General features: G+C 50.3%; 39 protein-coding genes, 1 CRISPR repeat array and 1 riboswitch (1 of these 41 running past the window's edge). Of the genes, 15 read left to right on the forward strand and 24 right to left on the reverse strand.

Features of this window, described 5'->3' with window-relative positions; genetic code table 11:
• Positions 1–195 precede the first annotated feature (195 nt).
• Complete coding sequence (locus AC2215_RS11865; RefSeq protein ID WP_486810210.1) at positions 196–2880, reverse strand: COR domain-containing protein; 2685 nt, start codon at positions 2878–2880, stop codon at positions 196–198.
• An 85-nt stretch (positions 2881–2965) separates the two neighbouring features.
• Positions 2966–3820 (reverse strand): alpha/beta fold hydrolase, encoded by an 855-nt coding sequence (locus tag AC2215_RS11870; RefSeq protein WP_486810211.1) that lies wholly within the window; start codon positions 3818–3820, stop codon positions 2966–2968.
• A gap of 144 nt (positions 3821–3964) precedes the next feature.
• On the opposite strand from AC2215_RS11870, the gene AC2215_RS11875 reads away from it, so the two are divergent.
• Complete coding sequence (locus AC2215_RS11875; protein ID WP_486810212.1) at positions 3965–4936, forward strand: sulfotransferase family protein; 972 nt, start codon at positions 3965–3967, stop codon at positions 4934–4936.
• On the opposite strand, the gene AC2215_RS11880 is transcribed toward AC2215_RS11875, so the two are convergent.
• Positions 4906–6300: a cytochrome P450 gene (locus AC2215_RS11880; protein WP_486810213.1), complete on the reverse strand. Its 1395-nt coding sequence runs from the start codon at positions 6298–6300 to the stop codon at positions 4906–4908. The two genes, AC2215_RS11875 and AC2215_RS11880, sit on opposite strands and share 31 nt — an antisense overlap.
• 344 nt (positions 6301–6644) lie before the next feature.
• On the opposite strand from AC2215_RS11880, the gene AC2215_RS11885 reads away from it, so the two are divergent.
• The 3 genes from AC2215_RS11885 (at position 6645) to AC2215_RS11895 (ending at position 9990) form a co-directional block, all read left to right on the forward strand.
• Positions 6645–7496 carry a calcium-binding protein gene (locus AC2215_RS11885; protein ID WP_486810214.1) on the forward strand — a complete coding sequence of 284 codons (852 nt, stop codon included), beginning with the start codon at positions 6645–6647 and terminating at the stop codon, positions 7494–7496.
• 227 nt (positions 7497–7723) lie between these two features.
• The gene (locus AC2215_RS11890; RefSeq protein WP_486810215.1) at positions 7724–9010 is read left to right on the forward strand and encodes a glycosyltransferase; all 1287 of its coding nucleotides are present in this window, start codon (positions 7724–7726) and stop codon (positions 9008–9010) included.
• A gap of 596 nt (positions 9011–9606) precedes the next feature.
• Positions 9607–9990, forward strand: a complete 384-nt coding sequence (locus AC2215_RS11895) for a hypothetical protein (RefSeq protein ID WP_486810216.1) — start codon at positions 9607–9609, stop codon at positions 9988–9990.
• A 359-nt stretch (positions 9991–10349) separates the two neighbouring features.
• Here the strand turns inward: AC2215_RS11895 and AC2215_RS11900 are convergent, their stop codons facing one another.
• The 4 genes from AC2215_RS11900 to AC2215_RS11915 all read right to left on the reverse strand — a co-directional run bounded on the left by AC2215_RS11900 (position 10350) and on the right by AC2215_RS11915 (position 13574).
• Positions 10350–10574: a DUF4327 family protein gene (locus tag AC2215_RS11900; protein WP_486810217.1), complete on the reverse strand. Its 225-nt coding sequence runs from the start codon at positions 10572–10574 to the stop codon at positions 10350–10352.
• A gap of 272 nt (positions 10575–10846) precedes the next feature.
• Positions 10847–12505 carry a glycoside hydrolase family 3 N-terminal domain-containing protein gene (locus AC2215_RS11905; protein ID WP_486810218.1) on the reverse strand — a complete coding sequence of 553 codons (1659 nt, stop codon included), beginning with the start codon at positions 12503–12505 and terminating at the stop codon, positions 10847–10849.
• Positions 12506–12907: 402 nt separating this feature from the next.
• Positions 12908–13321 (reverse strand): 30S ribosome-binding factor RbfA, encoded by a 414-nt coding sequence (rbfA, locus tag AC2215_RS11910; protein WP_486810219.1) that lies wholly within the window; start codon positions 13319–13321, stop codon positions 12908–12910.
• Between the two features lie 46 nt (positions 13322–13367).
• Positions 13368–13574, reverse strand: a complete 207-nt coding sequence (locus AC2215_RS11915; protein ID WP_486810220.1) for a DUF751 domain-containing protein — start codon at positions 13572–13574, stop codon at positions 13368–13370.
• Between the two features lie 151 nt (positions 13575–13725).
• Here AC2215_RS11915 and AC2215_RS11920 point away from each other — a divergent pair, with 151 nt between their 5' ends.
• A complete protein-coding gene (locus tag AC2215_RS11920) occupies positions 13726–14001 on the forward strand; it encodes a hypothetical protein (protein ID WP_486810221.1) in 276 nt (91 codons plus the stop codon).
• 110 nt (positions 14002–14111) lie between these two features.
• Positions 14112–14834, forward strand: coding sequence for a WecB/TagA/CpsF family glycosyltransferase (locus tag AC2215_RS11925; RefSeq protein ID WP_486810222.1), 723 nt, complete (start codon positions 14112–14114; stop codon positions 14832–14834).
• A 140-nt stretch (positions 14835–14974) separates the two neighbouring features.
• Here the strand turns inward: AC2215_RS11925 and AC2215_RS11930 are convergent, their stop codons facing one another.
• The 10 genes from AC2215_RS11930 to AC2215_RS11975 form a co-directional block, all read right to left on the reverse strand.
• Positions 14975–15418 carry a hypothetical protein gene (locus AC2215_RS11930; RefSeq protein WP_486810223.1) on the reverse strand — a complete coding sequence of 148 codons (444 nt, stop codon included), beginning with the start codon at positions 15416–15418 and terminating at the stop codon, positions 14975–14977.
• Positions 15419–15600: 182 nt separating this feature from the next.
• The gene (locus AC2215_RS11935) at positions 15601–16767 is read right to left on the reverse strand and encodes an anhydro-N-acetylmuramic acid kinase (protein WP_486810224.1); all 1167 of its coding nucleotides are present in this window, start codon (positions 16765–16767) and stop codon (positions 15601–15603) included.
• A 205-nt stretch (positions 16768–16972) separates the two neighbouring features.
• Positions 16973–17998 (reverse strand): chlorophyll synthase ChlG, encoded by a 1026-nt coding sequence (chlG, locus tag AC2215_RS11940; RefSeq protein WP_486810225.1) that lies wholly within the window; start codon positions 17996–17998, stop codon positions 16973–16975.
• 851 nt (positions 17999–18849) lie between these two features.
• The gene (locus tag AC2215_RS11945) at positions 18850–19032 is read right to left on the reverse strand and encodes a DUF4278 domain-containing protein (RefSeq protein ID WP_486810226.1); all 183 of its coding nucleotides are present in this window, start codon (positions 19030–19032) and stop codon (positions 18850–18852) included.
• 40 nt (positions 19033–19072) lie between these two features.
• Positions 19073–19132, reverse strand: a riboswitch (Glutamine riboswitch).
• A 470-nt stretch (positions 19133–19602) separates the two neighbouring features.
• Positions 19603–21807 carry a tetratricopeptide repeat protein gene (locus AC2215_RS11950; protein ID WP_486810227.1) on the reverse strand — a complete coding sequence of 735 codons (2205 nt, stop codon included), beginning with the start codon at positions 21805–21807 and terminating at the stop codon, positions 19603–19605.
• Positions 21808–21831: 24 nt separating this feature from the next.
• The gene (locus AC2215_RS11955; RefSeq protein WP_486810228.1) at positions 21832–23397 is read right to left on the reverse strand and encodes a sulfotransferase family 2 domain-containing protein; all 1566 of its coding nucleotides are present in this window, start codon (positions 23395–23397) and stop codon (positions 21832–21834) included.
• Between the two features lie 264 nt (positions 23398–23661).
• The gene (locus AC2215_RS11960; protein ID WP_486810229.1) at positions 23662–26706 is read right to left on the reverse strand and encodes a glycosyltransferase; all 3045 of its coding nucleotides are present in this window, start codon (positions 26704–26706) and stop codon (positions 23662–23664) included.
• A complete protein-coding gene (locus AC2215_RS11965; protein ID WP_486810230.1) occupies positions 26703–27110 on the reverse strand; it encodes a four helix bundle protein in 408 nt (135 codons plus the stop codon). The genes AC2215_RS11960 and AC2215_RS11965 overlap by 4 nt, the downstream gene beginning before the upstream one ends.
• A 23-nt stretch (positions 27111–27133) precedes the next feature.
• Positions 27134–29704 (reverse strand): DUF6212 domain-containing protein, encoded by a 2571-nt coding sequence (locus AC2215_RS11970; protein ID WP_486810231.1) that lies wholly within the window; start codon positions 29702–29704, stop codon positions 27134–27136.
• A 625-nt stretch (positions 29705–30329) separates the two neighbouring features.
• The gene (locus tag AC2215_RS11975; protein WP_486810232.1) at positions 30330–34271 is read right to left on the reverse strand and encodes an Ig-like domain-containing protein; all 3942 of its coding nucleotides are present in this window, start codon (positions 34269–34271) and stop codon (positions 30330–30332) included.
• A gap of 932 nt (positions 34272–35203) precedes the next feature.
• Between AC2215_RS11975 and AC2215_RS11980 the strand changes: the two genes are divergently transcribed.
• The 5 genes from AC2215_RS11980 to AC2215_RS12000 all read left to right on the forward strand — a co-directional run bounded on the left by AC2215_RS11980 (position 35204) and on the right by AC2215_RS12000 (position 42288).
• On the forward strand, positions 35204–35335 hold the full coding sequence (locus AC2215_RS11980) for a hypothetical protein (RefSeq protein WP_486810233.1): 132 nt from the start codon (positions 35204–35206) through the stop codon (positions 35333–35335).
• A gap of 73 nt (positions 35336–35408) precedes the next feature.
• The gene (locus AC2215_RS11985; protein ID WP_486810234.1) at positions 35409–36458 is read left to right on the forward strand and encodes a GUN4 domain-containing protein; all 1050 of its coding nucleotides are present in this window, start codon (positions 35409–35411) and stop codon (positions 36456–36458) included.
• A gap of 46 nt (positions 36459–36504) precedes the next feature.
• Entirely contained in the window at positions 36505–37389 is an 885-nt protein-coding gene (locus tag AC2215_RS11990) for an alpha/beta fold hydrolase (protein WP_486810301.1), read from the forward strand.
• A gap of 956 nt (positions 37390–38345) precedes the next feature.
• The gene (locus tag AC2215_RS11995) at positions 38346–40115 is read left to right on the forward strand and encodes a spondin domain-containing protein (protein WP_486810235.1); all 1770 of its coding nucleotides are present in this window, start codon (positions 38346–38348) and stop codon (positions 40113–40115) included.
• A gap of 352 nt (positions 40116–40467) precedes the next feature.
• On the forward strand, positions 40468–42288 hold the full coding sequence (locus AC2215_RS12000; protein ID WP_486810236.1) for an ABC transporter ATP-binding protein: 1821 nt from the start codon (positions 40468–40470) through the stop codon (positions 42286–42288).
• Here AC2215_RS12000 and AC2215_RS12005 read toward each other — a convergent pair.
• The 4 genes from AC2215_RS12005 to AC2215_RS12020 all read right to left on the reverse strand — a co-directional run bounded on the left by AC2215_RS12005 (position 42268) and on the right by AC2215_RS12020 (position 46675).
• Complete coding sequence (locus AC2215_RS12005; RefSeq protein WP_486810237.1) at positions 42268–42480, reverse strand: hypothetical protein; 213 nt, start codon at positions 42478–42480, stop codon at positions 42268–42270. The two genes, AC2215_RS12000 and AC2215_RS12005, sit on opposite strands and share 21 nt — an antisense overlap.
• 372 nt (positions 42481–42852) lie before the next feature.
• Complete coding sequence (locus tag AC2215_RS12010; RefSeq protein ID WP_486810238.1) at positions 42853–43743, reverse strand: PEP-CTERM sorting domain-containing protein; 891 nt, start codon at positions 43741–43743, stop codon at positions 42853–42855.
• Between the two features lie 1530 nt (positions 43744–45273).
• The gene (locus AC2215_RS12015) at positions 45274–46149 is read right to left on the reverse strand and encodes a tetratricopeptide repeat protein (RefSeq protein WP_486810239.1); all 876 of its coding nucleotides are present in this window, start codon (positions 46147–46149) and stop codon (positions 45274–45276) included.
• Between the two features lie 199 nt (positions 46150–46348).
• The gene (locus AC2215_RS12020) at positions 46349–46675 is read right to left on the reverse strand and encodes a (2Fe-2S) ferredoxin domain-containing protein (RefSeq protein ID WP_486810240.1); all 327 of its coding nucleotides are present in this window, start codon (positions 46673–46675) and stop codon (positions 46349–46351) included.
• A 165-nt stretch (positions 46676–46840) separates the two neighbouring features.
• Between AC2215_RS12020 and AC2215_RS12025 the strand changes: the two genes are divergently transcribed.
• Together AC2215_RS12025 and nblB are read left to right on the forward strand one after the other, a co-directional pair.
• Positions 46841–47308, forward strand: coding sequence for a CBS domain-containing protein (locus AC2215_RS12025; RefSeq protein ID WP_486810241.1), 468 nt, complete (start codon positions 46841–46843; stop codon positions 47306–47308).
• Positions 47309–47487: 179 nt separating this feature from the next.
• Entirely contained in the window at positions 47488–48150 is a 663-nt protein-coding gene (gene nblB / locus AC2215_RS12030; RefSeq protein ID WP_486810242.1) for a phycobilisome degradation protein NblB, read from the forward strand.
• 189 nt (positions 48151–48339) lie between these two features.
• Here the strand turns inward: nblB and AC2215_RS12035 are convergent, their stop codons facing one another.
• A complete protein-coding gene (locus AC2215_RS12035; RefSeq protein ID WP_486810243.1) occupies positions 48340–50562 on the reverse strand; it encodes an APC family permease in 2223 nt (740 codons plus the stop codon).
• Between the two features lie 55 nt (positions 50563–50617).
• Positions 50618–50866, reverse strand: coding sequence for a hypothetical protein (locus AC2215_RS12040; protein ID WP_486810244.1), 249 nt, complete (start codon positions 50864–50866; stop codon positions 50618–50620).
• A 562-nt stretch (positions 50867–51428) separates the two neighbouring features.
• Between AC2215_RS12040 and AC2215_RS12045 the strand changes: the two genes are divergently transcribed.
• Positions 51429–51653 (forward strand): DUF2811 domain-containing protein, encoded by a 225-nt coding sequence (locus tag AC2215_RS12045; protein WP_486810245.1) that lies wholly within the window; start codon positions 51429–51431, stop codon positions 51651–51653.
• 49 nt (positions 51654–51702) lie between these two features.
• On the opposite strand, the gene AC2215_RS12050 is transcribed toward AC2215_RS12045, so the two are convergent.
• Positions 51703–54081, reverse strand: coding sequence for a transglycosylase domain-containing protein (locus AC2215_RS12050; protein WP_486810246.1), 2379 nt, complete (start codon positions 54079–54081; stop codon positions 51703–51705).
• A 923-nt stretch (positions 54082–55004) separates the two neighbouring features.
• Here AC2215_RS12050 and AC2215_RS12055 point away from each other — a divergent pair.
• Positions 55005–56843: a calcium-binding protein gene (locus tag AC2215_RS12055; RefSeq protein ID WP_486810247.1), complete on the forward strand. Its 1839-nt coding sequence runs from the start codon at positions 55005–55007 to the stop codon at positions 56841–56843.
• A 557-nt stretch (positions 56844–57400) separates the two neighbouring features.
• A CRISPR array of direct repeats spans positions 57401–57671; the repeat unit is 36 nt; unit sequence CCCTACTGATTGGGTTAAATCAGATTAGTTGGAAAC (it continues 501 nt past the right edge of the window).

Raw genomic sequence — 57671 nt, forward strand, 5'->3', positions numbered from 1 at the left:
AAAATAGCTGAAAGCCTTCAGTATCAATCAATAGACCCATTTTATCTCCACCACAGTGAGCGATCGAGCTAAAATTCCCGAATTCATTGACTGTTCGGGGTTTTAGGCATTCACGATCGGCGTCGTGAATAATCCAGGCTAGGGAATATCAAGGCTTTGAGCGATTTGTTGAATCTTAATTCAGTGCCATTCGACTTACGACAACTCTTCTTCGCTAAAGCCTTCCACAAAACCCACCCCCGCTTTACCAAATACGCTTTCTTCAGCTAAATGCTCCATCGCTTTTAAGAATGCCGTTTTTCCCCCATTCTTCCAACGTTCTGGATTGAAGAGTTGCTTTTTGAGCATATTCCACGTGGCGGGTTTGCTCGTGCGGATTTCTTCAAACTCCACTTCGATCATGTCTCTGGCTTCGAACTCGGTCACGGTAGGATACTTATTCTCAAGCCTCTTTAGGATGTTAGTAATATCATCAACAGACTTTTGCATCATCGGATTAATAGCCTGTTGATGCTGTTCGACGATAACTTTACCTTTTTCGTTGATGACAACGTTCTTGGCACTAAATTGGTACTTACCAGTTTCTGACATGGGTGAATTTGGATAAGGAACACTTCCTGTTATATCGTCAATCAAGTTTCGGACGCTGACCATTTCATAGCTGGTTTGACATTGGATCTGACGTTGACCGTCGTCGCGAAATTTGTGGAGAATCTGCAAGGGATAGAAGTAGGGGGTTTGGCTGCCGTTGCAGGTGGTGCAATTACAGGGAACCAGGGTGCTGCATTTGAGGCGATCGTAACTGGCATGAATTTTATCGAGTTCGTGGCGGACGGTAGTGAGGAGATCCCGTCGGCGATGCCCCGAGACTCGGATGCGGATTTCTTTGCGGTGGTAAAGTTCGATAACTTCGGCACGGGCAGTATTTGAACTCTCGTTACTATCTTCGTTTTGCTTCTGGTCACTATCCTCTTTACAAAGGACAACTCCGGTTCTCCACACACAGGTTTGGTGTTCGATCCAGTGATGCATTTCGACGATGAAGCGAGTGAGGATGCCTTTAGGCATGAACTCGTAGGTATAGCGCAGGAGTAGATTATCCGTTTTATCCCAGTCGTATTCTGGTTGATTGGGACTGAGGAGTTGAGGAGCGATGTAGGTATTGGGACTGCTGGGAATTTCGTAGCAGAGTTTAAAGTTCATCATCAGCCGCAAGAGTTCCGGGCACATCGTTGCGTATTTTTCTTCATGCCAGATGGCGGCGAGGTCTTCTCGATCGAATTTGCCCAGGTTTTGAATCACTCGGTTGTTATCCAGAACTTTGTAAACGGCATCGGTTCCCCAGGTGGGTTTGAGGATGACGGTTTTGCGCAGGAGGTCGTCCTCTTGAAAGTGGAGGCAAACCCCGAGATCGTGTAAGTAGCCGCTGAGTTGGAGTTTATCTTCATATCGGGTAAACCCGTATTTTTGGCAAAGGTTGAGATATTCTTCTAGAGTGATATGATTGCAGGGATTGTCTTCCAAAGCATGGCGAACTTTAACCCAGGTTTTGGGGAGTGCTGCACCAACGTGAGGCAGTCTTGAGATATAGTGCTGAATTGCCCGTTTAATTGTCGATAGACCGCGATTGGTAGCCAGATTGGTGGCTAGGGTTTCTTTGAGATTGAGAAATTCGCCCCGGAGTTGCCGTTCGTTGATTTCACGCTGGCGATCTTGTTTTTCATTTTTAACGATGAGGATCGGGCTGTTTCCACTCAATAGTTTAACGATATTCAGCCAGTAGAAAAAGTCCGTGTCTTCTTTGCGGCTATCGGCAACCAGGATATAGAGAGAGCGCTTAGTAAGAAAAAATTGATGAGTAGTGTGGTAGATTTCCTGCCCGCCAAAGTCCCAAATATTAACCCGAAACGCTTTACCATTTTTCTGCCGGAATTTCAATTTAATGATGTCAATCCCTTCTGTTGTCTGCTCGGTTGAAACTAACTGATAATGAGTGTTTTCAATTTTTTTAGCAAGGCTGGTCTTACCTGCACCTCCTTCTCCCAAAATTAAGAGCTTGGCTTCATAAAGGCGATCTATGTTTTGTTCTAAAATTTGGCGATAGTAGCGCGGAATCTGTTGTGCTGCCTGCTCAGGATCGTCAAGATACTGCCGGATTTCCGGAGGGAATTGCCTCAGTGGGTTGATGCGGAGGTCAAGGAATTGAAGATAGGTGAGCTGAACAATTTCCGGGGGGAGTTGCTTTAGATGGTTATTGCTAAGGTCGAGAAATTGGAGATTTGTGAGTTGACCAATTTCACGAGGGAGTTGGCTCAGCTGGTTACTACCAAGATTGAAGGATCGGAGGTGGGTAAACTGAACAATTTCTGGGGGGAGTTGCTTTAGGTTGTTGTTGCCAAGGTATAGAAATTGAAGATAGGTGAGCTGAACAATTTCTGGGGGAAGTTGCTTTAGGTTGTTGCTGCCGAGGTATAGAACTTGGAGACTTGTGAGCTGAACAATTTCTGGGGGGAGTTGCTTCAGACGATTGCTGCTGAGGTATAGAACTTGAAGATTTGTGAGCTGACCAATTTCACGAGGGAGTTGGCTCAGTTGGTTGTTGCTAAGGTCGAGGGATTGGAGATTTGTGAGCTGACCGATTTCACGAGGGAGTTGTCTCAGTTGGTTATTACTGAGGTAGAGAGATTGGAGATTTGTGAGTTGACCAATTTCACGAGGGAGTTGGCTCAGTTGGTTATTACTGAGGTATAGAACTTGAAGATTTGTGAGCTGACCAATTTCACGAGGGAGTTGGCTCAGTTGTTTCCAGCTAAAGTCTAGGGATGTTGCACCTTCCCTGATAGCCTTTTCAATAACCTCAAGTAACTCCTGCTCAGTCATGGTTGGTAGTGCATGCAATATATTTGCTTGTTAGCATATCGGCATCCCCAGCAAATGCCCAGTTTGTCAAGCATCTCTCGTAACTTCAATCCGAACCCAAAAACCGATCGATCGCCTCTGCCATCTGCGGTGCGTACTTCTGCGGCAAACTATGATCCGCACCGGGAATCACCACCAGTTCTGCATTCGGGATTTTGTCGGCGTAGGTTTGGCAGTGGTGGAAGGGAACGGTGGTGTCGAGTTCCCCGGCAAAAACGAGAGTGGGTTGCGTGATTTGATGAATTTGGGTATCTACAGTTTCCGCACCTTTGATGCCGTTGAGTCGCCCGGCGATGAAAGAACGTCCCGCAGGCTGCGTCATCAGTTGTTGCCGAAACCATTTGATTTTCGCCAGTTCTTCCTGTTGTCCCAAAACTCCGGCGATGGGAGTTGCAGCACTCAGTCCCCAATCCACTAGAGGGGTGGGGTTGAGGAGGAATTGCAAGGGTGTGTTGCGATCGCGCAGGGAATCATCCCGTATCCCAGCCGGTGCGGCGAGGATGAGTCCAGAAATGCGATCGGGAAATTGTAACGTATACGCTGTGCCTACCCAACCGCCAAAGGAATGACCCAAAATATAACACGGTGCCAGGTCGAGGCGATCGATAAATTCCGCCACAAACTGAACTTCTGCCGTCACGCTGTAGCGAATCTCGGGCTTCGATGATTCCCCAAATCCCAGCATATCCAAACCAATACAGCGAAACCGCGTACTTAAGCGTTCCATCAACGGCAAAAATCCGCTAGCTTCCGCAAAAAAGCTGTGCAGCATCAGTAGCGGCACGCCTTCCCCCATTTCCAGATAGGCGGCTTCGCAGTCGATTGGAGAGGCTGTCTGTGAGGCGGTATCGAGGGTGAGGGGAAAAGTAATTTTGCGTTTGGTGGGTGGAGTGGCAGGCATAGTTCGGGTGGCAAGGATGCTGTGCGGCGTTGCGGGATTACAGCAATTCGCATTCTTAACAACTCATGCTACGATCGCGTTCTATCTCAAAAAATTTAGATAGAACTTTCCGATTTATCCAATTACGTTGCGATGAGCGATCGAATGAAGAATAATCCAGATATTGCTTATTTATCTAAAATTGAAGCGATACAATTTACGCCAATTTTTATTATGGCCGATCATCGATCGGGCACGACATTACTCTATCAGACCTTAGCACAAACTCAAAAATTAAACTATATTCAAGCCTATCATATTATCTACTATCATGAAATTCTATCAAATTCGATCGATAAAACGGAAGAGCGCGCAATTCGAGAACTGGAGAATCTATTTCAAGAACGAGGTATAGGAGATCGAGGAATCGATCGCGTTTCTGCAACCCCGCATCTGCCCGAAGAGTACGGCTTTATTCTTAAAAATGCGGGTTATGACTCTCAGATAACCTCAGAAAGCTTACCTTTATTCACAGAACTCTGTCAAAAAATTCAATTTATTTCCAACCCAAAGAAATTATTACTCCTAAAAAACCCTTGGGACTATCCCCAGTTTCGCTACGTCAAAGAAGCTTTCCCCCAGGCTAAATTTATTTTCATTCATCGCCACCCCCTTCAGATGATGAACTCGAAAATCAAAGCCGCTCGTACCCTTCTCTCCGAATGGAATGACTACACGGCTCTGATTTCCCAACAGTATCGAGAGATTTGGAAAAAGCCTTGGCTGCGCTATCTTTATGAATTTTATTATTCTCAGTTTTTTGATTTGGGATTGCGAAAAGTATTGAAAGATACTTACGAATCGACGAACTACTTTTTAGAAAATATTTCCGCCTTATCCAAAACCGACTATATCAACGTCAAATTTGAGGAGCTTTGCCAGGAACCCGAAGCCACCATCGGCAACATTCTCGAATTCCTGGGCTTAACCCCCCCAGAGACGATCGACTGCAACATTCAACCCCGTCCCGTGCAATTGTTGCCGGAAATCGATCGCAACGCCGATCGAATCTGCGAGCGACTCCAACCCTATCTAACGGCTTTGGGTTACGATCGCCCAAGTACCGGCTGCGGCTGAGTACGCTTCCCCTTCACCACCATCGGCACCCCATTCTCCGGTGCGATTAGCAATCCCCGTCGCACGGGTTTCACCGGTTGACGACTTGCCAGTTCCATCTCCCAGTTCGAGAGTACCGTCGCCAGCACCAACTTCATCTCGAACAGGGCAAATGCCAAACCGATGCAGCGCCGATTCCCGCCGCCAAAGGGCAGGTATTCCCACGATGAAAACTGCCGTTCGAGAAAGCGTTCGGGTTTGAATGCTTTGGGTTTGGGATATAAATCCGGGCGGTGGTGCGTCAGATAAATACACGGACTAATCACCGTTCCCGGTTCCAAATCGTAACCCAAAATTTGCACTGGCGCTTTCACCAATCGCGGCAGCGCAAACATCACCACCGGATACATCCGCAGAGTTTCTTGCACCACCGCATTCAGATAGGGCAACTTCAGAATCTCATTTGGATCTAGCCCATTGGGATCGGACTTCTCGCCCAACCCATCCAGTTCCCGGCGCAACTTTTCCCCCACATCCGGCTGATGGTGAACCCAGTACAACGCCCACGCCAGAGCCGATGCCGTGGTTTCGTGACCGGCAACGAGCAAGGTAATGAGTTCGTCTCGGAGTTCTTCATCGCTCATCACTTCCCCATCTTCGTCCCGCGCCGCCATCATCAAGGATAGGATATCCGTTCGGGAAGAGTCGAAGTTGGCGCGGCGATCGGAAATTTCGGCGTAGAGGAGTTCGTCGATTTGCCGCTGTTGTTCCATCATCCGCCCCCAGGGACTCCAGGGCCCCCAGTCTTTTTGCAGGACGGGAAACATCAGCATCAGGGTGGTGACGAGGGGATGACGGGGATTCAAACGATTCATGAGAGCGGTTTTGAGGCGATCGTACCGATGGCCGTCTTCAATGCCGAACACCGCTTTTAAAATGACTCGAAATGAAATGGCTTGCATCCCCTCTCGCATGGGAAATGAAGATCCGATCGCCCATTCTTCTGTGACTTGATGGGTAATCTCGCGAATCAACTCCCCGTAAGCGCGCATCCGTTCTCCGTGAAACGGCGGCATCAATAGCTTGCGCTGGCGTTTGTGACGTTCTCCATCCAGAGCAATCAGGGAGTTGGGCCCCAGAAGTGGTAGGTGCACCCCTGCAGCCTTCCCAGAATCAAGGCAGTTGGGAGCGGTGGCAAAAATTTCTCGAATCCCTTGGGGATCGCTGGTGAAGAGCGTTGATGCTCTTTGCGTCGTTCCGGGCATACAGAACGTGTCCCCGTATTCCTCGGTTAGGGTTTCGAGCAAGTCCATGGGTTGGCGAATCCACTGAAGTTTCTGTCTCCAGGAGAAACTTTCGATTCCTGGGGGTTGTTTGGTACTCATGGCGATCGCACTGGTGATACTGCGGCTTCTATGATAGTCTACTGGCTTTGTCTGGCAGACGATCGGGCATGAGTCTTGTCGGCGATCTTCGGGAATGATGTATCGTTTTGTATCTTTTTTTACAGAATCCGAAAAAAAGAAGTGTGGCTTGCGAAATCAAGGTAAAGCGTTCAGTTCGATTCGATCGCTCTCAATTCACTTAAATTTTGCCTTCACAATATTGAAATTCGTTGAAGTTCGATATTTTGGTGCGGGGTTTATTGTTTGGAGTATCGATCGAATTCGAGCGAGCTTTATCCATGAGAACTCAATCAAATACAGACTCCAGAAGGAGGTCATCAAACATGGCTTATCTACAGGGAACATCTAACAACGATCGTCTGCTCGGAACAAACTTTGGCGATGTCATTCGAGGATTTGGCGGTCAAGACACACTTGAAGGCTTCGGCGGTAATGATTACATTCGTGGCGATGATGGAGACGATCTATTATATGGTGATGGAGGCTACGACTATCTTTTAGGTGGCTCCGGGCAAGATACGATCCACGGAGGTAGTGGTGGCGATTATATCGATGGCAACTCCGGAGACGATCGATTGTATGGAGAGTCCGGTCATGACGATCTATATGGTGGAAGCGGTCAAGACCAACTTTTTGGAGGTAGCGGTAGCGACTATATCTATGGTGAGTCTGGAGACGATCGGTTGTATGGTGATGGAGGCTACGACTATCTTTCTGGTGGTCAGGGTCAAGATCGCCTATTTGGAGGAGATGAGAGCGACGATCTCTATGGTGGCTCTGGAGACGATCGTCTGTATGGTGAAGATGGAGACGATTTTTTAACTGGAGGTGATAACAACGATATTCTTTATGGAGGAAATGACTGGGATACTCTTTTGGGTGGTAGCGGCGACGATTATCTCAATGCCGGAGCTGGATTCAATACTGCTACCGGTGGCAGTGGCTACGATACCTTTGTCGTTTCTGGCGAGGGTTACGTGTTTATTTCCGACTTTGAAGTTGGGGTCGATCGCGTCAGTTTTGAAGGCCTCAACCCCGCCACTTTAACCTTCCAAAGCTTCCCTGTCATCGGAACTTTTATTGGCAATGGCATTAATTCTTTTGCTCAATTGGATGGTGTCGAACAGGGAAATTTAAGCGATGATGAGTTTCTCAAGTTGATTACTCGCAGTTAATCGAGTTTTTCAATCGCCACTATCGCTTTTCAATAACAATTGACTTGGCGATACTAAGACCCCTATAACCTCCTCAAACCCTCAGCCCTCAGGTCTAACCTGACACCTGACGACTTCAAATCGATCTAAAATGAAAGCCCCGGTAGAGATACTGGGGCTTGGCGCTGTTCGTTCGAGTTGTTGTCACTTTCGAGCGTCAAAAAAAGCGAGTCATCAGGAAAAGAAAAATGCGAATTACTGTTTTGACATTGGGGTCGCGAGGTGACGTTCAGCCCTATGTCGCCCTTGCCTTGGGGTTAAAAAAAGCCGGACACGAGATAACGTTTGCCGCCACCCCAGGATTTAAAGATTTTGTGACCGATTTTGGTTTAGACTTTGTTCCTCTCGAAGGAGATGTCCGTGCTGTCCTCGATGGGGAACTCGGTCAAACCTGGCTGGAGTCGTCGGGAAATCCCATTGACTTTTTCCGCCTCTATGGCGAAATTGCCCGTCCTTTGAACGAACGTCAGTTTGCCGATGCGTGGGAAGCCTGCCGAGATGCACAAGGCATTGTCTACGCACCGCTAGCTTTTAGCGGCTACCATATTGCTGAAAAGTTGGGTATCCCTTGCTATTTGGCGATTTTGCAACCCATTTTGCGGACGGCAAAGTTTCCCAACCTGATGACTTCATCGGAATCTCGACTCGGAGGGATCTACAATCGGCTGACCTATCTCGCGATCGAGCAATTGTTCTGGCAGCCCTTTCGACCCCAGGTTAACGAGTGGCGACAGTCTACCCTCGGTTTGCCTCCGATTCCCTGGTGGGGACCGTCTTGGCGGCAGTACAAAAATAAAAATACGGTATTGTGCGGTGTCAGTCCCAGCGTGATCTCCAAACCCGCAGATTGGCACGAAAATATCCATATGAGAGGCTACTGGTTTCTACCGCGCCCCGCAGACTGGCAGCCCCCGCAGGACTTGCTGAATTTTCTCAAATCGGGGGAACCTCCAGTATACCTCGGGTTCGGCAGCATGAAGGGACGCGATCCGGAGGCGCTGACGCAAACGGTCCTCGCCGCCTTGGCAAAAACGGGACGGCGCGGCATCTTGCTGACCGGATGGGGGGGTTTGGGCGATCGAGAGTTGCCCGAAACGGTCTTTAAAATCGATTCGATTCCCCACGACTGGCTGTTTCCTCAAATGGCGGCGGTGGTGCACCACGGCGGCGCGGGAACGACGGCTGCTGGATTGCGCTCTGGAGTCCCATCGATCGTTGCGCCCTTCTTTGCCGACCAACCCTTCTGGGGTCGGAAAGTGGTGGAGTTGGGAGTTGGCCCGCAACCGATTCCCCAATCGGAATTGACAGTCGAAGCCCTTGCCGCAGCGATTCAAGAAGCAACGACGGATGAGGGTATGCGCCACCGGGCGCGGGAACTCGGCGATCGCATTCAAGCCGAAGATGGCGTGGGTGCAGCAGTCGAAGCCTTCGAGCGATCGATTTCTCCCTCTGTCGCCATGGCTGCATCAATTTAACGTCAGTTCGGGATAACAGTTTCCGGTGAGGATGGGGTGTGGGGTGTAGGGTGTGGGGTGTGGGGTGTGGGGTGTAGGGTGAATGGAATCTCATCGAACGGCCTGGGTTGACAAATTTTCTCCCATGTGGATACAGCCCTTTCCACACATGACCTGAATCCACCTCACCGCACCACTTCTCGACAATCCTTAACCCGAACTGACGTAATTTAGGATGTCGCGAGGGAGATCGGGGAACGATGGATGATGAATTGCGATCGCACTCCCCATGTTGGTGAGAACAATTAACGCCATGTGCAACTTGTATGAGCCCAAACCTGACAACACGGGGGAAGGGGAAAAGGGGGAGAAGTCAGCTCGCTCACCATCCTTTCGAGCGCCTAAAGTTGCACACCGCGTAATTAAGAACAATTCGTCATGTTGCCCGAGTCTTCCTCCCCAGCCCCCTTTGCCCCCGAAGTTGCTCTTCACGAGTGTCCGGCTCGATGCGGCGGTCGCGATAGCCGGTCTCTGAATCGAGCGGTCGATGTTAGCATACACTTTGTATACGATATGTACTGCCATCTGGCGCTCGCCATCTTTAACAAGAAATAACTATGAATTCAGAGAACCTCGTTCAAACGATACAAACGGGATTTCGTATAGGCGTGGGTGCGACGGCATCCTTAATCGAAAGTCTCCAAGACTCTCGCTTGCGAGAAGAAAATCTCGAAACCCTGAAGCTGGATTGGGAGCAAATTGCCAATAAAATGGCCGAAAAAGGGGAAAGTACGGAGCGAGAAGCCCGCAATTTCGTCGATACTCTCGTCGAGAAGGGAACTTCTCCCGATCTTCAAAGTCCGATGGGAACCTCTCCCGATTTCGATCCGGTGGTTCGTGAGGGTGATGCTGAGGTGAAGACGGAGTTGGAGACCCTAACCGAGCAAATTGTCACCTTGCGTAAGGAATTGGAGCAGTTGCGGCAGCAGGAAGAATCCTAAGAGCTTGGGTCATCTGGGGAGTGTGTCGGGTATCGAGCGTGAGATTTGAGGAGAAGTTTCTCTCTTGATGACTTCTGCCTCTATGGCACGAAGATAGAGGACTGACCTAATTTGCCCTAGATACTGCGATCGCCTCCAGGGGTAAAAATTGCGGTCCGAGTTGGCACCGTTCTGGTGAATGCGAGTTAGAGTCAGGTTCTGGCTGCCTCACTCCGAGACAGCTTCCCCGGACGATATCGAGCGCAGTTACAGTTACGGCACCCGCTCGGATACGACAAAGGGGTCGATCTGGCTTTTTGAACCCAAGGGTCAAAAAATGGATCGCCCCCTCTTGAATGCTCGTTATCTTATCAAAGCGATCAATCGTTATCCCATGCTTCTACCCCCATGAGATCGCCGATGCGATCGCGAAGTAAAAAGTCGTGCGCTTCCAATTCTTGCTCGACCACTGCCCATTCGCGCGCGGGAATATACTGACACAGGTTATAAATCGGCTGCTGTCGGCTAACCAGTCCTCGGTGAACGAGTTGGCGAGCTTCATCTTGGATCGTATTGATGGAATATTGAATGGCAGACACAGTCATAATAAATACCCCCGAAAGGAAAATTGAAACGTGATTTGGTTAGATTTGGCGACCAGACTTGAACTCGTTGGGAGCCAACTGCGATAGTGGCTCCGATCGGGAGCCTCAATGTTTTCGATGCCAAAAATCATCTCTTGTAACAATATATACTGCACAATTATGACTTTTAAGGTAGTTATACCTCGATTATATTAACAATTTATAAAGATTGGTTAAACTCGTCGTATTTTGTCCGGAAACCTGCAAGCCGAGCGAACTCATCTCTGGATGCGTTATTCGGGGAGGGAAAGCAGTGTCGAGAGCAAACTCTCCTGAGCTTGGGGCATCTGACCGTAAGAGAAAGCGTAAGGCAGTTGTGGGGGTAGCTGGGGTCGGAACTCTTCAAGAGCGTAAGGACTGCCGTAAATCGCTACAGCATTTAGTTCTTGCGTCTCTACTAACTTATCTAACCAGGAGCGAGCCAGCCGTGTCAAGGCAGCACTAGTGCCGAAGGGGTTACCGCGCACGAAGACCTGTAACAATGTCGAACAAAACTTATTACTGTTATCGTTTGCTGATATGGTAGTTTGATTGAATTTACCTATTTGATACAAATCTTCAAGCCTCTGAGTCGATCGAGCCACCAATTGCAGTTCGTAACCCAGCTTCTCGGGAATGGCGATCGCCGGGGCAGAGCGATCGAGAAACGGACATTGGAAGGGATCGTCGATGACAATGAGGTTGCGCAGGGGTTTTTTCGGCGTTGAGGCGATAGATTTTAGAGGCAGGGTGCCTCTCGATTGGAAAGAATCTCGTAGGATGCCCGCAGCCGTTTCCGTGGCCGCCGGAGTCGCCAGTTGAGCGATCGCTTCGGAGACATTTGATTTTTCCACCTCGTTCGAGGCGGCCAACACTTTTCCTTTTGCCTTCCAAATCCGTGCGACCGATTGACGAATGCGATCGCGAGAAATCCTGCCGGTCCTGACCGCATCGCAAATGGCACGAATCCCCCCCTCGGGATCGACGGGCATCAAAACGATATCCGCCCCCGCTTCTACCGCCAGAACTGGGGCTTCGTTGGGGTCGTAGCGTTTGGCGATCGCCCCCATCACCAGGGCATCGGTGACAATTAACCCTTCAAACCCCAATTCCCGGCGCAGTCGTCCCGTGAGAATTTCTGGGGAGAGGGTGGCTGGGCGTTCGGCATCCCAAGCCGAAACCAATAGATGAGCGCTCATAATTCCATCCACCCCAGCGGCGATCGCCCCGTGGAAGGGTGGGAGTTCGATTTGCTCTAATCGCTCGCTAGAATGGGGCAATGTCGGCAATTCCAGGTGGGAATCGATGCTGGTATCTCCGTGACCGGGAAAATGCTTGGCGGTGTTGAGAACTCGATATTCCTGAGTTCCGCGAATAAAGGCTGCTGCCAGTTCTGACACGATGGCTGGATCGGGACCGAACGAGCGCACGTTAATCACCGGATTTTCGGGATTGTTGTTGGCATCCACCACCGGTGCGAGTATCCAGTTAATGCCGATGGCAAGGGCTTCGGAGGCGGTGAAGCGACCCATTTTTTCGGCATAGTCGATCGCGAGGGGGCGATCGTGGCGAGCAATATCTCCAATTGCCATGGGTGGGGGGAACCAAGTCGCACCGGCAAATCGCTGTCCCACCCCTTCTTCGATATCCGCCGACACCAGCAAGGGAATTTCAGCCCAACCCTGGAGTTCGGAGGTGCGCAACATCAACTCCGGCGCGCTGCCATCCACGAGGATGACACCACCGACTCCTAAATCGCCAATCCAGCGTTGGAGGGTGGCGGCGGGCGGTTCCCAGGCGGGGTAGCGAATTTGGCTGTCGAACAAGAACCCCGAGGCGCGAACGACAAACATCTGGGCAACTTGCCGTTCCAGGGATAGGGTGTCGATATCTCGGAGGGATGTGTCAACCATTTAGATTTGGAATTTTAGATTTTAGTAGATTTTAGATTTTAGATTTAAATCCTGGAGTTTAGACCCAATTTCGATTGAGAAGGTCACAATCGTTATCTTGCACGCTTTTCGGAGTTGCCATTTCACCTCCGAGATTGAAACTCTCAAATCATTTCAGGATAACGGTTTAACGGTTTAAGCCATTAAATTCGTCTAAACTCCCATTAGATTTGGCTTTGGGTATTTGACCCTCCCCAAGTCTCCCCATAACCCGATCGCTCCATCTCCCCTCTACCCAAATCTACAATTTCAATGGGTGACGGCTGACCCGTGGGTTGGTTATCGAGAAGAAAAGTACGGAAATCGGCGATCGAGCTGCTATTTTTGGGTGTTCGTTCCGCGACTCTTCTTCTCGATCGCCGTTTACTCTTCAAGTTCGGCGAGTGGTTCGGGAACGTCCACCGGTTCGAGGGGGTCCCTCGGACGATTTTCGCTCAGACTGTTGAGCAGACCGAGCATTCGATCGCCCCGTTCCAACGATCGATCTTCGAGAAACACCACCTCGGGCGTGCGGCGCAGGCGCACGCGACGAGCCAGATGAGAGCGGACGTAACCGGTTGCCGAAGCCAATCCGGCCATAGTTTGGGTCCGAGCTTCGGGAGTGCCGTAAATGCTCACGAAAATTTTCGCATGTTGCAAATCTCCCGAAACATCCACATCGGTGATGCTCACCATCCCCGACCCGACGCGATCGTCTTTCACACCGTACAGCAGCATTTGGCTGACTTCCCGCTTAATCAGAGAAGCCACTCGCTCGATTCGACGATTATTAGCCATAATTTCGCCCCCTAAAAAACGATATGGGCAAATCTTCTTGCGCTTATCAGTTTACCGGAGACAGACCCAGCATGGCTCTTAAGGTAAAGGTAACGAAAAGGAAACCCGAAACGGTTAAACCCACGAGTGCCACTAAAGTGACGGGCTTTTTTGTCAGGGGTTTGAGCCACATTGCTGCGTTATAGAAAACACCGAGAATTACAGAAATGAGATATCGAGGCCAGGCGGAAACGGTTTCAAGTAAATCGTTCATCGAATTTAAAAAAGTATATTGTCACGATCGCATTTTATAGCAGTCAGCACTCAGCGATCGGCATTCAGCCAATGCGCTGCGCGCAGGCTGCGCCAACAGCCAAAGTTCTGCGATTTATCGCTTGTTGCTTTAAGGTTCGATCGACGACCGGGTGGTAACGGAAAACTCGATCGTTATCGTCGAAGCAAAGCAAGCGGACTTAACCCATGGATTCGTTCGGCTTGCCGCAGAATTAATGGCCTTGGATTTGTGGACAGAGGTTGAAACTCCAAATCTCTACGGTGCCGTTACCACCGGAGACGATTGGCGCTTCGGAATATTGAAACGAACGGCAAAGCGGATTACCCAAGAGATTAAACTCTATCGAGTTCCGGAAAATGTCGAGCAGTTGCTACGAATTCTGGTAGCAGTTTCTCAAGCTCGATAAAAAGTGGAGCGCGAAGCGCTATAAGTCAGATAAATTTTAGTGATTATCAGAAATTCATCGATCGCCGATTGGTGTTATCTTGATAAGTCAATTGGTGTGGAGGAAAATGAATGTCTCAAATCGGAGAACGATTGTCGGTTTTGGGAGTTCCCGTTGACCTGGTAGGAGATTATGTCGAACACTTAATGTCTTACGTCCGGCAGCAGCAGGGTTGTCACGTCGTTACCCTGAATGCGGAAATGACCATGCAAGCAGAAACAAACCGCGCTTTAGCTCAAATCGTCGAAAACGCGCAATTGGTCGTTCCCGACGGTGCGGGCGTGGTACTCTACCTACGGCTGCGAGGTCGCAAAGTGAAACGCTGTCCGGGAATCGAACTGGCCGAACGGGCGATCGCTTCCACTGCCAAAACTTCCGATTCAATTTTCTTCTATGGTGGCAAACCCGGCGTGGCGCACACGGCGGCGCGCAATCTACAACAGTGCTATCCCGGCGTGGCAATATCCGGCGTGCAACATGGTTATATCTCAGCCCAAGAGGAGAGCGAACTTCAAGACACCCTCAAACGGTTGCAACCGCCAATAATTCTCGTGGGATTGGGCGTTCCGCGACAGGAATTTTGGATTGCCGAACACCGCCACCTGTGCCCCAACTCCGTGTGGATCGGGGTGGGTGGCAGTTTCGATATTTGGGCGGGCGTTAAAACCCGCGCCCCCGCTTGGTTGGGCGACCTGCACCTGGAATGGGCTTACCGACTGTATCAAGAACCTTGGCGCTGGCGGCGAATGCTCGCTCTCCCCAAGTTTGCCCTCAAAGCCTTAGCGCAACAGTAAATTTGGAGAATGGGGTGTGGGGTGTGGGGTGTGGGGGAAGAGCGTTGCCACTGACCCATTGTCTAATTGTCCATCCACTCTCCCAAAGCCTCCCCTGCTCCCCGTGCGCCCAAAGTCCCCAAAGCCCCCGAAGCCCCCCCCTACATATACTGCAATACTAGAACCGCATCCATGGCACTAATGAGGGAATGACCGGTCATGATGCCACTCGAGAGGCAGTACTTGGTATCGCTGAGGCGATTGAGGGTTTCAAAACCGCTGCGGCGTTGCTTGTCGCTGAGGGTCCAGTATCGTTGCACGATCGCCCCTGGGGTCACCCAGCCTTCTCCTTCCACTTTCCCCAGTTCGCTGTGCTGAAGCACGAAGGTATATCGACGCTCGCCATCATCGAGACGACCCCGGTACTGAAATGTAATCTCTTCTCGTTCTTCGTTGGGGAAGATTAATTTCGTCACCATGCTGTACCAGTTGTCTTTCCACGCCACAATGGTACGCCCTTTAACAGTCGCAAGTTCGCCGCTGCGTTCCAACCAATGCCCTTCTAAATTCCAGCGACCTGCTTCGAGTAAAAACGTGTGAGCCACAGCGTCTCCCTATGTGTACGGATGGGTGCGCTCGACGATCTGGGGCATCGATCGAGCCAGAGTTTTTGTATTTCGATCTGCTGTGATGCTATAAACGTTATCCGCGCTTGAGCCGAAGATTGAAGCCCAGTGAAATCTAAATTTCCCTTCAAACTTCACGTCGATCGAATCAACACCTACAGTTAATATTCTATGCCACCGGGCGATCGCTCCGCTACCGAGGCAATTTCGCCGAGTAAGACGGGAGAAATCGCCCCCGTGACGGAGGGTAAATTTCCCGGAATGCCCAGGGTGCGCCAATAGGCGAGGATGGCAAAGGCGATCGCTTCTTTAAAATCGCTACTGATTCCCATTTCGTCGATGGTGAGGACTTGGGTTGAGTCGAGGTGTAATTGCAATCGCCCTTTTATGTAATGGTTTTTCGCGCCGCCACCGCACAGCAAAACCCGATCGGGCATTTGCGGTAGCTGGCGGTAACTCTCGGCGATGGTGGTGACGGTTAGTTCTGTAAGGGTCGCCAAAATATCCGCATCACTCAGGTTGCGCGTTTCCATCTGGGGCAGACATTCCTCAAAAAAGGTCTTGCCGAACATCTCCCGTCCGGTGGATTTGGGGGGACTTTGGGCAAAAAAGGGGTGTTTTAACCATTCTCGAACGAGTTCCAAACAGGGGGTTCCCGATGCTGCCCAGGTTCCGTTGCGATCGAAGGTTTGCGCCCCCTTACTCAGATGTACCACCGCTAAATCAATGAGGGCATTGCCGGGGCCGGTATCCCAACCGAGTACCTTTTGGCGAAAGGAGGGGTCTGATGTGGGGGGAATATAGGTGAGGTTGCCGATGCCGCCAATATTTTGGACGCAGGTATGGCGATCTCGATGGGCAAATAGGCAGACATCCACCGGCGGAACCAGCGGCGCACCCTGCCCCCCAGCGGCAATATCCGCCGCCCGAAAATTACTGATGGTGGGGAGTCCGGTGAGGTGAGAGATCGTGCTTCCCCGCCCCAGTTGGAGGCTGTAACCGAGGCTTGAAGGTGAAGGGGGACGGTGGAAGACTGTTTGCCCGTGGGAACCGATCAGTTCGGCGGCGGGTCGATCGATTTGAATGGAAATCGCCGCCTGGGAAAATTCGCGGGCGATCGCATCATCGAGGTGGGTGAGGGCTTCCATCGACAGCGCCTCCCCCGCACACACCCGCAGAATTTGCGATCGCATCTCGGCCGGATAGGGATAGGTTTCCCCCGCCAGCAGTTGGACGTGCAAATCCTCCTGCGTCCCGGTAATTTCCACCAAAGCCGCATCGATACCATCGACAGACGTACCGCTAATTAACCCGATCGTGCATATCATATCTGGACTGGAGAGTTTTTTGGGCAGGGGGGCAGGGGAGGCTTCGGGGGCTTCGGGGGCACAGGAAGAATCGACAGTGGGAGCATCTTGCTCCCGTTGCCCCCTGCTCTCATTTCCTCCGTTTCCCCCAATTCTCCCATTTCCGAATTCCGCATTCCGAATTCGTTCCCCCCCTTTCCGAATTCCGAACTCCGAATTCAAAAACTTACATTCCCGCATGACCGATCGCCAAACCGGTGACGAGCATTCCCAAGACCAGAAACGGCTGAGCGCTGGCTTGATATTTCACATCGTTTTTGAGAGGATCGCGCAAGAAGTACATATCTTGGAACGTGATTTGCGGAATTACGAACAAGACTAGAATCGCCGCGTATAGATTTTGGTGGATGCTGACGAGATAGCCCGCGACCCCTACTTGGAAAACATCGATGGCGATAACGCAAATCCAGGCAGCAGTCGTCACACCAAACATCACCGGTAGGGATTTTAAGCCCAACTGCCGATCGCCTTCAACGCTTTTAAAATCGTTGACGATCGCAATTCCCAGACCCGCGAGGCTGTAGAACAGGGTAAGGACGACGATGGTGGCATTGAGTTCGCCAAACAGGGCGTGACCCGTCGACCAGGGTAAGGTAATATAACTCGCACCCAGGGCGTAGTTCCCCAACCAGCCGTTTTGTTTGAGCTTCAGGGGTGGCGCGGAGTAGATGTAGGCGAGAAACGAACCGATAACGGCGATCGTGGTGATGGTGGGGAAATCGTGACCGGCCCATCGATCGAGTCCGTAGGCGATCGCGAGACCGGCAATGAGTAATACCCAAATTTGGGTAACGACTTGGGGGATGGAAATTGCCCCCGAGGGAATCGGGCGATAGGGTTCGTTAATCGCATCGATTTCGCGATCGTAAAAGTCATTTAGGGTTTGGGTATACCCGGTCATCAACGGACCTGAGAGCAGCATACAGGCAGCGGCAATCAGCACGTTTTCGAAATTCCAAACATAATGACCTGAAGAAGCCGCACCGCACACCACACCCCAAATCAGGGGAATCCAGGTGATGGGCTTCATCAGTTGCAAGCGAATTTTCCAGACGTTGGTTTCCCCAGAGACAGCCCCTTTCATCCCCAGGAGTTGCCGGGTTTTGGCGCTGCTATCTGCTTCGGCTTCTGGGGGTTGGGAAATAGGTGGGGAGGTTTCGGACGTAGACTCCGGTGTGGGTAGATCGGACATATGGGATATTTTTCAATCGAGACAGATAACAAACCAGCCCGCCCGATGGCGTTCGCGCGGGGCATCTCGATCGATAATACCAAGGTGCGATCGATTCTCGATCTCTTTTAAGATAAAAGACTATTGAATTGATTTGAAAACCCAGCACTCTCTAAACAGAGGTTCGGACGTCATATATGAAACGAGTTTTTTCGTCTCAATAGCTTCTTGAAATGTTCGTTTCTCAGCACATTCTACGGGTTTATTTTGTTTTTTAAGGTTCGCTTCAATTCGTCGTGCGCGTGAGTAAGTAGAAATCTATAAACTTTAGCCATACAATAAATACAATTCGATTAAAAATTAAATACCAGGAATCAAAATTTTATAATCATCAAATATACGTTTTTGTCTAAACTTAGTATTAAGTATTAATTCTTAATGTGTATAAAATTAATAAATTATATACATGAGCCTGTACAACGAAATGGATTTCTATCCATAAAATTTTAGAATTTCCCAACTCGATCGAATTCTCCCGAATCAGTCTCCTATCTCTTTGAACGAACTGATTTGAAGATATCGCTCATTTTAGAAAAATTGAATATCACTCGCGCGCACGACCAATTATGGATTCGCATCGATCGAGCTCGATCGATCGGGTATCGAAGTGCGATCGCGATCGAACTGTCGAGAGAATTTTGATGTGTCGTCAATCCCCCCGATCTCCTGCGAGTTCGGCATTGTTGGAGTGACAGGCTCGATTCAGGCGATCGTCCCCAAAAGAAAACCTCTCTGACTTTTTCTCAGAGAGGCTGTTTTATTACCAAGGAGATATAAATCTCACTTGACGCTTAATCTAATTTTAGCGACTTTTAACGGTAGCTCGTTCCCCGGTACTTCAAGTCGATGGGAGATAGCACTCGGGTTTCGATCGAACGGTGCAGGGGTACGTTCACGCCGCGATATTTACCCATTTCGGTGCCGCTTTCGGCAGGATTGCCTGGGGTAACGCGGGGGTTGGAGTGGTAGTGAGTACCGCGATATGTGAGTTGCATGGTTAACGCCTCCTATCAAAAGTTGTGACGATGGATTTGAGGCGCGTTCCTTCGGGAGAACTCTCCTTACTTCCGTCTCTCGCTTTGAGAGATGAACGATTGATTTCTATACTTCGAGAATAGACAATCTTTTTGAAGGTGTGTGCGATCGCGATCGCCGACATCAAGCCAATGTGATGCTAACAGACCCTGCAACAATGCCATTTTAATGTAAGGCTGAATTCTTCGATCGCGATCGTCCCAGGCTCTTCAACGGTTTCTTTCCCAAAGCGATGGCAGTCTACGAAGAATGAGAATGCAAAGCATGGCATCCCGAGGGAGAAACGCCGGATTTGGCTTGGCGCGCTCGCCTTGCTGCCGAGTTCGATTTGTGCCGCTTGCACCGACTTTAGGAAAGTCAAGCAATATTTCCGAAGGTTAAGCCGCAACTGACGCAAGCGTGCAAGAAGTTAGCCGAACGCAAGGAAACTTTAAAACAAACTCAATGGAATGGGGAACTTTCAAGCAGGAACGGCTCGATGTACGATTATAAATTGAAGGGTTGAAGAAGCAGCAGGACATCTCATCACCCTAATCCCAATCGAATTTCCGATCTAAAATTTCTTCGAGTCTCTGGTTGTGGGGTCGGAAGAAATCTGTTAGGATTTGGCGGGTTTCGTCATCCATGGGAGGATAAGAGCCAGCATTAGAAGCTCGATAGTATGCTCTCTCGATATTAGAAACTCCTAAAAACTCGTACACCTGCGCCATCACTTGAGACGGCTGGCGAAAGAGGGTTTCGCTTTGGATAATGAGGAATTGTTCCCGAGGAAATAGGCGCAACCATCGCTCGATTTTGTAGGTGTACAGACTCGTAATCGCAAATCCGACTAAATCTTCAAGTTCGGCGGTGGACGAGCGTTCGACTGTTTGGATTTCGTCGCGAACGATCGTTGCAAAGGTTTCCTCCGGGGTACGACCTACTTTGCAATGTTGATAGTATTCGGAATAAGCACGATCGACGGGATTTCTCAGGAGAAGAACGAGCTTCATATTTGGGAAGCTTTCAAATAAATGGCGATCGGTATCGTTGATGTGAAAATAACCGGGAGATGCTTCACCGGTGATAAATTCCGGTCGATCGCATATCGGGGGGAAATGCGCCAGATACCAATCTAAACCCAGATCGAAGTTACGACTAAAAAACTGTAATTCTTTTTTAAACGACAGGAGAATTTGAGGATGGGATTTGAGATAAGCGTGTAAAGAACTCGTGCCACATTTGGTCGCACCGATGATGAGAAAATTAGGTGGACTTGGGGGTGAGGCGAGCCAATCTCGCTTTTTTATTTTCAGGTTCGATCGCTTCAGATAATAGTAGCAACTTTGGCGGTAGCAATCGATCGCCTCGTCAATCTTACCCTGTTTGGTGAGAGCATCCGCTAAGTTTTCCCAAACGGGAGCATATCTAGGTTTGGTTTGCAGAACTTGCCGATATAAGGCAATGGCTCGATCGACACTTTCGGTATTTGGCGTATATTGCAACGCTGTATAAGCGCGTTTTGCGGTGGGTTCGAGTTCGATGGCGCGATGGTAGCAATCGAGTGCTTCTGAAGTCAGACCCTGGTATCTCAAAGCATGACCTAAATCGACATACAGTTCTGCTGAATCGGGGTTTGTGCGAATGGCTTGACGGTATGACTCCACCGCTTGAGAGTACTGACTTTGTGCGACAAGCAGTTGTGCTAAATCGCGATCGGCTTCCCAAAAATCTGGTTGCAGTTCCGTAGTGCGACGTAAGGCGGCAATGGCGCGTTCCTTCTGTCCGAGTTTCTCGTATACCGTTGCCAAACTCCGATGCAGTTGGGCAATATCCGGTTGCAGTTCGATGGCTTTGAGGTAAGAGCGACGCGCCGATTTGAGTTTGCCAATTTCTAAGAAAATATCGGCTTGGGTTTGGTGTGTTTCCCAGGAGATTTCAGCAGGTTGCTGTGGGATAAATTTAGACTCAGAAGGTGAGATTTCGGTCTTTTTCGGTTTATCTGCGGGTAACTCTAGAGAGTAGTTAAAGTTGAGGAAGTCTTCTCGATAAATTTCTCGAACGAGGTCGATCGCTTCGGGTGTATAGAATTGGCTTAATTGAGAGCTAGCATGGGTCGCATGAGGTGCTCTTTTCTGGATAAGAATTGTGGGTATCGCCGTGGCTGCCTGGGAAAAAATTTTTTGTATAACTTCCTCAAAATCCCCCTTAAAGTTTTCCAGATGACCGACAAATTGATAGTCAATGTGCGACCAAAAGAGAAGATCGGTTTGGGGTCTCCAGTGTAGATTCATCTCTAAGGAAGACTGACCTCGAATTTGTCTTAAAAACTGGATAAAGGAGAGTGATTCGGTTTCCCGATCTTCTAGTTCTGTAAGACACTTTTTTCGAGTTCTAGAATACAATAAGATCTTATTTAAAAATGCAGACAAAACTCGAGTATATGGGTTTCGAACCAAGCAAAATTTAAAAATCTTTGAATCCTCGAGTAAATCGAAGAGTTTTTCGTATCCAATGTCCGAGGCTGAAAGTAATAGAGAACTTCGTTTATCATGAATATATCGTTGTTCCTTCAGAGGAAAATTTAGAGACTGTGCTTCGATTTGGTATAAATTGGCTTTAATCGTCGAGCAAGCGGCTTTGGGAACTTGAATGTAAATATAAGAGTGTTGTCGAGAAATATGAATAGCGCGATCGAGTTGCAGTTCGGGTAACTGGTTAAAAATCGTGGTAAGCTTATCTCTGGAAACAACCATATTTTTATTGATTCTAGTTTCGCTTTAGGTGAGGTCAGGTAATTCCAGAGAGTAGTTGAAACTTTCAAAATCTGCTTGATAAATTTCTTGCACTAAGTCTTGAGTTCTAGTATTGTAAAATTTTTCTATTTTTTTAGATGCTTTGGTTGCATGATTTGTCCGATTTTCAATTTTAAATTCTTCAGATTCGTTGGCATAAATATTTTTTAATATCAGATTGAAGTTTCCGGCGAAGTCCTCAAATCGACCCACAAAGTCATAATTCACGACTCCCCAAAATAATTGATGGGTTTGAGGTCGCCAATGGGGATTCATTTCGTACGGGTTTTGAGTTTTGACAAATTCTAAAAATTGCTCGAAGGTGATTTTGTCAGAAACATCGCAATTTAAGGCTTTAGCAACTTCTTCTTTTTGCTGACTTTTCCAGGTCATCTTATCTAAAAAAGCTGACAAAATGCGAGTATAGGGGTTGCGAACTAAGCAAAACTTGAAAATATTCGGATCGTCAAGCATGTGACGAAATTTTTCAAGTCCCACGTGAGATGGAGATAGAAGTGGTGATTGTCCTTTATGATGAATTTTTCGGTCTTCGGTTAAGGTGATTCCCGAACGTTTAGCTTCGAGACTTTGTAGGGTTGCTTTAATCGTGGAACAAGCGACTTTTGGGACTTGGAAGTAGATATACGAACTCTCGATAGAAATATTAATCGTTCGCTCGAATGCCGGTTTTGGCATATAGTTTAAGAAAGATTCGATATATTGACGATCTGGATTCATATTGATAGTATTTTGCGCTAGTATAGATGTTTTATCTAGATTCGAACGTGACGGTGTTAGAACTTTCGGTTCGTAACCAAAGTTGGCAAAATCGTCAGCATAAATTGTCTGCGCGATTTCTTGAATTTCCCCAGTATAAAATTTTTCCAGCTTTAAGTTTGCATGGGTTGCATGATTAATTTTATACTCTAAGATATCGTTATATTTATTTTCTGCAATTTGTGGATATATTTTTTTGAGAATCAGCCTAAATTCTTCATTAAAATTTTCAAACTTAGCCACTCGATCGTATTTAACCCAATCCCACAAAACTTGTTGAGTTTGCACTCGCCAGTGCTTATTCATATCTCTGGCAGGCATTGGTTCAATTTCACGAACGAACTCTAAAAACGTAACGTCTCGATCGATATCGAAGCTCAATCCCAGACTGTCTTGAAAATTCGCTCGATACCAACGTCGTTTAACTTTATCTAAGAAACCCGATAATAATCGAGTATAGGGGTTGCGGACGAAGCAAAACTTAAAAACGCGATCGTCTTCTAGCATCGCTAAAAATCGATCGAAACCAATATCCCTTGGAGATAAAAGCAACGATTGCGTTTTATCGTGAATTTTTCGAGTTTCCGGTAAATTGATTTGAGCGGTTTCAGCTTCAAGGTTTTGCAACGTGGCTTTAATTGTCGAACAAGCAACTTTAGGATTTGCAAAATAAATATAGTGATTCTGAACTGAAATATGAATGCTGTCCTCAAACTCCTGTTGGGGCATACATCGCTCGAAATCTTGAAGGCTAGGTTTGTTCTGACTTATCATATCGAGATTGAACGATAGTGCTTTTTTTAAGGTAAAAATAAATCGGAGTCGATGGAAAATTTTTCTGGCAGCGATGGCACGTTTACACGAGTTATTGAATGGCTGACCCGATCCATGGACTTAACCACGCTTCGGTGCAACTTTAGTTAAAGCCATATGGCAAGCGAGCAGACTTATCCCCCGTTCCCCATTCCCCGTTCCCCATTCCCTTCGTGTTGTTAGGTTTTGGATCGACAAGTTGCACATGGCGTTAACCCTTAAAGTTTATTGTTCGTAATTAAGACGAGTAGCGATTATTTCGACAATCTCCCACAGCCGATCGCCCACTTGGTCGAGATTCTGCTTCACGCACTTCGAACGCGGACTATCCTGAGTTCGCCAGACCTTTTTCTCCAACACATCTTTAACGTTCTCGGGACAACAAACTCCCATAAAATTGAAGACTCTATCGCTAAACTGAGTCCGAAAATCTTCGTAGCGCAACCTAATAAATCGATCGGGAAAACGTTCCACGTAGTCGAGTAAAATTTGATTTTGCTCCGACCATTTACTGAGGTAGTTCTCGGCGAGGTTGACCAGTTGCGTCACCCCGCGTTCTGACGGGTTTTTCAACAATCGATCGACCAAATCTTCATTCCACGCCGTTATCATACTGACCACCGTATCCCAAGGATGGCGAGTCACCACCACGTTGCGCGACTCGGGAAACAGTTCTAGCAGCATATCGATGGTGCGATCGTCGCCGTCTACACCGTAGCGAATTTCTTTAAACCCCCAACAGGTAATCTCCTCCGGCAGGCGATCGCAAAATAGCGATTCAATTTGCCCGCGAAACGACGCTTTCAAGAAATCCCGATCGAAATGATTCATCCAGGAAATATTCGTCTGGGCGATTTTCTCCTTATCCATCACCCGGTGGGTGGCAAATCTGCCGGGGCGATCGAACACCGCAGCCTTCAAATTTGGGCTGTTGCACACTTCAAAATACCCTTGGGCCACCCCCCGTAAAAAGCCCTCGTGTTCCCCCCAAATCACCGTTTCTGGGGAGGCGTTCAGCAACCGTTGCGCCAGGGTACTGCCGCAGCGTCCGGTACTCAGAAGAAACGTTACTTTGCGTTTGCCCGCCCGTTTAATTGTATTGCCCCCCGCACTTTGTTGTGGCTGGGATGGGGCAGATTGTGCCGGTTCCTCTTTCTTCGCCATCAAGGCATCCAGGCGATCGAACAAACCCCCATTTGCCTTCACCCAATCGGTTTGGGAACCGCTAAAATCGGGAATTGGCGTTCGTTTCGCCTCGGGAATCCCCATCCCGTGACACCACCGGGCGATCGACTCCGATACTGGAATCACCAAATTGTAAGCGTGCTCGTATCCCAAAGTCAGGGCGTGATAATCGTCAGTGCGACCCCACGGCTGCGGTGGCTTCTCCCCAACCAGGGCAAGGGTTTCCACCCCCGATCGCCGCAACAACCCCATCACCCCGTGGGCGGCATCGCTACCGAGATTGACGATCGCATCCAACCAACACAGCAAACCCACCCCCACTCGATGCTTGATGGGGCGCACCATCCACTCTTTCAAGGAACCGCCCATATAGGTCGAATCTCGATCGAGATCCAGCATCGGATCGTCGTAGAAATTGATGGTTTCTACGGTATCTTTCCAAGCGGGTAATTTCGTCAATCGATCGCCGAACACAAACAAATGCACCTGCCAGCCATCGGCTTTGAAGAGGGTCGCCAAATTTAGGGCCATCTCCCCAGACTCTCCCGAACTCGGCAGAATCAACCCCAGTTGCCGCCGACTCGGTGGGGGGACGATCGGGTAAATTGCTTTAGATTCGAGAATCGATCGGGGGTCTTCAAAGGTGCGATGGCGCGGGGGCATATGTTCGGCGCGCCAGTTCCAAGATTTTTCCTTCCCCAGGCTTTTCCTCAGGTTCGCCACTGTGTGGAGAAGCCCCTCCATCGCCCCCCCGGTTTCGATCGGTCCTTTCGTAAAACGGGGAACGTTCAGGCGCAGGTGGTAGAGTTGCGGCAGGGGGTGGGGCGTTTGCAAGCTAGCCAGCCATTCGGGGGTGGTATCGGTGAGGCAGTCGTCGAGGGTTTCCACCGTTACCATCAGTAAATGGTCGGTTAGATCGGATGCTGTCGAGGTGTTTACCCGGACTTCCAGTTCGCCGGGAGAGGCTTCCGGGGCGATCGTTAACTGGGCGAAGTGGGCGATCGTTTCGGGATTTTTGTCCCCACTCAATGCCATTTCCAAATGCCAGAAGAGCGATCGCACCAGTCTCCGACGCTGGAGAAATCGCAGAACCGGACGGCTCAGAAAGGCGACGAAGGGGGGTCGGTGGTAGCGGGCCCCAATCGATCGGGCGCGATGGTAGTGTTGTTGGTATTCGTCGAAAGTAATTTCCGGTTCTTCGAGATCGGGATCGGTGGTGAGAACAACTCGTCCCACATCAATCAAAACGATGGCGTAGCGGGGGGCTTCCGTCTGTTCCCAACCCAACAGCGTCCGGGGTTTAAACAGGGCGGGGTGTTTATCGCGCATGTAGTGGAGGATGGCTTCCCCGTCCCGATCGGAATTTTTCACCATACTTTCGGGACGGCGACGATACCCAAAGCCGAATTCGGGCAAATGCCGGCCGCGAAATCCCGCTTCCACCGCTTGCCACCAAAATTCCCAATCCTCGTACCCCAACTTCATCGACTCGTCGTAGCGACATCCCGCTTCAAAGACCGCCCGACGCACCAAACTCCCGGCCTCGCAGATATTGCGCCTCAGATGTCGCAATACGGAGTAGTCACCGCCGTAGTCGCCGTTCCAGTCGCAGCCGAACATATCGATCGAGGGATACACCCAGCCCACCTCCTCGGGATTTTCCAGTAAGACTCGGAAGGTGCGATCGAGGGTAGCGCGGGAAATGCGATTGTCTGCATCGAGGAAATAAATCGCTTCCACCGTCGGCCAGGTGGCGAGGGCAAAATCGATGCCGGTGTTGCGGGCCGCACTCAATCCGCCGTTGGGACGGTGTAAATAGACAATTCGATTGGGGTGGGCGCGGGCAAACTCCCGACAGAGGCGATCGGTTTCCGGAAACGGACAGCCATCATTCACCAAAACGATCGCCGTGGCAAATTCCGTCTCCTGTTCCAGGGCACACCGAATCGCTTCCCCCGCCAGGACGCTGTGTTTGTACACCGGAATGACGATCGCGATTTGGGGAGTGAGGGGGAGACGCGGGGACGCGGGGATGGGGGGACGCGGGGACGGGGAATCGGAAAAGGAGGAGGTTAGTGCGTTCACGATTTCTTGTTACCAATTGAGGTAGGGTACTTGATGGTCCATTTTTCTGGCTGTGAAGCCATTTTGACCAATTGGGCTAATATCTCTTCTAGCTTCCGATCGAGAGATTCGGCTTCTTGTGGAGTTAAATACCCGCACCGACGCGCAATTTCGACCCACGTCTGAGTTTCGGCCGCCTCACTTTCGCAATCGGAGAGTTTACTAATAAATGCTGCGGGATATCTCCGTTTTCGCCAAGCTTCTGCCAAATTCGCTGCCACAGAACGCGACGAACGTCTTATCTGGTCTGTCAAAGAAAAACGTTCTTCGACAGGAAAAGACTTCGTTCGCTCAAAAATTGTCATTGTCACATTCATCGCATTCTGCCAGACTCTCAATTCTTTAAAAGAACGAATATTCACCATACAACTCTCTCCCCCTCCCCACATCACCGCGTCCCCGCGTCTGTTCCCTCCAACTCCAACCGCACATCCACCCACCGCGCCCAAGCTTTGTGAGTCGATCCCCCTTTGGGAAGGCGAGTTGCCAGAACCAGATGGTAATCGGCGTCGGCAGGGGTCTCGAGTTTGACGTTAATCTCCTTGGGAGTACAGGGTTTAAGCCGCTGCCAGCCGGAAAAGCCCAATGCCGCGCCATCTTCGGTTATCCCCTGACGGGCACTGAGATCGTCGTCATTTGCCACAACGGCGATCGCATATTCGATTTCCGTGGCTTCGGCATTTTCCGTGCAAACCCGCGTCTTGACCTTCACCACCCCCTGACGTACCGCCCCCGGCAGGATGGCGACGGTTTCCCCTTGGGGCATGGGAAAGACTTCGATCGTCTCGCGATCGTTGAGCTGCTTCACCCGTGGCGAGGGAGGCGGAACCTCTCGCAACTCGACCGTTTCGGGAAGCGTCAGGCGGGGTGAGGTGGGGCGGGGCGTATCGGGAAAGAGAGGCTGGATATCCGTCCATCGCGCCCAGGCTTTTTTGGAGACGCCTTCGGTAACCCGAGTGGAGAGAACCAGGTGATAATCCCGATCTGCCGGGGTATCGAGTTGAACGGCTATTTCCTGGGGAGTATAGGGTTCGACGCACTGCCAGCCGGAGAAGTTCGTTTCTTCGTCGATGGCTTTGCGGGCGCTGATGTCGTCGTCCGCCGCCACAACGGCGATCGCGTATTCGACAGGCACAGCTTCTTGATTTTCCGTACAGACCTGCGTCCAAACTCCTGTCGCCCCCTGGGGAATGGCATGGGGGAGAATGGCGACGGTATTCGTCCAGACCATCGGCCAAACTTCGATCTTGGAGTTGTTATTGACGAATTTCACCCGGTTGGAAGGGGGCAAGGCTTCCCGCAGCTTGGCGATATCTGCCCGACTCAGGGGTGCGGTTTCTGGGGCGATCGCATCTCGAGGATGGAGGACGCGGGGATAGTCGGCAATCTGAGTATTTCCGGAGGCCTTACTTGGGGCGGGAGTCGGGGTTTGGGTTTCGGGATGGGGGAGATCGCCGATGGTGAAGCGGTGCCAAGTCGCCCGGGCATGTTCTGGAGAACTGCCGGAGGGAACTCGGGTGGCGATGGCGAGGTGGGCGAAGTCGGCAGCCGGGTACGTCATGCCAATTTGGTGGGGTTCGTTGGGTTTTATGGGAACCCATCCGGAAAATGCCAGTGCCCCCTCCCCGTTCTCGAAGCAGGGAATGGGGTCACAACCTTCGGCAATGACAGCCATGGCATATTCGACGATATCGGCTTCGGGATCTTCGGTGGCGACGGTTGCCCGAACGGTCGTTGCCTCCGGCGAGATGCAGAAGGGCAGCATGGCAATGGTGGGGGTTTGCGATCGCGCTTTGGTGAGGATTTTACCGCCATCTTCGAGAATTTGAATCGCCTCGTCGGAGTTGGGGGTAATTTCTAATACTCTGGAAGTAACGCCACTGCCCAAAATTCCCCCAGACTGGGGGGAATCGGAGTGGGGACTCATCACCCGGCGGGTACCGGGTAAGCCCTGCCACAGGCGAAATGCAAGACCGCGATCGCTCTTTTGATTTACGAAGGTGGCCCGAAATTCCGGCAGGGGTTGGGGTTCCCCCAAAGATAAAACCGGGGCGGAACCGGCTTGCGTCTTCCACTCCAGGCACAACTCCACATCGCGGGGGTGACTCATATCCACGGTGGGTAAGTCTAAGCCGAACCACCCCGGCAGCAGATGGGTGTAGGGGATTTGCCAGCTTGCCAACCGGGTGCGATCGTCGGTGGTTTCCAGGGTCACTCGCAGAATCCCCTGGCTGCTGCGATCGATGGTTGCGACGTACAAGTCCAGGGCTGCTAACCCCCTCGAGGAGACGGGCAACAGTTGAGTGAGTTGAGTGAGGACGCCTGTCTCTGGGGTGGTAACAGATGCGGGAGGGTTTTCAAAGGCCAGTTCCAGGGGAGGAAGCTGGGCTGTCGAGAGAAATGCTTCAATGCCAGCCACGGCATTTTGCATTGTTTCGTGGCGGGTTCTCAGTTCCAGGTACTGCTGCTGTAGGGTGCTCAACCGGGTGGCGAGGCTGAGTGTCTCCCTGGCAAGGCGATGGGCGATTTGCTGCCAGAACTGCGCCCGTCCCGCTTCGAGATCGTCTCCCAATTCGAGGAAGATCGCCTCGGGAATCGAATCTTCACCGCCTCGATCGCGCCACCACGCGATCGACGAGGCAAGCTGTTGCCGTCCGGCATCGGAAAGGACCAAAAATCCCAGGCAAAACGCCGGCGGTTGGTGAAGTTCCACCATCTCGGCATCGTCGCTTTCGTCACTTTCTCCTAGGGGGGCGATCGTTCCCCACGGGCGGGAATTATCCGGTGAAAATTCGTAAACCGCCAATCCCGTCAGGGGTTCGAGGGATGCAAGCCGTTCGCGATCGCACTGGGCGACGATAATCTTATTTTCCGAGGAATAGAGGTTTCCCAAACACCTCCGACTCGCAAATAGTTTTAATGGGGAGATAACAGCCGAGGCAAGGGTTTCGGTCTCCATGGGGAACGGCATACTCTAAATTTACATAAAACCTGATATCGCTCCGTACAATGGAACGAATTTATCGATTCAAGATGTCTCGGGATGCACCGATTTTTCAGATTTTCGATCTCTGTAGGCGATCGAATCCGACGCGACCGGATTTAACGTTTGTTGGTTGGCATCGAGCTGCTAGAATCTCTCCCCAAAATATTTAGATTTGCGAGCGTCAATTATTATTTGGGTGACTAGTACGCTCTTCTGGGAAGAACAGGAATTAGAGCGATCGTTCGACTGGGGTTGACTTCGAGCTCGGTCGAAATTTTATCGCCTCAAAATTAACCTGAATCCCCTGATTTCTCTTGAAACCTTACCGCAAACTCCTTGAAATCGCAACAACCGCAATTTCACGGATATTTTAGACGAAAAAAAGGGCACATTTTTACGTGATTTTAATTATTTTCGATCGGTTTTTGTGAAAGATTGCCTCTATTTTACGTATATATACGGGTTTAAGTCCCCAAGTATCTTTTCCTAGCCAGAGACAGGAAAGATATTTGGGGACTAGGAAGAGGAGGGGGGAACGGGAGAAGAGAAAACGTTTCGTTTTATCTGTTTCCCGCTACTCCCAAAACCTGCCCAAGAATTAACCCAGTAAATCCATCAGGGCATCGTATTTCGGCGAACTGGTCTGGTTGATATCCTCGAGAGCTCCCCAGCTGCCCCATTTGCTCGGCGTGCCAACATCGTTAAAGTGAACGAATAAGCCTCCGTCGCGCTCGTACCACCCTTCAAAATACTCTTTATAGAGTTCACCCATGCGCGGATCGCGGTTGGCGGCGATAAAGAGATCGCTAATGCCAGAGTTGTTCTGCACGCCACCGGTTCCAGCCAGGTGCTGACCTCCTTCGTAGGCAATTAAATCTAACCCGTGTTCGTCCGCGATCTCGACGTAATTGTCCATGCGGCTGAAGGCTTGTTGCAAAGCACCCCCTTCCGGCGCATCCCTGAGCACGCCACCGTGGGTGAGTTCGTCGAAGAGCTTGTTGAGTCCACCATCGGCATCGTCGAGCCAACTCTCAATTTGGGCTTCGTGCTGCCGATTCCCGATATACCCGCCAAAATAGGGGGCAATGGTAATGGCGTCGATGCCGTACTCCTCGTGGGATAGGGGGTTATCCGTCCAGTGGTAGTCGAGGGTTCGATCTCCCGTCCAACTGTTACCCGCTTGCGCTCCCATCACGCCGATGACTCGTTCTTTATCGGTATCGAACACGTCATCCCAAATTTGCATCACTTCCGTGGTGCGCTTGCTATACCAATCCATACGCTGGGTAAAGTTCGAGTCCGTAGAATCGGGCCACTCTAAGTTCGCCTGCTGGGTCACCCATTGTGCTTGAGAGAATTGAGAGTTCCAAACTTCGTTGGAGTACTCAACGTAGATATCCAGGTCCGGATCGAGATTGTCTTTGACGTATTGGGCAAAATTGGTGACAAATTCATCGGTGGCCTCATGGGGAAGGGTAAACCAGGGGTCGGCATCAACGCGATTGGCAAAGTCCACCAGGAGTTCGACGGGAGCTCCCGTGTGATCGAAGGTGTAATCGTCGAGTTGGGGTCGATCGCTCCATTCGCTTAACGACGAGCCATTGGTGGACATCAGATCCATGAACCGCACGGATTCAAAGGGATCGGTTTTTTCGATCCAGGTGGGATTGAAAATCTCCGTTTCGTAGGTGGTTTCGTAGGCTTCGGGAACGATGCGAATATTGCGAATGTAGTCCCCGGTATCGTTGGGATCGGTGGAGGTGATTTTCACCAAGAGGGACTTATCGGTGCGGGTGACATCGAGAACGTCGCGACCGGGGCTAGAGGCAGCCTCGTCTTTGGTGGCAGCAAAACGATACTCGAGGGTTCCTTCCCCATCGTAAAGAACCACGTAGCGATCGCCGTGGGCCGGGTCGAACTGACCCGTGAGGACGCTGGCGACATCGTACTCTACGCCATCTTGAGGAGTGGGGAGCGAGCGGACCCAACCGTTTTCATCGAGATCTAATAAGTGTTCTTCTCCGGTACTCCAAGTTCCACCCTCTTGAGTTAACCAGGAACCCGAAGACTTGAAGACATCGAGAAGCCCTCGCAGGTTCGACCAATAACTCAGACCGCCTACATTCGTTCCCAGTGGCACAGCTCCTGTAGGCTTGACGTCAATGTCGACGGTAGCCGTGTCGGTCCCTCCATTACCATCGCTAATAGTATAGTCAAAACTAGCTTCACCAACAAAGCCTGTCTCGGGGGTAAATTCGACGTTGCCATCATCCTTGAGTTCGGCAGTTCCGTTAACGGCATTCTTCACTTCAGTAATTTCTAACGGGTCGAGATCGACGTCGTAGTCATTGTCGTCGGGGCTTAGAGTGATAGACGTATCTTTCTTCGTCTCTGCCTTATCGTCTACGGCAACAGGGTTATCGTGGATGGGATTTACCTTCACGTTGACCGTTGCCATGTCGGTCCCTCCATTACCATCGTCAATGGTATAGCTAAAACTAGCTTCGCCATAGCCATCGTCATTCAACTCCTCCAAGTTGGGGAAGTCGGGGTCGGGGGTAAATTCAAAGTTACCGTTCCCATCCTCCACAACTGTTCCGTTGGTGGCATTCCCGACTCCGATAATTTTTAACGTGTCGCGATCGACATCGTAGTCATTATTGAGTAAGAGTAAATCGTCGGGGGTTAGAGTGATGGACATATCTTCATCCACTTCCACCATATCGTCTGTGGCAACGGGGTCATCGTTGATGGGATTCACCTTCACGTTGACCGTTGCCATGTCGGTCCCTCCATTACCATCGCTAATGGTATAGCTAAAACTAGCTTCGCCATAGCCATCGTCATTCAACTCCTCCAAGTTGGGGAAGTCGGGGTCGGGGGTAAATTCGACGTTGCCATCATCGTTGAGTTCGACAGTTCCGTTTTCGGCATTCCCCACTTCGATAATTTTTGAAGAATCGAAGCCGCTGTCATTATTGAGTAGGTAGTCGGCGCTTAGAGTGATGGATGTATCTTCATCCACCTCCGCCATATCGTCTGTGGCAATCAGATCTTTGTTGCACAAATATTTAATTTCCTCTGCCGTCAAGACGCGATTATAGATACGCAAATCGTCGAGGCTGCCGGCAAAGGCTTGAGTACCGGTTCCGGTAGAGGTCCCATCGTGGAAGCGGGTACTCCCAACCAATGCACCAATTCCCGTGGCTTGAGGATGTTCCCACAGTTGCGAACCTTCCCCTTCTCCGAATTTCTCTCCATCGAGGTAAGCCGAAAATGCTCCGGATTCTTCATCGCCATCGAGAACGAGGGTGACGTGATGCCAGGTGTCGGAGGAGATGGCATCGGTGTCGAGATAGGTTCCCAACCAGCCACTCTCGCCACTGGGACGATTCCAACCGCCAACGTAGAGGTTGCCGTTATCGATATAGATATTGAGTCCCCGAGAGGCATTGCCTTCTTCGTAAATGACTTGTTTGCGATCGGTAATATCTTTATCGTCTACTTTGAACTTGACCGATATCGTACGCTGGCCGTGGGTTCCCTGGTTAATATCGGTGGAGTTTGGAATCAGGACGTAGTCGTCGTTGCCATCGAGCTTAAGGACGTCTCCTAAGTCTCCCTCAGCGGCTTCCATGGTGGCACCGTTGCGCAGTCGTCCGAAGTTATCGTTGCCGTAAGCGGAGGTGTCTACTGCCTTCGTTCCAGTTGTTTCGTCAAATTCGAGGTGGGTGACTAAATCGGCAACGGGATTGGCCAGGGCCATAATTTCGGTATCGTCGAGGACGCGATTATAGATGCGCAAATCATCGAGGCTGCCGGCAAAGGCTTGAGTACCGCTTCCGCTAGAGAATCCATCGTGGAAGCGAGTACCCCCAACCAATGCGCCAATTCCCGTGGCTTGGCGGTGTTCCCACAGTTGCGAACCTTCCCCGTCTCCGAATTTCTCTCCATCGAGGTAAGCCGAAAATGCTCCGGATTGTTTGGTCTCATCGCCATCGAGAACGAGGGTGACGTGATGCCAGGTGTCGGAGGAAATGGCCTCGGTGTTGAGATAGGTTCCCAACCAGCGACTCTCGCTACTGGGACGATTCCAACCGCCAACGTAGAGGTTGCCGTTATCGATATAGATATTGAGTCCCCGAGAGGCATTGCCTTCTTCGTAAATGACTTGTTTGCGATCGGCAATATCTTTATCGTCTACTTTGAACCGGATTGAGATCGTACGCTGGCTTTGGATTCCCAGGTTAATGTCCGAGGAGTTGCCAATTCGTACGTAATCGTCACTGCCATCGAGGTTGAGGATACCGCCTAAGTCTCCTCCAACGGCTTCAAAGGTGGAGCCGTTGCGCAGCCATCCGTTGTTATCGTTGCCTTCTGAGGAGGTATCAGATGCCCGTCCACCTTGGGTTTCATTGAAGAGCAGGTGGGCGATCAGTTCGTCTTCTGAAACTTGGCTGGCAAACTGGGGTTCGTTGATATTGTTTGCAGATAAACCACCGTGTGTGAGTTTGTCAAAGTCAAATTCTTGGGGCGACATATAACACCTCTAATTAATCAAAACTAACTGTTTCGTAAATCCTCTTTTGAAGTTGGGCTAAACCTCAAAAGTTTTGAATTTGAAAAATCGATTTCTACCCACCCAGGTTACAAACTCTATTTGGATGTTTCAACTAGTATTTTCTTTGAGATGCCTAGCGAATATCCTTGAATTTCACAGTCAATGCTGTCGACATTAATTCGAGGGCTTAGATCGATGCCAGATGTAAAGTTACGTAGTTATACAGATTTAGGTAATGGTGAGCTTGGATGTCAATCTCGATCGTTTAAAGCTATTGCAAAATTTAGACAAGGGGACTTAGGGACGAAAAAGTGCTGATTTTACAACGCGATCGAGCGATCGAATCTCATAACTTTATGGTTTCAAATCGATAAACCCCACAGCGATCGCTACTTGGAAGACTTACTCTGTAAATTTACGTAAATTCAAGCTGAAAAACTCTAAATTTTGATGATAAATCGATATATTATTTTCTATGAATTTTGCATTAATTTTTTGTTAAAGTGCAGTCAAATTTACATGAAGTCCTTGAAGTTTTTACGGGAAAAGTAGATCGAATAAAAATAAAATTTTTCTAAATTAAATCTTGAGTCCGGGTTAATCGAATAAAAATAAAATTTTTCTAAATTAAATCTTGAGTTTGAGTAAAGTTTTATGGATATTCACGTCGATCGAAAAAATTGAGGTGATAGGCGAGGGTTTATGGCAAAAGACTGAGAATATCCCACGAGAAAACTTGCAGATTACGCCCGCAGCCAGAGCATTTCCGACAAAAGGGCATGAAGTTCTGGAAGTTTGTACGGGTGAAGTCGATCGAGTAAAAATAAAATTTTTCTAAATTAAATCTTGAGTCCGAGTAAATTTTTTCTCCTCACTTCGATCGAACAAAATGAGGTAATAAGTGAGCGTTTATGGCAAAAGACCGAGAATATCCCAAAAACTTGCAGATTACGCCTGCAGCCAGAGCATTTCCGACAAAAGGTCATGAAGTGCTGGAAGTTTGTACTGGCGAAGTCGCTCAAATAAAAATAAAATTTTTCTAAATTAAATCTTGAGTCCGAGTAAATTTTTTCTCCTCAATTCGATCGAAGAAATTAAGGTAATAGGTGAGCGTTCATGGCAAAAGACCGAAAATATCCCACGAGAAAACTTGCAGATTACGCCCGCAGCCAGGGCATTTCCTACAAAAAAGCATGGCGACAGTGGAAATCCGGCGACCTCGACGGCTATCAACTCCCCACCGGTGCGATATTCATTCGAGTCGAAGTCGCCAATCTTGAGACTTGTTGGGTTTGCGATACCTCTTTAACATCATTGAAATCGACCTTTCCATGGAATTGTCCGGTTTGCGGTTGGGTTGTGGGTTCGGCTGATACACCATCCCCGATCGAACGAGAACGGATCGATTGGGCCAGAAGGATGTGGATGAAATGTCAGTCCGGGCAGTTCGATGGCGATCGCTTCTCGGATTTAGAACGGAAGCTAGATGCACTGCACTCGCAGTTGGAAGGCGCAACAAAGGCGGCTTGGGAAGAACGTCAATACTTACAATCTCAACTCGACTGGGTCCTTGAGTGGCTGACCCGCGTTGACCCCGATCGAATAGGGCAGATGCTGTCTTATCTGGAAACGATCGAAGCCGGGAAGGGTGAGGATAACCCAAGGCAGTCACTCTCTGAAGTGGGTTTGGATTACAGTGAGTTGCAAGCACTACTGGCTGCCGGACGGTGGCAAGATGCGGATACGACGACCCGATCGCTGATGTTGCAGGGGATGCGGCGAGAACCAGACGGCTGGCTGACCCCAGAAGATATCGAGAACTTTCCCTCCACGGATTGGCAAACTTTAGATTGGCTGTGGTACGAATACAGCAACGGACGGTTCGGCTTTTCGGTGCAACAGTGGATTTGGCAGGAAGTGGGTGGGGATTACGCTGCATTTTGCGATCTCGTCGGTTGGCGCAGCCGGGATAACTGGCTGTATTACGAAGATTTGCGCTTCAGTCTGGATGCACCCGCCGGACACCTGCCGGTTCTCGGTTGGCGCAAGCGATCGTGTTACGGTGTTGGCACTCAAACGGCTGCGGACATTCTTGCAAGTTTGGCCGCTAAATCGAGAAATGGGGACGAGAGAATGGATAATGAACAATGGACGATTGACAATTAACGATGAGGGTCAAACCCTCATCTATCCGTTAACCAGCCTTCCCATAATGTTTCCTTCTTTCCTTCCCACAACGGCAAAAAACCTCTCGGAATCCACTTCCCTGAATTTGGCGCAACAAATCGAGAATGCTGCGATCGCCACACCGCTGGTTAAGTCTCCCATCTATACCACTTACGTTCGTCAAGGCAATACCCAACCCACGCCGATTTTATTACTCCACGGATTTGATAGTTCGGTGTTTGAATTTCGCCGCTTGCTCCCTTTGCTCGCCGAAAAACGAGAAACCTGGGCGCTCGATTTACTCGGGTTTGGCTTTACCGATCGCACGGCTGGGAACTCCTTTACTCTCACAGATATTAAAACCCACCTCTATTCTTTCTGGAAAACCCTCATCGCTCGACCGGTTATTTTAGTAGGCGCTTCCATGGGAGGGGCCGCAGCCATCGACTTTACCCTCTCCTACCCTGATGCGGTATCTCAACTGGTCTTACTCGACAGTGCGGGACTGGCAAAGGGACCGGTGATTGGCAAGTTTTTGATTCCCCCCTTCGATCGCCTCGCCACGGAATTTCTCCGCCGCCCTCAAGTTCGTCGCAAAATCAGTCAAACCGCTTATTACGATAAAATCTTCAATTCCCAAGATGCACAACTGTGTGCGGCATTGCATCTGGAAATGCCCGGTTGGCACGAAGCTCTGGTTTCCTTTACCAAAAGTGGCGGCTACGGCTCGTTTCGCGAACGTTTGGGACAAATCGATGTACCGACCCTGATTCTTTGGGGCAGAAACGATCGAATTTTGGGAACAAAAGATGCCGGAAAATTCGAGCGGGCGATCGCCAACTCTCAGCTGATTTGGATTGAAAATTGCGGTCATGTTCCCCATCTCGAGCAATCGCAAATGACAGCTGAAAGTCTCTTAGAATTCAGTTAGCCTAATCCTAACTCATTCTATGCGCTTTTTGTCAAGGCCAACCCGGAATGGGTCATGACGGGCGGGTGTGGGGTATGAGTATTCGTCGATCGAAGGAAGCTGGCTAGTGCCGCGAGGCGGAATTAAAAATGCGTCTTGAAAAGTTGAACGGGACAGAAACTGACACCGCTCGCGGTTTCGCCGAATGAAACATGCAAAATGTTTACTGTGTATAGCTCTCAACGGTTGAGAGCTGGGTCGTTATTTCTGCCGTGCTGCACTAGTGCCGCTACGCGGAATTAAAAATGAAAAATTAAAAATTCCGAGTCTACATAGCTTTCAGGAGTTGAGAGCTGGTCAGTTATTTCTGCCGTGCTGCACTAGATTGGCATCGTTTATGGCTTGATGACACGAAGTATAAGTAGGTGGGCGTTAAAATCTTTACCTATGTAACTAAATGTAAATAGCTTCAACTCCTCTCTCCAGGAGAAATCGGAGTTATTTTACAAATTGCAACATAACACAGCTTTTCAGTGCCTACCTACTGAGGGCTTGACAAATGAGCATTGCTTCTAAGGTGTCACCAGCACCCTCAACCTGGACTCAACTCGCACTTTGCATTATTTATCCCTGGGAAATTAATTCTAGAAAACGAACCGATTTCTTGCGTTTTCGATCGAGATAGAATCCAATCGATCTGGGTTTATAGTTCGAGCGAACGTGTCAAAAAAACACCGGTTCAAAAAACGTTCAGCTCTCAAAATATAGGCGATTGCATTCAAGATCGAAGGGTCAGCACGAATTTCAGTCGACTTCGAGCGCAAACTAAATTCAAAAAAATAAAAAATATTTCACTCTTTGAACGGCGATTTGAAATTTGAGATGATTCAGTTTTATTTTCATGAATATCTCAGCAAAAACTCATTTTTCTCAGCTTATATTTAAAATCGTTACAACTACGATTTTAAATCTCCATCATGGTTCAAACGCAATTTACCGTGACCGTTGAAAACCTCGCCCCCGAAAATGGTAACTTCCTCACCCCGGTTTGGGTCGGTATCCACAATGGCGAGTTCGATACCTACGATCGCGGTCGTCCCGTTTCTCCGGGTTTGGAAAGTTTGGCTGAAGATGGCGATACCGCCCTGATTTCCACGGAGTTCGACTTAAGCGGGTTTGGCGGGGCACAAGCTACTATCCTCGATGGCGGTCCCATTGCACCCGGGGATGCGGTCAGCGAAACCTTTACGCTTGAAAGCACGACCCCCACCAGCCGCTACTTCAACTACGCATCGATGATTATTCCCAGTAACGATGCGTTTATTGCCAACGGCAACCCCCTTGCCCACGAAATCTTCGATGAAGCGGGGAATTTCATCGGTGCAAACTTCATCGTCGCTGGCAGCCAGGTTCTCGATGCCGGTTCGGAAGTTAACGATGAAAGTCCGACGAATACGGCATTTTTCGGTCAGGAAAGCCCCAATACTGGGGTGACGGAAAATGGGGTAGTGGAATTGCATCCGGGTTTCAATCCCGTCGGCAGTGGAGGAATTTTAGACTCGGAACGATTTTCCGGAGCGGATTTCACCCTTCCCGGCTATCAGGTGGCGAGTTTTACCATTTCCCTGGATGTTCTGGGAACGTTAAGCAACGACGTGTTGCTAGGAACGGAGGTTGCCGAAAGCGTTTTAGGGTTTGCCGGGAATGACGTGTTGCTAGGTTTAGATGGCAGCGACAGAGTGGTGGGGGAACTCGGAGACGATGCAGTGTTTGGCAACCGAGGCAACGATCGCGTTTTTGGCGGCGTGGGCAATGACTTGGTGTTTGGCGGACAAGGAAACGATCGCGTTTTTGGCGAAGAAGGTGGAGATTTCTTGAGCGGTGGTGTGGGGGACGACCAATTATCCGGAGGCGATGGCAACGACTTCTTAGTGGCTGGATTTTTGGATACCCTCGCCGCACCGGCTACCGTCGAACTCACCGAAGCCCAGGAAGTCGCTGAAACACCCGTTCCCGATACCGCAGCTACCGGTAGCGTCACCGCCACCCTGGTCGGCACTCAACTCACGGTGAGCGGCACCTTTAGCAATCTCACCAGTGCCCTGGAAGTGGTGGGAGAAACCGATAGCCAGGGAAATCCGGCTAGTTCGGTACACATTCATTTTGGGGCTGCTGGGTTCAACGGTCCGATCGTCCGCAACCTCACAGTCACCGATAATGGGGATAACTCGGGGACGATTAGCGGGACCTTCGAGCTCAATGCTTCGGAAGTGGCTGCCGTCGTCGCGGGCACTTCTTACTTCAACCTCCATACAGCTAATAACCCCTCTGGTGAGTTACGGGGACAACTGCTCGTCACTCCGGCGGCAGACTCCGGTAGCAACCTCCTCAACGGCGACGGCGATAACGACGTACTCATCGGGGGAACGGGGAACGACACCATCGATGGCGGTACGGGAAGCGACACGCTGACGGGATTTACCGGAAACGATACCTTTGTGGTGGCTGCTGGGAACGGAACGGACTTGATTCTCGATTTCGAAGATGGTGTGGATGCGATTGGATTGGCGGGAGGATTGACCTTTGCCGACCTGACCATCGTTCAGGGAACCAGCGAAGATCCGACTTCCCTCGAAAGCCAAAATCATGCCTTGATTCGGGTGGCATCGAGCAATGAGTTGCTCGCGTCGGTGGCGTTTACGAGTGTAAGTGCGATCGACACTAGCGATTTTACTACGATCGAGTAGAACTCATGGGTGCCATTTGGGTTGAATGCCGATTGTGTTCCAGGGTGAAGACCTTGAAATCATAGACGGTTTCAATCTAAACCTTGGTAACCATATATAGCAGTCGCCATGTTCAGCGCGGATATCGGCAAAGATGCACCCAAGTTGCTCTAGGAGGCAGAGGTGCAAGGGTAAAAATGCACTTGCAATATTTCTGGTGTCCTCATCTGGATGGCGACTGCGATAAAACTCAAATTGAGTATCGGAAACCATCGAGAGCACGATCGGGAGGAACGCCCAAAGCCTTGAGGGATCGGTCCAAGCTAGACCGTTTGGCACGCTACTATAGTTAAATCCCCCGTTCTAGCCCTGAATGACCACTGTATCTACCTCCACCCATACACCTCGTCGCGAAAACGATTGGCGACTTTTTTTACGCCTAGTCCCCTACGCTCGCCGCAATCGACGTCTACTCTACATCGTCATGGCATTGCTCGTCCCCCTATCCCTATCGGGGGCGATTCAACCCATTCTGATTGGAGAAGCCATTTCCCTGATTCGCCAGGAATCCACCTTTTCTCTCCTAGAAGGTAAAACCCTATCCCAAGGATTGTCGATTCTTTCGGGGTTGCTCTTCTTGACAATTGTGGTTCGCCTTGCCCTGACCTCCATCCAAGGATTTTTGGTGCAAAAGGTGGGACAGCGGATGACGGCCGATATTCGCAACGATTTATTCGTCCACGTCACGTCCCTATCGGCGCGATTTTTCGATCGCACCCCCGTCGGACGCTTGATTACCCGCCTCACCAGCGATGTGGATGCCCTCGGCGATGTCTTCTCCACTGGGGCAATTGGCATTCTCACGGATTTTGCCTCGATCGTCACCATTGTCATCATCACGTTTACCCTGCAATGGCAACTGGCGCTGATGCTTCTGCTGATGCTGATTCCGGTGACGGTGGCGGTGGTGTACTTCCAGCGACAGTTCCGCAAAGCTAACTATGGGGCCCGCGAAGAACTCTCGAACCTGAACTCCGTCTTACAAGAAAATCTAACGGGGATTAATATCGTTCAATTATTCCGACGAGAACTCTTCAACGCCCAGTTATTCCGCCAAATCAACCAACGCTACGTCAAAGAAGTCGATCGCACGATTTTTCACGATTCGATGGTGTCGGCGATCTTAGAATGGATTGCACTGGTGGCGATCGCCGGCGTTCTCTGGCTGGGGGGTCTTCGGGTTACGAACAATGCCCTGGAAGTGGGGACGCTGGTCTCGTTTATTTTATTTGCCCAGCGCCTCTTTGAACCCCTGCGCCAGTTTGCCGAAAAATTTACGTCCATCCAGTCGGGATTTACTGCCGTCGAACGGATTAGCGATTTACTCGACGAACCGATCGAAATTCGCGATGCGGAAACCCCCATTTCCATGAATTCTCCAGAAGCCATCGACGGCAAGCCGCAAGTGGGAGAAATTCAGTTCGATCGTGTTTCGTTTGCCTACAAAGATGATGAATACGTTCTTCAAGACCTCGACTTTACCATTCGCCCCGGCGAAAAAGTGGCTCTCGTCGGACCCACGGGAGCGGGCAAAAGTTCGATTATTCGCCTCCTGTGCCGCCTCTACGAACCGAGTAAAGGGCGCATTCTCATCGATGGCATCGATATTCGCAAGATTCCCCAAGCTCAACTGCGGCGATATCTCGGGGTGATTTTGCAAGATGGCTTTTTGTTTGCTGGGGATGTGAAAAGCAACATCACCCTGGGGGAAGAATACTCGATGGCGCAAATCTACGCCGCCGCCAAACAAACGAATATCGATCGATTCATCGAAGATTTGCCTCAAGGCTACGATACCCAACTGCGGGAGAGGGGAACTAACCTCTCGGGAGGACAAAAGCAACTGTTGGCATTTGCCCGCGCCGCCATCCGCAATCCCCGCGTTTTAGTACTCGATGAAGCCACTGCCAGTCTGGATGTGGGGACTGAAGCCCTGATTCAAGAGGCCTTGGATCGATTATTAGCCGAGCGTACGGCGATCGTGATCGCCCACCGCCTCTCAACCATTCGCAACGTCGATCGCATTCTCGTCCTCAAGCGCGGACAACTCGTGGAATCGGGCAATCACGAGGAACTGTTGAAACAAGGGGGGTTGTACGCTAGCCTTTATCAGCTACAGATGCTCGGCAATTGATGCGATCGCTTTGGCGATTTGGCCCATGCCAGCAGATGAGTGCAACCCTTCGAGTACCGCTCTCCCTTTGCTCGCCAACACCAGCAGCGTCCCAACGAATGGCCCTCGATCGGCATTGGGAGCGATCGATTCTAGATACGAACGATAAAAAAAGAGCCAACCCAAGACTTTGCGGCAGGCTCTGACGTACATTGGTAATGTTGTCGTTTAATTTTTGAGGAAATCCAAGCTGCACCTTCCCAAGTTGGCAGCGGATTTTTAAAACTTTGAGTTAATCCTCGATGCTATTGTAACAACGAACACAAACTTTTTTCACATATCTTCAAAAATTTGTCAGGGCTTTACACTTCGATCGTCTAAACCTAAAAACCGGGCTGGCACTCCTGGAGAGTACCAGCCCGGGTTTGTAGAGTTTGATCTTACATTGCTCTCATAGCACTACGCACATACGTTAGGACACCGTCATCTCTGTCTTCCCCTTTGGGTAATGGGCAATGTTTCTAAACGTCCTCACCTAAGCGCGTAGCGCTATACATCTAACACCTACCGAATCAGAAACCCCACTTAGGCAGCATCACCTTCGGGATTACGACGCAGTTTCAGACCGGCTGCGGCGGCTAAACCGAAGAGAGCGCTGACGGTTCCGGGTTCGGGAACGGAAGCGGAAACACCTTTGACGTCACCAGGCTGCTCGACCACGATCTTCGACAAGGTGAAGTCAGAATCTTTGATGGTGTAGTAACCGAATTCGCTGTCGGGAGTCAAGCTCAAACCAGTTAGCAAAGCATCACCGAAGAGGTTAGCGACGCTGAAAGAGCCACCGCCACCACTTGCTGCAGGCGAGAGATTGACTGCTTGTACGGTGTTATCACCAGTAATCCACTCCGCAGTGGTATCTCCTGTGACTTTCAACAAACCTTCAACCAAGCCGCCACCGAATAGGTTGGCAGTGATTTTCACCGCTTCAGAGACTTTGTCACCATGGGCGCCAGCTTCACCTCGGGTGCCGTGATACAAGGTACTCAAATCGAGCTGCTTCAAGAGAGCCGGGCCGTCGAAATCGACTTTGAGGAATTCGTCCTTATCGACTTCACCCCAGGACTGAACGTTATCTCCGCCATCAGCTGCTTTGGTTTTGACGGCGTGATTCCGATCGGCGCTATCGTAGCGGTTGAAGACAGTTTCTCCAGCCGTAGACGAAACACCGATTCCGAGAACGCCGCGCTCGTCTTTACCACTGAGTTCCTTATAAGCGCCGTCGGTGGAACCTGCAGTCACTTTGAAGAAGTCATCCGTTCCCACGTTTTCGCAGACAGTGGAACCCAAGCATTCCGCATCAACAACGTCTTTAGCGGTCATGCTGAATGTTGCGGCTTGGGCTTCAGGAGCCATAATTGCAGAGAAAACTCCTCCTGCGAGTAAACCAAAAACGATTGAAGACTGCTTAACTTTCATGATTGTTCCTGCTAATAATTCTGTGGTTTTCCGATTGAAAAATTTGACTAAAGCCAACTTCACAAAGCGGACGGGATTGAATTGTTTATTAACCTGCTACTTCTCAGGTATATTCAATCCGAACGGTCGCTGTCAACGATTTTGAAATGCTTTGTGAAGTCTTTAAAATCGGAGGAATTATGTAAAAATTCAACCTTTTGGGCTGGAAGTTACTTTCTTTCTCCCCCAGCAACGCCTGCTCCCCAACGGTCGGCGTTCCCTTGGGAGGCTGGCGTTGCTGGGGAGGAAAGGGGGGGACAGACGACGGGTTAATTACACGATGGTTCGGTGTTGTCCTAACCAAGGTGACGGTTACTATAAATTGAAATTCAGCTTCGCTCGTCTTACCCATGGAGAATGCGCTGTGGCGACTGTCGGTACGGAGATATCGCAGGTGCTATGGTTGGTGATGCGATCGCACTGGGCTTCGCTCATGGTCCCGATGGGTTGGGTCGTTGCGATCGAAATTCCCGATCTATCTCGATACGCTCGATATGCTCAGGTCTCGCTCTGGAACGATACAGATCTATTCTCCGATCCGAATCGCTCTCCCCGAGTTCTTTGACGCTCCCCAGCTCAATTAACTCCGCCCATAAGATTTCTGGCATACCATACATCAGCTCACGACAACTAGTGCAGCACGGCAGAAATAACAAACTCGCTCTCAAACGCAGCAAAGCGATGTATAGTAAGCATTGTTCATTTTGCGAAAAGTGAGCGGTGTCGGTTTCCGTCCCGTTCAACTTTTCAAGACGCATTTTTAATGACCCGTAGCGGCACTCGGTGATTTTCGAGAGTGACAGATTTAGCGAATCGCCAGACTCGCGACCAAACACGCAGTATTAACAATACATCCGAGTAAGGGAAAAAGCCGATTTCGATGTTTTGCGAACATCCCGGAAATTGCCAGACCGATGCCAATCAAAGCTAAGACTAAAAATCGAATATACATCCGTCCCTTCATATAATCGATGGGATCTAACAATAGAATGAGGAATAGTAAGATAAGAGAAATGCAGAAAGAGGCAATTCCCAATCTTGAATGCAAAAAATTTGGATGGGTCATCTCAGAAGCCGCTCAAATGTGAATTTTTTGTGGATCGAGTTCGCTATTTACCTTGCGAACGATCGATTTAAAGATATATATGTCTGACTTAATGAAAATTATGCAAGCTTGAAACTTGCGATCGGGCTTAACATCAATCGTTTGCAACCTCAAGGCACGAACGATCGAGAAAGATTGCGGAATTCGGTATCGGCAATTTGAAGTGAAATTTGGCTATAATAAGAGCGGTATTTCTCCAAAATTCGTTTTTCAATTGTGTGTTGCCAGCACGACTGCTTCTAGCAAAAGAGTTTGAAGTGACTTGCGCCGTGGTTGCAGCACTCTAGACACATATCGGTGCGTTTCTACCCATTTCTCCTAACCAGGAACCCACGTTTGCCAACGGGCGGCGTGGGTTTTTTAGTGCCTTTTTTAAGTGAATTGTTTTAAATCTCCCCGAGCTGTTGTATCGTCTCCAACACCCTTTGAGAGTTTGCAGCATCCTCTTGCACTAAAAATCTATCTGCTGCTGCTTGTAAATCCGCCAGAGCCTCTTGCCGTTCGCCGAGTAGCGCTCGTGCCAGCCCTCGGTTGTAATAGGCTAAAGCAAAATCGGGGTTGCGTCGGATTGCCTGGGTATAATCTTGAATCGCCCCTTCTAGATCGTTGATTTGAGCGCGAGCAATCCCTCGATTGTTATAGGCTTCAGCATAATTGGGATCGAGTTGAATGGCTTGGGTGTAATCTTCGATCGCCTCTTCGAGATCGCCGATTTGAGCGCGAGCCAATCCCCGGTTGTAGTAAGTATTGACTTTATTGGGATTGAATTTGAGGGCTTGGTTGTAATCGTCGATCGCTTCGGAAAAATTCCCCGCTCCGTAGAGCAAAATCCCGCGATTGTTATAGATTTCGGGATCGAACGCATTGAGTTCGAGGGCTTCGGTGAGATCGTCGATGGCTCCTTCGCTTTCTCCCAAAATGGCCCGCGCTAACGCCCGATTGTAGTAACCGCGAAAATCAAACGGGTTGAGCTCCAAAAGTCGATCGAAATCGGCAATCGCCCCTTCGTAGTCCTGGCGACGAGCTTTTTCTACCCCCGAACGAAAGAAATTTTCTGGATCGACACCATCGAGTTCGGGAGCAAGTTCGATTCCGGTTTCTGGCTCAATGTCAAGTTCGGAGTTCGGTTCGATGTCGATGGTATCAAGGGAAGTCGGTGGAATTTGAGCAACAGATGGCAAGGTTGCCAATGCGATCGCCATTCCCGCAACTAGGGCGATCGCACTTGCTCCATTGGCACGAATTCGGTATCTATCTCTCATCGGATTCCCTGATTGCCGTTTCAGTCTACTGTATAAGGTTTCCGTGCTGCCGAGGGAATCCGATTGCATCCTGTTTCGCGCCTAAGTCTAATAGACATTTGGTCGAAATAAAAATTTATACAATTTCTATGGTTCAGTCATGAATTTCTTCTCCCTTTTCCCCTTAACCCTGAACCTTTAACCCTTTTCCTCCAGATGTCTAATAGTACATTCGCAAATGAATGCGAGGATTGAGCTTCTCTTCAACAGGCTCTCCTCCTTTGAGATGTTGTTCTACAATCTTGGGCACATCCTCCGGCTGGACTTGACAATACCAGGTTTCATCGGAGGTGACGCGCACCGTCGGTCCCGAACTGCATTGTCCCAGACACTCGCTCCCTTCTAGGGTAAAATCCGATGGTGCATCGCGTTCAAACGCCTTCAGAGTGCGAGCCGATCCCTGCTGAGCGCACGAGCGATGCTGGCAGACTAAAATGCAAGGTTTTTCGCCTTCGGAAAGCGCTTCTCCAGCATTGACTTGAGCCATGATGAGAATTCGCTACATAAATCTTTACAAGTACCTTGAGTATAACAATTCTCAAAAAATAGATTTGAGATAACTAGAACCCGTTACCCTTGCAAAGAACCTCAGTATCGGTAACGGACAGCGGTATGATAGCCAAAGATGTCGATCGCAAATGATGGTTAAACAATGCCCAAAACCGTGGCAGATGTAATGAGCTGCGATCTCATTACCGTACAACCCCAAACTCCTATTCAAGAAGCGATAAAAATTATCGCCGAACGTCGAATTGGCGGCGTACCGGTCATCGATGCTGAGGGAAACTTAGTTGGCATTCTCTCAGAAACCGATTTGATGTGGAGAGAAACCGGCGTGACCGAACCCGCTTATATTACGATTCTCGATAGCGTGATTTATTTGGAAAATCCCGCGCGATACGAGCGAGAATTACATAAAGCCCTCGGACAAACCGTTGAAGAAGTGATGTCAAAAGGCTCGATCGTAACAACCACTCCCGATCGCTCTTTACGAGAAGCGGCCAAACTGATGCACGAGAAAAAAATTCATCGATTGCCAGTTTTAGATGAAAACCAGTGCGTTATTGGTATCTTGACGCGGGGAGACATCATTCGGGCGATGGCAGCGGAAACGGAATAATTTTTGAGTGTGCAGGGCGATCGAGTGGGGGTGAGTTTTTAACGAAACCCAACTTTCCACAAGACCCAACTCGCTCGTGTGTGGGGTTTTCTCATACAGGCGAAAAGCTGCAATTTTCATAACACTTTTTCAATCTAAAAATATCATTTTTTCTCATTTCTTTAAAATCCACATTAAAAATGACCACTACTCCTGAGTCCGTTCGGCAACTGCTTGCCTCTGAAAACTTCGGCGATCGCATCCGAGGTATCAATCAACTCAGTCAACTCGAACCGGCGATCGCATTCGAGCTGGTTCAACCGGTTATTTCCGATGCCAACGATCGGGTCCGCTACTCAGCCGTGAGTAAACTCGCCAGCCTCGGTACCCAAGACCTAGCCGCCTCCCTCGAAATCCTGCGCGATCGCCTCCACAACGATTCGGAACTCGACGTCAAAGCCGCAGCTGCCGATGCCTTGGGCGCGCTCAAACTCACCGAAGCCCTCGAAGATTTGCAACAACTCTACCAAGCTTCCTCCGATTGGATTATCAAACTGAGCGTGGTGGCGGCTCTCGGAAGCATGGGCGACGCGCGCGGGTTCGAGATTCTCGCAGATGCCCTGCAAGCACAAGAAGAACTGGTTCAGAGCATGGCTCTCGGTGCGTTGGGAGAACTCGGCGACGAGCGAGCCATTCCCCTACTTCTCCCCTTTGTCACCTGCGATGACTGGCAAATTCGGTTCCGAGTTGCTCAGGCCCTGGGTCAATTTGACGACGAGCGCACCCGCAAAGCCCTCACCACCCTGGCTGAGGATAAATCGGACCAAGTGGCGCGCGAAGCCAAAGGTCATTTATCGTCATAGATTATCTGGAGGAAAAGGGTTAAGGGTTAAGGGGGAAAGGGAGAAAAAATTTACGACTGAACCATAGAAATTCTCTGAATTTTTGATTTCGATCGGAAGTGTAATGGGTAAATTTTTCCTCTCCATCACCCCCTCACCCCCTCACCCCATCTCCGCGTCCCCGCGTCCCCCTCTCCCCCAGAGGTCGAATCATTTGAGTTCGAGTACTTCTTCAAAGGCAAAATCGGGAGCGGCGAGGACGAAGATCGTGGTCGGCAAACCGGCGGCAAATTCTTCGAGGCGATCGTAGTGGGAGGTATAGTCTCGATCTTCTTCGGGTTTTGCCATCCCCAAAAACACTAGGTCGGCATTGCGAGACGATTCTTGCAAGATATCGCGAAACGGTCGATTTTCTCCGACGATGACTTGCGGTTGAGCGTCGATGCGCCAGTTCTCCAGCATTGCCTTCAGATTAGTGCGAGCGGCTTGGGCGGCACTTTCGTGGGGGACGACGAGTTTGAGAAACACCTGGGCGCCACGCCATCCATTACTCGTCCGGAGCAAATGCGCTAGCAGTAGCATCAAACTACCGTTAGCTTGCAGTCCCCCCCACCAAACATCGATCCGCTGGCGCTGACCGAATTCTTCTTCGCGATCGTCTCGCAGAATAACGACGTTGCATTGAGATTTGTGCAAGGTGGCGATCGTCTGACAGTAGCGCTGTCGGTGTTCTGGTTCTTGAGTGTATCCCAAAACGATGGTATCGGGCACCAGGTGGCCCAGACCGTAAATTTCGACTAACCGTTCCGCCCCTTCAAAGGGATCTGGAGCGGTAATCAAGCGCACGAGACCTTGAACCCCTCGCTTGTCTAAATAGTCCCGTATTTTCTGTTCTAGGGCGCTCTGTTGAGCCATATCCCGCGACCCGCTCGGCAAGACACTCGATACGGTCATCAGCCCGCGATTGTGGGTAAAGTTCGCCGCGAGGTCGATTAACGCCCAGCGCCGCATGGGCGCGCCGGACAATACCAAAATATGGGGTCGCCAGGATTTGGGGTCGGGGGTGCTGCTGAGGCTGAAAATCCCCGTCCGCACAACTTCCATCCACAATCCCCGCCGCACGTCTCCCCAAGTGCTTTGCAGTTGTCGGTTTTCCAGCCACAGGTAAATCCCCAAAACGCAGATGGCGGAAATAACTGCTGCGAGGGGGTTAATTAGGAGCATTACCCCAATACAGCCGATCGCCCCCAGGAGGGAAAAGAACCAGGGAACTTTGAATGTCGGACGGAATGAGGGATTTTGCAAGAAGCCTTCGATCGCGGCCGTAACGTTTAACACTAGATAAGTACTGAGGAAAAACATCGACAGCACCGGTGCGATCAGGTTCAAATCGCCGATACAGACAGCAGCGATCGCCACACCTAGGGTGACGAAGGTTGCCAGGCGCGGTTCGTCGTCGGGGCCGCTGCCGTTACCCAACACCCGCATCCAGCGGGGCAAAACCCCATCTCGGGCTAAGGCTTGCAGGACTCGGGGCGCACCGAGGATGCTGCCGAGGGCACTCGATAGGGTCGCCCCCCACACGCCCAGGAGAATGGCAAAGGGGATGAAGGCGGTATCTCGCATAACGAGAGGATTATCTGCAAGGGTCATCGCCGAAGCGCGGTTTGCCAAAATGAAGGGCAGCACCATATAGATAACGTATCCACTCCCAATGGCTGCGAGGGTTCCCACGGGAATGGAACGGGAAGGCTCTTTGAGATCTCCGGACATGCTCACCCCAGCCATAATTCCGGTAACGGCGGGAAAAAACAGGGCAAAGACCGACCAGAAGGGAGCGGGTTCGGTTAGGGCAGATCCCCACATCTCAATATCAGAGGATTCGAGGGGTTTGCCGAAAAAGAAGGAAACCAGCGAAAAGACGATCGCCGCCATGATGAAGTATTGGGTGCGCACGGCAAAGCTGGCGGATTTGACGGCGACAACGGTAACGAGGATGGTCGTTCCTAGGGCGATCGCGGTGGCATTGAGAGTGGGAAAGGCGGTGACGACACTCTCGGCAAAACCGATGGTATAGAGGGCGACGGAGATCGCTTGGGCGAAGTAGAGGGGAATGCCTACGGCACCACCGGTTTCGATGCCCAAAGAGCGACTGATCATATAATACGCACCCCCCACTCGGACGACGCGATCGGTCGCGATCGCACTAATGGAAAGTCCCGTTAGAAATGTAATCGAGGTGGCCAGGGTGACGATGACTAGGGTTCCGCCCCAACCGACGTTAGCCACCACCCAGCCAAAGCGCAGGTACATGATTACGCCCAAAATTGTGAGAATCGAGGGCGTATACACGCCGCCGAAGGTTCCCAAACCCGAACTGGTTTCCTCTGGAGGGGAGGTTTGGGGAGGGCGGCTAAATGGCAGTTGAACCATAGAACAATGGGGTTAGATTATCAAGTAGAACGGCGCGATCGCCATCCATGGGAAATCAGTCTGGTTTGAGAAGAACGGTTTTTCGATCGGTTTGAATGAGTGAAGTCGATCTCGGGTGTAGCTGTGGGGGAATGTTGAGTTGTCTGGAGTTGCCTGGAGTTTGACTTATGAGTATCAACTTATCTCCACCGACGCTCGGTCTGCAAAGATAGACGACGGGCGAGAAACCCGCTGACACACTGACGACGGTGCTTAGGCCCAGGGCAACGATCGCCTCTCGTGAATACCAGTCAATGTCTATCATATCGATCGAGAGTATATCATCGCTGTCGATGTTCCCAGACCGATAGAGCCACTGCGAAGTTCGCCCCGAGTCCGGGTCTCAAAATCGGTATGCGTTGCAATTCTTATTATTCCGGCGGTTTTTCCCCAAAGATTCCACAACCTTTCCACAGAGCTAGGGAAAGTTTTCCACAGGTTCACTGGAGTTTTCCACGACGACTAACGAGACTGCTGGACTTTGAGGCCGGGTTGGGGATTTCTCCCCTCGCGCGATCGAGCCTGAGGATTTTCCCATTTAATATGAATAAATATGACAAAAAAGTGCTTGAAACCCTTATTTTTTGGTCAGCGTTCTTTTTGAAAAACGCAAATAGCAATCTTTTGTAACATTGACAACCCCACCCCTCGATCGTTGAAAATATAGCGACTTGGATCTTCAGTGAGGGAGATAGCTAGAGGTTGCGGTGGAGTTTACACACGTGCCTTCTAGCTCCATGCCGAACTGGATCGTTGTTTAACCCAACATGAGGACGCGATCGTTTTCCATCTCCTCCCAGGACGGGAAATACGACGCGAAAGGTAACGTGAACGCAACAATCAGCATCTTGGCAGAAATTCCCGAAGACTTACACGAATCGCTAAAAACCTATTTGGAGGGTCATCCGGATTGGGATCACGATCGGGTTTTTTCTGCGGCTTTATCGCTATTTCTACTGCAAAACGAAAATAGCAATACACCCGAAGCCGCTGCAAACTATCGTCGCGCAGCCCGGGTGTATCTTGAAACTCTGTTTCAGTATTCCGCTTAATTCCGCTTAAGACTTGCTCGAGAGCGATCGCCCGTTCCCTGGAGGGAAGTTAGAACTTCCCTCCGGGTTTTGACGGTTCGGGAACAGCACCAGCCGGGTAGGCAGCCGGGGCTTTATCCGGGATGTACGCCGGTTCGGAAGCAGCCGGAGCCTTTTCAACGTAGTCGGAGTAGTAGGGTTCTGGGGCGGGAGCGTAGTCGTTGCTGGGGGCGTAGTAAGAGTCGTTACTCTCGTAGTAACCGCCGCCATCATCATAGTAACCGCCGCCATCATCGTAGTAACCACCGCCATCGTCGTAGTAACTGTCCGAGTAGTTGGAGTAACTCCCTCCATCATCGTAGGAAGAGTAGTTATCGTACCCGTCGTCATATCGGGTTTCGTAGTACTCTCCACTTCCATTTTGCGCGGTTGAGTTAGCCGTCTGGGTGGATTTTCCGTAAATCACTTCTCCGGGTTCGACGGGTTTAGCGGCGATCGTCCCTTCCCGTCCGTCAAATTCCGGCAACTCGGGAAACTCCTGAACGGGGAAAGGTTCGACCACTTCCGACATAAAATCGTGCCAAGTGACGGCTGCCGTGCTGCTGCTGCCGACGGTGGGGTAATTGTCATCGTTCCCCAACCAAACCCCGGTCACGAGTTGGGGAATATAACCGACAAACCAAAGATCGCGAGCTTCGTCGGAGGTTCCCGTTTTCCCGGCCACAGGTCGATCGAGCTGGGCTGGACCTCCCGTACCGCCATTGACCACATTTTCGAGCATCCAGGTCATAATCGAGGCGCTGTCTTCATCGACAGCTTGTTTGGGCTGGTTGCTTTTGGCTTCGTAGAGCACTTCCCCATCGCTATTGAGGATACGGCGAATGCCGTGGGCTTCGATAAATTCCCCTTCATTGGCAAGGGTCGCATAGGCATTGGTGAGTTCGAGCAGGGTGACTTCAAATGCTCCGAGCGCCAAGGGAAAGTAGGGTTTGAGATCGGATTTAATCCCCATATCTTGGGCGACCTTAATGGTCGGATCGAATCCCACATCCATGAGGAGTTTGACGGCGATCGTATTCACCGAGCGCGACAGCGCATCCCGCAGATTCAGCCAACCGGAGTGCTTGCGACCAAAATTGAGGGGTTCGTAGCCATCGACGATAATCGGGGCATCCTCATAGCTATCGTAGGGGGATTTTCCCGTAGCGATCGCGGTGGTGTAGACAATGCCCTTGAACGTCGATCCCGGTTGCCGGTGAGCTTGCGTGACGCGGTTGAACTGACTGCTTTCAAAATCCGTTCCCCCCACCAGGGCCTTCACCTCTCCATTGCGAGGATCGACGGCCACCAATGCCGCTTCTTCAAACCCATTGCCGTAACCGTAATATTCGACGGCTTCTTCCACCACCCGTTCGCCGATTTCCTGCCACTTGACGTTCAGCGATGTCTCGATGGTTAAGCCCCCTTGCTCGATTTGGTCGGCACTGAGGTGTTTGTTGAGTTCTTGGGTAACGTAGGTGGTAAAGTAGGGGTGGCGCAAATCCAGTCGCTTGGGAAGCTGAAGTTTGAGGTCAACGGGTTTGCGTGCTGCTCGATCGGCTTCCTCTTGGGAAATAAACCCGGCCGTCGCCATTCTCTGCAACACCACATTACGACGCTTGCGGGCTAGCTCTGGATTTTCGGTTGGGGAGTAGTTACTCGGGGCCGCGGGCATACCCGCGATGGTGGCAATCTCCGGGAGTGTCAGTTCGTCGAGTTCTTTGCTGAAATAGACCCACGCCGCATCGGTAACGCCATAAGCGCCGGCCCCGAGATAAACAAAGTTGAGGTAGTATTCGAGGATGTCCTCTTTGGTCATCTCGTGCTCGATTTTCTGAGCCAGACGAGCTTCTCGAATTTTGCGCGTCAGGGTGGGGTCTTGGTTCAAAAACACCATGCGAGCAAGCTGCTGGGTAATCGTACTCGCCCCTTCGACCAATTCTCCGGCAAAGATGTTGGCAAAAAACGCACGGACGATCGCCCGTTGGTCGATCCCGGAATGTTGGTAAAAGCGGCGATCTTCAGCAGCGATAAACGCTTCTATTAGACGGGGGGGCGTTTCGCTAATTTCGAGCTTTTCGTGGGTTGCCGGTCCCACTTGCTGCAAAATCGTGTTGTCCGAGGCTTTAATCGTAATCGTTCCCCGACGGGCAAACCCAGAAATTTCTCTGGGATCGGGTAGATCGCGCTCGAAGTAGTCCAAGACTAGCCCAAAAGCTAGGACGACTAACCCGCTCGCACCGAGTGCCCCCAAAAACAGTTTAAATTTTCGCTTCTGGTACAACCATTGCGGCGAATTTTCGGAATCTTCCTGTTTTGACGACGAGAGAGCCTTCGTCGCTTGGGTCTCTTCTTGTCGATCGGGCTGGTTCCCAACAGGTTGTGTCTTGTCTGTTTGCCGATTGTGCATTGATTCGGGATAAGGGATGAGTGACAGGTAAGAACGGTTGAGACGGAAAAAACGCGGTTGGTTTTTATTTCTCGATCGTCTGATGCTCGCACTTCAACGACTCGATGCTCGAACAAAATTGTTGCGCGATCGAGTCATGGATATACTAGCGCGACCTGCCAGGGCAAGCAAACTATTCTGATGAGATTCTGTCGGGTTTTTCTGCGACTTTCAGTCTGCAATCGCGCCGGTTTCAAACACTGACACCTGTTAGACTTCTGGCCCAAAAGGAAGAACGGGGTTTGGGGGTTAGCCGAAAGAGGTAAGGAATCGATCGATTCGGTCTCAAAATTGATTCTGTTGTGGATTTCTACCAGCGGTCTATGGGTCATCTGGTATAGCAGTCCCGGCCGGTATCATTACAAATTTTCAGTCATGGGGAATGGGGAATGGAAAATACCTATTTCTTCGATTTGTGTCAATAAACTGATGACGAAGGGCTATAGAAATCAAAAATTAGATCGATATCTAACGTGAGTACGGGTTCAGGATGCTCGAAAGTTCAGCGAGGCGTAGATTAACGTCAGTTCGGGATAAGACAGTTTCCGGTGAAGGTGGGGTGTGGGGTGTGGGGTGTAGGGTGTAGGGGGTGGAGTCGGGGATGACAACTCATGGTTAGGGTCGATGGGGTTCGAGGTTTTTCTACCCATGACTCCCATCCACATCACCTTGCTCGACTTTCAAACATCCTTAACCCGTACTCACGTTAGATTCGAGTTCTGGGTAGAAGAATCTCGAACTCTACTGGCCGGGTTGACTCCAACCATGAGTTGCATCAGAAACTCTACCCCCTACCCCCTACACCCCATTCTGCATAAGTTCCCTCCTCCCAGACGTACGAATACATTAAAATGCTTCACCATTGACTCGGAGGAAATGCGATCGTGGCAATCATCAATGGAACCCTCGCCAGTGAAGTACTACAAGGTCTGGTTGAAGACGATATCGTGCGGGGTTTGGAAGGAAATGACACCCTGTTTGGACTTGAGGGAAGTGATGCCCTCTTTGGCGATGCCAACCGCGACGTACTCGTTGGTGGCGGCGGTGACGATACCCTAATTGGCGGGACGGGAGACCCGGAAACCAACGATGGCGATGAAGCCGACGCACTGTTCGGCAATCAGGGAAATGACTGGCTGTTCGGGAATCGGGGAAACGATACCCTCGAAGGAGGTAAGGGAAATGACACCCTCTTCGGCGGCAAGCAAACGGATATTCTGCGCGGTGGCGACGGCGATGATGTGATTTTTGGCGATTTGGCCCCCAGCGATGACGTTACCACTTTCGATCGCACCGATTATCCCGCAAATACAGCCCCCGGCGGCATCGTTACCGCCGATATCGATGGCGATGGCGATGGGGATTTAGTCGTCACCAATCCCGGTATCGATCCGAGTTTGGTTTCCCCCAGTACCGGTAATACCCTCTCAATTTTGCGCAATAACGGCGATGGCACCTTTGCCGCACCCACCACCACCACCACGGGAGTCGGACCTTCTGTGACTGCTGGGGATTTCGATGGGGATGGGGATGTGGATTTGGCGACGGCGAACAGTACCGACGATACGATTTCGATATTGGCCAACGATGGCGCGGGAAATTTTGCCGCACCGGTGAACTTCGCTGCTGGAGACCGACCTTTAATCAATCCCCCGGCGGATATTGATGGCGATGGCGACCTGGATTTGATTACCACCAATACCGTTGCCGTCAACTTAGATACGGGCATCGATATCGGCAATACGATCTCTATTTCCCGTAACGATGGGACGGGGAATTTTGCCGCGCCGGAAGTCCTCATCGTTGGGAATGGAGTGGCGGGGGTTATCGCGGCAGATCTGGATGGCGACGGGAACCTGGATATCGTGACGGCAAATGAAGGGAGCAATACCCTGTCGGTACTGCGAAATACGGGTAGTGGAACCTTTACCGCACCGACAACCCTGGCGGTGGGGGTCCGTCCGATTGATGTGGTTGCGGCGGATTTAGATGGGGATGGCGACCTGGATTTGAGTACCACCAATTTTGGCGGTGCGTCGGTGACGGTATTGGCGAATAACGGTAATGGGACGTTTGCGCCGGGGGTTTCTTTTGCTACCAATGAGCTTCCTAGCAACCTGGCGGCGGAGGATTTGGATGGGGATGGCGACCTGGATTTGGCGATGCTGCACGCCTTTTTCACTACTCGTTCTGGGGAGACGGGGGGAAGTACGATTTCGATTCTGCGCAATAACGGCGACGGCACCCTCGGCACGCCGGAAAGCTTCCCGGTGGGGAATACTCCCGTGGGATTGGTTATCGCCGATTTGGATGGGATTCGCCACTCGGATTTGGCAACGCCGAATTTTGATAGTAATAGCGTCACGGTGTATCTCAATCAAGCGTCGGTGTCTCAGGGGGATACCCTGACGGGGGGTGCGGGGGCTGATGATTTTGTGTTCAACCGACCGGGTTCCGATGGGGATACGATTACGGATTTTCAATCTGGCATCGACGAGATTCACATTTCGGCGGCGGAGTTCGGTCTCGCACCGGGTCAGATTGCGGCGGACCAGTTTGTGTTGGGTAGCGTGGCGACTGATAGCGGCGATCGCTTCTTATATAATGTCGGCACGGGTATTTTGCTGTTCGATCCAGATGGTACGGGGGCTGCCACGCCTTCGGTTTTGGTGACCCTTGAGGGGGCACCGGCGCTGGCTGCTACGGATATTCTGGCGATTTGAGGAATTGATATTTTCTTCGGGACAGCCCAAGGCTACCGTAGGGGTCTTAGCGCTAGCCATGCCGAAGGCTATACATCCCCTTTTCTACGGGCAAAAGTGGAAATCTCCTTTTCTAGCTATCTTTGGCGGCATTCATGACCGAGATCGAACCCGATCGATATTGCTGTAATTCTGACTCCGTCTATTGTTGAGCTTTTTTCTCTTCAAGGGCGATCGCTCGTTCTCGTCTCCAGAAGCCGTCAATTTCCTGATTTTTTGCATTCAAACTGTCTGAGGTGTGTCGATGGATTTATGATTAAAGTACGAACTCGTGAAAATCGCCAGAATTTTTATGGAATAAGCTTTTGGCGCAATTCTATCTTGAGTCAGACTCTCATCGACACACCTCGGCGAATCGCCCAAACCCCCATTCTCTCGTTGAGGTGTGTCGATGCCTTACGGGGTATGGGTTTGAGGGCGGTCGTTGCGGTTTTTGCAGAGTCGATTTATACTGCTGGCAGAGGGTGTGTCGATTTGACGCTTGAAACCCTCGCCCCGTCTGGTCTCTCAGACGAACTCCCTACTGATTGGGTTAAATCAGATTAGTTGGAAACCATTTTCTGCAAGGGCAGAAGTTGCGGTTACGACCGAACCCTACTGATTGGGTTAAATCAGATTAGTTGGAAACCCCACCTTAGCGATTTCATGGATCTGCTCTCGACCCTACTGATTGGGTTAAATCAGATTAGTTGGAAACTTTTTCCTTCGTTCGTCTTGACCTGGTTGCAGTGTAACCCTACTGATTGGGTTAAATCAGATTAGTTGGAAACATTACTGAACCTGCGATTC

The organism is Zarconia sp. (assembly GCF_057467645.1).

Bases quoted from the DNA above. Each gene is read 5' to 3' on its own strand.
- AC2215_RS12050 (WP_486810246.1), bottom strand. From the start codon at position 54,081: ATGCACAATCGGCAAACAGACAAGACACAACCTGTTGGGAACCAGCCC.
- AC2215_RS11975 (WP_486810232.1), bottom strand. From the start codon at position 34,271: ATGTCGCCCCAAGAATTTGACTTTGACAAACTCACACACGGTGGTTTA.
- AC2215_RS11890 (WP_486810215.1), top strand. From the start codon at position 7,724: ATGCGAATTACTGTTTTGACATTGGGGTCGCGAGGTGACGTTCAGCCC.
- chlG (WP_486810225.1), bottom strand. From the start codon at position 17,998: ATGTCCGATCTACCCACACCGGAGTCTACGTCCGAAACCTCCCCACCT.
- AC2215_RS11965 (WP_486810230.1), bottom strand. From the start codon at position 27,110: ATGGTGAATATTCGTTCTTTTAAAGAATTGAGAGTCTGGCAGAATGCG.
- AC2215_RS11895 (WP_486810216.1), top strand. From the start codon at position 9,607: ATGAATTCAGAGAACCTCGTTCAAACGATACAAACGGGATTTCGTATA.
- AC2215_RS12035 (WP_486810243.1), bottom strand. From the start codon at position 50,562: ATGGTTCAACTGCCATTTAGCCGCCCTCCCCAAACCTCCCCTCCAGAG.
- AC2215_RS12025 (WP_486810241.1), top strand. From the start codon at position 46,841: ATGCCCAAAACCGTGGCAGATGTAATGAGCTGCGATCTCATTACCGTA.
- AC2215_RS11865 (WP_486810210.1), bottom strand. From the start codon at position 2,880: ATGACTGAGCAGGAGTTACTTGAGGTTATTGAAAAGGCTATCAGGGAA.
- AC2215_RS11985 (WP_486810234.1), top strand. From the start codon at position 35,409: ATGGCAAAAGACCGAAAATATCCCACGAGAAAACTTGCAGATTACGCC.
- rbfA (WP_486810219.1), bottom strand. From the start codon at position 13,321: ATGGCTAATAATCGTCGAATCGAGCGAGTGGCTTCTCTGATTAAGCGG.
- AC2215_RS11885 (WP_486810214.1), top strand. From the start codon at position 6,645: ATGGCTTATCTACAGGGAACATCTAACAACGATCGTCTGCTCGGAACA.
- AC2215_RS11955 (WP_486810228.1), bottom strand. From the start codon at position 23,397: ATGATAAGTCAGAACAAACCTAGCCTTCAAGATTTCGAGCGATGTATG.
- AC2215_RS11870 (WP_486810211.1), bottom strand. From the start codon at position 3,820: ATGCCTGCCACTCCACCCACCAAACGCAAAATTACTTTTCCCCTCACC.
- AC2215_RS11905 (WP_486810218.1), bottom strand. From the start codon at position 12,505: ATGGTTGACACATCCCTCCGAGATATCGACACCCTATCCCTGGAACGG.
- AC2215_RS11970 (WP_486810231.1), bottom strand. From the start codon at position 29,704: ATGGAGACCGAAACCCTTGCCTCGGCTGTTATCTCCCCATTAAAACTA.
- nblB (WP_486810242.1), top strand. From the start codon at position 47,488: ATGACCACTACTCCTGAGTCCGTTCGGCAACTGCTTGCCTCTGAAAAC.
- AC2215_RS11880 (WP_486810213.1), bottom strand. From the start codon at position 6,300: ATGAGTACCAAACAACCCCCAGGAATCGAAAGTTTCTCCTGGAGACAG.
- AC2215_RS11995 (WP_486810235.1), top strand. From the start codon at position 38,346: ATGGTTCAAACGCAATTTACCGTGACCGTTGAAAACCTCGCCCCCGAA.
- AC2215_RS12005 (WP_486810237.1), bottom strand. From the start codon at position 42,480: ATGTACGTCAGAGCCTGCCGCAAAGTCTTGGGTTGGCTCTTTTTTTAT.
- AC2215_RS12015 (WP_486810239.1), bottom strand. From the start codon at position 46,149: ATGAGAGATAGATACCGAATTCGTGCCAATGGAGCAAGTGCGATCGCC.
- AC2215_RS11900 (WP_486810217.1), bottom strand. From the start codon at position 10,574: ATGACTGTGTCTGCCATTCAATATTCCATCAATACGATCCAAGATGAA.
- AC2215_RS12010 (WP_486810238.1), bottom strand. From the start codon at position 43,743: ATGAAAGTTAAGCAGTCTTCAATCGTTTTTGGTTTACTCGCAGGAGGA.
- AC2215_RS11945 (WP_486810226.1), bottom strand. From the start codon at position 19,032: ATGCAACTCACATATCGCGGTACTCACTACCACTCCAACCCCCGCGTT.
- AC2215_RS12040 (WP_486810244.1), bottom strand. From the start codon at position 50,866: ATGATAGACATTGACTGGTATTCACGAGAGGCGATCGTTGCCCTGGGC.
- AC2215_RS11990 (WP_486810301.1), top strand. From the start codon at position 36,505: ATGTTTCCTTCTTTCCTTCCCACAACGGCAAAAAACCTCTCGGAATCC.
- AC2215_RS11915 (WP_486810220.1), bottom strand. From the start codon at position 13,574: ATGAACGATTTACTTGAAACCGTTTCCGCCTGGCCTCGATATCTCATT.
- AC2215_RS11875 (WP_486810212.1), top strand. From the start codon at position 3,965: ATGAAGAATAATCCAGATATTGCTTATTTATCTAAAATTGAAGCGATA.
- AC2215_RS11925 (WP_486810222.1), top strand. From the start codon at position 14,112: ATGTCTCAAATCGGAGAACGATTGTCGGTTTTGGGAGTTCCCGTTGAC.
- AC2215_RS11950 (WP_486810227.1), bottom strand. From the start codon at position 21,807: ATGGTTGTTTCCAGAGATAAGCTTACCACGATTTTTAACCAGTTACCC.
- AC2215_RS11935 (WP_486810224.1), bottom strand. From the start codon at position 16,767: ATGATATGCACGATCGGGTTAATTAGCGGTACGTCTGTCGATGGTATC.
- AC2215_RS12000 (WP_486810236.1), top strand. From the start codon at position 40,468: ATGACCACTGTATCTACCTCCACCCATACACCTCGTCGCGAAAACGAT.
- AC2215_RS12020 (WP_486810240.1), bottom strand. From the start codon at position 46,675: ATGGCTCAAGTCAATGCTGGAGAAGCGCTTTCCGAAGGCGAAAAACCT.
- AC2215_RS11980 (WP_486810233.1), top strand. From the start codon at position 35,204: ATGGCAAAAGACCGAGAATATCCCAAAAACTTGCAGATTACGCCTGCA.